At 72.7% G+C, this 50,638-nt stretch carries 45 protein-coding genes, 1 tRNA gene and 1 pseudogene; 25 read left to right on the forward strand and 22 right to left on the reverse strand.

Annotated features, from left to right (window positions below; genetic code table 11):
• Positions 1-59 precede the first annotated feature (59 nt).
• Positions 60-2,561, reverse strand: coding sequence for an ABC transporter permease (locus AC3ET4_RS18415; protein ID WP_431950649.1), 2,502 nt, complete (start codon positions 2,559-2,561; stop codon positions 60-62).
• A gap of 42 nt (positions 2,562-2,603) precedes the next feature.
• Positions 2,604-3,437, reverse strand: a complete 834-nt coding sequence (locus tag AC3ET4_RS18420) for an ABC transporter ATP-binding protein (RefSeq protein WP_431950651.1) — start codon at positions 3,435-3,437, stop codon at positions 2,604-2,606.
• Between the two features lie 314 nt (positions 3,438-3,751).
• Between AC3ET4_RS18420 and AC3ET4_RS18425 the strand changes: the two genes are divergently transcribed.
• The 7 genes and pseudogenes from AC3ET4_RS18425 (at position 3,752) to AC3ET4_RS18455 (ending at position 10,351) form a co-directional block, all read left to right on the forward strand.
• Positions 3,752-3,837, forward strand: a tRNA-Leu gene (locus AC3ET4_RS18425).
• A 1,165-nt stretch (positions 3,838-5,002) separates the two neighbouring features.
• Positions 5,003-5,101: pseudogene (locus AC3ET4_RS18430) on the forward strand (coenzyme F420-0:L-glutamate ligase); the annotation flags it as partial.
• A gap of 100 nt (positions 5,102-5,201) precedes the next feature.
• Positions 5,202-5,666, forward strand: coding sequence for a coenzyme F420-0:L-glutamate ligase (locus AC3ET4_RS18435; RefSeq protein WP_431950653.1), 465 nt, complete (start codon positions 5,202-5,204; stop codon positions 5,664-5,666).
• Positions 5,667-5,822: 156 nt separating this feature from the next.
• Positions 5,823-6,218, forward strand: coding sequence for a VOC family protein (locus AC3ET4_RS18440; protein ID WP_431950655.1), 396 nt, complete (start codon positions 5,823-5,825; stop codon positions 6,216-6,218).
• 53 nt (positions 6,219-6,271) lie between these two features.
• Positions 6,272-7,819, forward strand: a complete 1,548-nt coding sequence (locus AC3ET4_RS18445; protein WP_431950657.1) for a metallophosphoesterase family protein — start codon at positions 6,272-6,274, stop codon at positions 7,817-7,819.
• Between the two features lie 175 nt (positions 7,820-7,994).
• Positions 7,995-9,290: an alkaline phosphatase gene (locus AC3ET4_RS18450; protein WP_431950659.1), complete on the forward strand. Its 1,296-nt coding sequence runs from the start codon at positions 7,995-7,997 to the stop codon at positions 9,288-9,290.
• A 215-nt stretch (positions 9,291-9,505) separates the two neighbouring features.
• Positions 9,506-10,351: a Bax inhibitor-1/YccA family protein gene (locus AC3ET4_RS18455; protein ID WP_431950661.1), complete on the forward strand. Its 846-nt coding sequence runs from the start codon at positions 9,506-9,508 to the stop codon at positions 10,349-10,351.
• A 94-nt stretch (positions 10,352-10,445) separates the two neighbouring features.
• Here AC3ET4_RS18455 and AC3ET4_RS18460 read toward each other — a convergent pair whose 3' ends face one another.
• Positions 10,446-10,676 carry a DUF4287 domain-containing protein gene (locus tag AC3ET4_RS18460; RefSeq protein ID WP_431950663.1) on the reverse strand — a complete coding sequence of 77 codons (231 nt, stop codon included), beginning with the start codon at positions 10,674-10,676 and terminating at the stop codon, positions 10,446-10,448.
• Positions 10,677-10,782: 106 nt separating this feature from the next.
• Between AC3ET4_RS18460 and AC3ET4_RS18465 the strand changes: the two genes are divergently transcribed.
• Positions 10,783-11,106 (forward strand): hypothetical protein, encoded by a 324-nt coding sequence (locus tag AC3ET4_RS18465; RefSeq protein WP_431950665.1) that lies wholly within the window; start codon positions 10,783-10,785, stop codon positions 11,104-11,106.
• Between the two features lie 10 nt (positions 11,107-11,116).
• On the opposite strand, the gene AC3ET4_RS18470 is transcribed toward AC3ET4_RS18465, so the two are convergent.
• A complete protein-coding gene (locus AC3ET4_RS18470; RefSeq protein ID WP_431950667.1) occupies positions 11,117-11,932 on the reverse strand; it encodes a hypothetical protein in 816 nt (271 codons plus the stop codon).
• Positions 11,933-12,214: 282 nt separating this feature from the next.
• Positions 12,215-13,435 carry an acetyl-CoA C-acetyltransferase gene (locus AC3ET4_RS18475; RefSeq protein ID WP_431950669.1) on the reverse strand — a complete coding sequence of 407 codons (1,221 nt, stop codon included), beginning with the start codon at positions 13,433-13,435 and terminating at the stop codon, positions 12,215-12,217.
• A gap of 172 nt (positions 13,436-13,607) precedes the next feature.
• Here AC3ET4_RS18475 and AC3ET4_RS18480 point away from each other — a divergent pair, with 172 nt between their 5' ends.
• Together AC3ET4_RS18480 and AC3ET4_RS18485 are read left to right on the forward strand one after the other, a co-directional pair.
• Positions 13,608-14,045 (forward strand): helix-turn-helix transcriptional regulator, encoded by a 438-nt coding sequence (locus AC3ET4_RS18480; protein WP_431950671.1) that lies wholly within the window; start codon positions 13,608-13,610, stop codon positions 14,043-14,045.
• 70 nt (positions 14,046-14,115) lie between these two features.
• On the forward strand, positions 14,116-14,532 hold the full coding sequence (locus tag AC3ET4_RS18485) for a VOC family protein (RefSeq protein ID WP_431950673.1): 417 nt from the start codon (positions 14,116-14,118) through the stop codon (positions 14,530-14,532).
• 79 nt (positions 14,533-14,611) lie between these two features.
• Here AC3ET4_RS18485 and AC3ET4_RS18490 read toward each other — a convergent pair whose 3' ends face one another.
• Entirely contained in the window at positions 14,612-15,640 is a 1,029-nt protein-coding gene (locus AC3ET4_RS18490) for an SGNH/GDSL hydrolase family protein (RefSeq protein WP_431950728.1), read from the reverse strand.
• A 115-nt stretch (positions 15,641-15,755) separates the two neighbouring features.
• Positions 15,756-16,592, reverse strand: coding sequence for a helix-turn-helix transcriptional regulator (locus AC3ET4_RS18495; protein WP_431950675.1), 837 nt, complete (start codon positions 16,590-16,592; stop codon positions 15,756-15,758).
• A 203-nt stretch (positions 16,593-16,795) separates the two neighbouring features.
• Here AC3ET4_RS18495 and AC3ET4_RS18500 point away from each other — a divergent pair, with 203 nt between their 5' ends.
• The gene (locus AC3ET4_RS18500; protein ID WP_431950730.1) at positions 16,796-18,199 is read left to right on the forward strand and encodes a cystathionine beta-synthase; all 1,404 of its coding nucleotides are present in this window, start codon (positions 16,796-16,798) and stop codon (positions 18,197-18,199) included.
• A 700-nt stretch (positions 18,200-18,899) separates the two neighbouring features.
• Positions 18,900-19,721, forward strand: coding sequence for an inositol monophosphatase family protein (locus tag AC3ET4_RS18505; protein WP_431950677.1), 822 nt, complete (start codon positions 18,900-18,902; stop codon positions 19,719-19,721).
• A gap of 184 nt (positions 19,722-19,905) precedes the next feature.
• Here AC3ET4_RS18505 and AC3ET4_RS18510 read toward each other — a convergent pair whose 3' ends face one another.
• Positions 19,906-20,349, reverse strand: a complete 444-nt coding sequence (locus AC3ET4_RS18510; protein WP_431950679.1) for a hypothetical protein — start codon at positions 20,347-20,349, stop codon at positions 19,906-19,908.
• 220 nt (positions 20,350-20,569) lie between these two features.
• Here AC3ET4_RS18510 and AC3ET4_RS18515 point away from each other — a divergent pair, with 220 nt between their 5' ends.
• From AC3ET4_RS18515 to AC3ET4_RS18525, 3 genes are all read left to right on the forward strand, one after another.
• Complete coding sequence (locus AC3ET4_RS18515) at positions 20,570-21,088, forward strand: DUF1203 domain-containing protein (protein WP_431950681.1); 519 nt, start codon at positions 20,570-20,572, stop codon at positions 21,086-21,088.
• A gap of 163 nt (positions 21,089-21,251) precedes the next feature.
• On the forward strand, positions 21,252-22,607 hold the full coding sequence (locus AC3ET4_RS18520; RefSeq protein ID WP_431950683.1) for an acyl-CoA synthetase: 1,356 nt from the start codon (positions 21,252-21,254) through the stop codon (positions 22,605-22,607).
• 74 nt (positions 22,608-22,681) lie between these two features.
• On the forward strand, positions 22,682-23,557 hold the full coding sequence (locus AC3ET4_RS18525) for a MurR/RpiR family transcriptional regulator (protein WP_431950685.1): 876 nt from the start codon (positions 22,682-22,684) through the stop codon (positions 23,555-23,557).
• A 25-nt stretch (positions 23,558-23,582) separates the two neighbouring features.
• Here AC3ET4_RS18525 and AC3ET4_RS18530 read toward each other — a convergent pair whose 3' ends face one another.
• The 3 genes from AC3ET4_RS18530 to AC3ET4_RS18540 form a co-directional block, all read right to left on the reverse strand.
• Positions 23,583-24,803 (reverse strand): cytochrome P450, encoded by a 1,221-nt coding sequence (locus tag AC3ET4_RS18530; protein WP_431950687.1) that lies wholly within the window; start codon positions 24,801-24,803, stop codon positions 23,583-23,585.
• 80 nt (positions 24,804-24,883) lie between these two features.
• Positions 24,884-26,248: an NAD(P)/FAD-dependent oxidoreductase gene (locus AC3ET4_RS18535; RefSeq protein WP_431950689.1), complete on the reverse strand. Its 1,365-nt coding sequence runs from the start codon at positions 26,246-26,248 to the stop codon at positions 24,884-24,886.
• A complete protein-coding gene (locus AC3ET4_RS18540; RefSeq protein ID WP_431950691.1) occupies positions 26,238-26,447 on the reverse strand; it encodes a ferredoxin in 210 nt (69 codons plus the stop codon). Before AC3ET4_RS18540 ends, AC3ET4_RS18535 begins: the two co-directional genes overlap by 11 nt.
• A 157-nt stretch (positions 26,448-26,604) precedes the next feature.
• Here AC3ET4_RS18540 and AC3ET4_RS18545 point away from each other — a divergent pair, with 157 nt between their 5' ends.
• Positions 26,605-27,189, forward strand: coding sequence for a hypothetical protein (locus tag AC3ET4_RS18545; protein WP_431950732.1), 585 nt, complete (start codon positions 26,605-26,607; stop codon positions 27,187-27,189).
• A gap of 41 nt (positions 27,190-27,230) precedes the next feature.
• Here the strand turns inward: AC3ET4_RS18545 and AC3ET4_RS18550 are convergent, their stop codons facing one another.
• A complete protein-coding gene (locus AC3ET4_RS18550) occupies positions 27,231-28,520 on the reverse strand; it encodes a type III PLP-dependent enzyme domain-containing protein (protein ID WP_431950693.1) in 1,290 nt (429 codons plus the stop codon).
• Between the two features lie 356 nt (positions 28,521-28,876).
• On the opposite strand from AC3ET4_RS18550, the gene hutU reads away from it, so the two are divergent.
• From hutU to hutI, 4 genes are read left to right on the forward strand one after another with little or no spacing between them, the layout of a single operon-like run.
• Positions 28,877-30,580, forward strand: coding sequence for a urocanate hydratase (gene hutU, locus AC3ET4_RS18555; RefSeq protein WP_431950695.1), 1,704 nt, complete (start codon positions 28,877-28,879; stop codon positions 30,578-30,580).
• Positions 30,577-31,785, forward strand: a complete 1,209-nt coding sequence (locus AC3ET4_RS18560; RefSeq protein WP_431950697.1) for an allantoate amidohydrolase — start codon at positions 30,577-30,579, stop codon at positions 31,783-31,785. The genes hutU and AC3ET4_RS18560 overlap by 4 nt, the downstream gene beginning before the upstream one ends.
• A complete protein-coding gene (locus tag AC3ET4_RS18565; protein WP_431950734.1) occupies positions 31,782-33,140 on the forward strand; it encodes a formimidoylglutamate deiminase in 1,359 nt (452 codons plus the stop codon). Before AC3ET4_RS18560 ends, AC3ET4_RS18565 begins: the two co-directional genes overlap by 4 nt.
• Entirely contained in the window at positions 33,137-34,309 is a 1,173-nt protein-coding gene (hutI, locus tag AC3ET4_RS18570) for an imidazolonepropionase (RefSeq protein ID WP_431950699.1), read from the forward strand. Before AC3ET4_RS18565 ends, hutI begins: the two co-directional genes overlap by 4 nt.
• 121 nt (positions 34,310-34,430) lie before the next feature.
• Here the strand turns inward: hutI and AC3ET4_RS18575 are convergent, their stop codons facing one another.
• Positions 34,431-35,315, reverse strand: coding sequence for an RNA polymerase sigma factor SigF (locus AC3ET4_RS18575; protein ID WP_431950701.1), 885 nt, complete (start codon positions 35,313-35,315; stop codon positions 34,431-34,433).
• A gap of 187 nt (positions 35,316-35,502) precedes the next feature.
• On the opposite strand from AC3ET4_RS18575, the gene AC3ET4_RS18580 reads away from it, so the two are divergent.
• Complete coding sequence (locus tag AC3ET4_RS18580) at positions 35,503-35,871, forward strand: STAS domain-containing protein (RefSeq protein ID WP_431950703.1); 369 nt, start codon at positions 35,503-35,505, stop codon at positions 35,869-35,871.
• A gap of 139 nt (positions 35,872-36,010) precedes the next feature.
• Complete coding sequence (locus AC3ET4_RS18585; protein ID WP_431950705.1) at positions 36,011-36,514, forward strand: ATP-binding protein; 504 nt, start codon at positions 36,011-36,013, stop codon at positions 36,512-36,514.
• A gap of 156 nt (positions 36,515-36,670) precedes the next feature.
• On the opposite strand, the gene AC3ET4_RS18590 is transcribed toward AC3ET4_RS18585, so the two are convergent.
• From AC3ET4_RS18590 to AC3ET4_RS18600, 3 genes are read right to left on the reverse strand one after another with little or no spacing between them, the layout of a single operon-like run.
• A complete protein-coding gene (locus AC3ET4_RS18590) occupies positions 36,671-37,855 on the reverse strand; it encodes a dipeptidase (RefSeq protein WP_431950707.1) in 1,185 nt (394 codons plus the stop codon).
• Positions 37,856-37,858: 3 nt separating this feature from the next.
• Positions 37,859-38,359 (reverse strand): 5-(carboxyamino)imidazole ribonucleotide mutase, encoded by a 501-nt coding sequence (gene purE, locus AC3ET4_RS18595; RefSeq protein ID WP_431950736.1) that lies wholly within the window; start codon positions 38,357-38,359, stop codon positions 37,859-37,861.
• 32 nt (positions 38,360-38,391) lie between these two features.
• The gene (locus AC3ET4_RS18600; RefSeq protein ID WP_431950709.1) at positions 38,392-39,531 is read right to left on the reverse strand and encodes a 5-(carboxyamino)imidazole ribonucleotide synthase; all 1,140 of its coding nucleotides are present in this window, start codon (positions 39,529-39,531) and stop codon (positions 38,392-38,394) included.
• A gap of 106 nt (positions 39,532-39,637) precedes the next feature.
• Between AC3ET4_RS18600 and AC3ET4_RS18605 the strand changes: the two genes are divergently transcribed.
• A complete protein-coding gene (locus AC3ET4_RS18605) occupies positions 39,638-40,213 on the forward strand; it encodes a GtrA family protein (protein ID WP_431950711.1) in 576 nt (191 codons plus the stop codon).
• 3 nt (positions 40,214-40,216) lie between these two features.
• Here the strand turns inward: AC3ET4_RS18605 and AC3ET4_RS18610 are convergent, their stop codons facing one another.
• Positions 40,217-41,494: an ATP-binding protein gene (locus AC3ET4_RS18610; RefSeq protein ID WP_431950713.1), complete on the reverse strand. Its 1,278-nt coding sequence runs from the start codon at positions 41,492-41,494 to the stop codon at positions 40,217-40,219.
• 48 nt (positions 41,495-41,542) lie between these two features.
• Positions 41,543-42,217 carry a response regulator transcription factor gene (locus AC3ET4_RS18615; protein ID WP_384282990.1) on the reverse strand — a complete coding sequence of 225 codons (675 nt, stop codon included), beginning with the start codon at positions 42,215-42,217 and terminating at the stop codon, positions 41,543-41,545.
• Between the two features lie 291 nt (positions 42,218-42,508).
• Here AC3ET4_RS18615 and AC3ET4_RS18620 point away from each other — a divergent pair, with 291 nt between their 5' ends.
• Positions 42,509-44,014 carry a peptide MFS transporter gene (locus AC3ET4_RS18620; RefSeq protein ID WP_431950716.1) on the forward strand — a complete coding sequence of 502 codons (1,506 nt, stop codon included), beginning with the start codon at positions 42,509-42,511 and terminating at the stop codon, positions 44,012-44,014.
• Positions 44,015-44,335: 321 nt separating this feature from the next.
• Here the strand turns inward: AC3ET4_RS18620 and AC3ET4_RS18625 are convergent, their stop codons facing one another.
• Both AC3ET4_RS18625 and AC3ET4_RS18630 read right to left on the reverse strand, forming a co-directional pair.
• Positions 44,336-45,373 carry an amidohydrolase family protein gene (locus tag AC3ET4_RS18625; protein WP_431950718.1) on the reverse strand — a complete coding sequence of 346 codons (1,038 nt, stop codon included), beginning with the start codon at positions 45,371-45,373 and terminating at the stop codon, positions 44,336-44,338.
• Between the two features lie 794 nt (positions 45,374-46,167).
• Positions 46,168-47,511, reverse strand: coding sequence for a UDP-glucose dehydrogenase family protein (locus tag AC3ET4_RS18630; RefSeq protein ID WP_431950720.1), 1,344 nt, complete (start codon positions 47,509-47,511; stop codon positions 46,168-46,170).
• Between the two features lie 179 nt (positions 47,512-47,690).
• Between AC3ET4_RS18630 and AC3ET4_RS18635 the strand changes: the two genes are divergently transcribed.
• A complete protein-coding gene (locus AC3ET4_RS18635) occupies positions 47,691-48,758 on the forward strand; it encodes an LCP family protein (protein ID WP_431950722.1) in 1,068 nt (355 codons plus the stop codon).
• Positions 48,759-48,862: 104 nt separating this feature from the next.
• Here the strand turns inward: AC3ET4_RS18635 and AC3ET4_RS18640 are convergent, their stop codons facing one another.
• Together AC3ET4_RS18640 and AC3ET4_RS18645 are read right to left on the reverse strand one after the other, a co-directional pair.
• Complete coding sequence (locus AC3ET4_RS18640) at positions 48,863-50,101, reverse strand: LCP family protein (protein WP_431950724.1); 1,239 nt, start codon at positions 50,099-50,101, stop codon at positions 48,863-48,865.
• A 118-nt stretch (positions 50,102-50,219) separates the two neighbouring features.
• A complete protein-coding gene (locus AC3ET4_RS18645) occupies positions 50,220-50,483 on the reverse strand; it encodes a DUF1876 domain-containing protein (RefSeq protein WP_431950726.1) in 264 nt (87 codons plus the stop codon).
• Between the last annotated feature and the right edge of the window lie 155 nt (positions 50,484-50,638).

Consider the following 50,638-nt stretch of genomic DNA (forward strand, 5'->3'; position numbering starts at 1 on the left):
GCCAGAACGCGTTGGGGGGGGGGGTGCAGCCACCCCCCCCCCCCCGACCCCTTTCGGCGTCACTCGGCCTTGATGGCCTCCAGCATGTTCAGCCCGGCCGCCCGGCGGGCCGGCCACAGCGCGGCCAGGACGCCCACCAGGGCCGCCAGCGCCAGGAACAGCCCGATCCGGTCCCAGGGCAGCGTCGTAGCGTAGCTCGGCATCTGCTTCCTGATCAGCCCGCCGGCGGCCCAGGCGAGGAACACCCCGAGGCCGAGGCCCAGCACCGCACCGAAGAGCGAGATCAGCAGGGACTCCAGCCGGATCATCCGCTTGACCTGGCCGCGGTCCAGGCCGATCGCCCGCAGCATGCCGATCTCGTGCCGGCGCTCGAAGACCGACATCGCCAGCGTGTTGACCACACCCAGCACCGCCACCAGCACGGCCATCGCGAGCAGCCCGTAGAGGATGTTCAGTGTCAGGTCGACCGTGGAGCTGAGCTCGCGGGAGATGTCCGCCTTGTCCTGCACCTTGATGGCGGGGTTCGCACCGAGCGCCTTCACCAGCGCGTCCCGGTTGGCCTCAAAGGCGCCGCCGGCCATGCCCACCAGCACCCGCATGTCCCCGGTCCTGGGGGTGTGCGGGGTGACGGTGGCGTTGTCCATGATGACGCCGTTGATCAGGTCTCCGCCCTCGTAGACACCGCCGATCGTCAACCGCCCCTTGGTGCCGTCCTCGTAGCGCACCGCCAGGCTCTGCCCGGCGCGCCAGCCGCGCCACCGGGCGGTGTCGGAGTCCACGATGACGGAGTCGCCGTGGACCGAGGCGATGGAGCCGCTGGTGAAGTCCAGGGTGAGCAGCCGATCGATCTGCGGCACGTCGACGCCGGCGACCCACTCGTTCTGACCGCCCAGTTCGGCGCGTGCGTCGCGCACCGCGCTCGAGGCGCTGACCCCGTCGGTGCGGGCGATCCGCGCGGCCACCTCGGGGGAGAGGTTCCGGCCGGTGGCCATGGTGATCTGGTAGTCGGCCTTCAGGTGGGCGGCCGCCATCTCGTTCACGGTGGTCTTGGCCGAAAGGGCCACCACCGTGAGGGCGGTGATCAGGGTGAGGCCGATCATCAGGGCGGAGGCGGTGGCGGCGGTGCGCCGGGGGTTGCGCACGGCGTTCTGCCGGGCGAGCCTGCCCGTGACTCCCAGGGGCCGCAGCAGCGCCGCCGCCGCGGCGACCACCGGCCGGGACAGCAGCGGGGTGAGGACGAAGACGCCGATCAGCAGCAGCCCGGCGCCGCCGCCCAGGACCATGTCGCCGTTGTCCTCCATCCCCGAGCCCGCGAGCACCAGGACGACACCGGCCGCCGACAGCAGCGCGCCGAAGGTGTTGCGCAGGAGCAGGCCCCTGACGGTGGCCGGGGCGTGCACGCTGCTCATCGCCGCGACCGGCGGGATCGTGGCGGCCCGGCGGGCCGGCAGCCAGGCGGCGAGCACGGTGACGCCCACGCCGACCGCGAGCGCCACGCCGGCCGTGCCGGGCTGCACCGCCAGGGCCCCGGCGGGCAGGACGGCGCCGGCCGCGCCGAGCGCCGCCCGCATGACCGCCGCGATGCCGATGCCGAGCAGGAACCCGGTGACACCGGCCGCCGCTCCCACGGCAAAGGCCTCGACCAGCACCGAACGGGTCACCTGGCGACGGCTGGCACCCACCGCTCGCAGCAGCGCCAGCTCCTTGGTGCGCTGTGCGACGAGCATCGTGAAGGTGTTGGCGATGATGAAGATGCCCACGAACAGCGCGATGCCGGCGAAGCTGAGCAGGGTGGTGTTGAAGCTGCTGAGGTCCGAGGCGATCCGCCGGGCCTCCTCGTCCGCGAGCATCTGGCCGGTGGTCGCGGAGGCGTCCTCGGTGTAGCGCGGCAGCAGCTCGTCGATCTCGACCCTCAGCGCGGCCTGCGAGGTGCCGGGGGCGGCCTTGACGTCGATCTCCTCGTAGGCGCCCGGCTTGCCGAAGAGCTTCTGGGCCGTGGCGGTGTCGAAGAGCACCAGGCTGCCGCCCGCGGCGACGTTGCCGTCGTCGGTGCTGAAGACGCCGGTCACCTTCTGCCGCATCACCGGGCCGTCGATGGACATCCGGACGGTGTCGCCGACGCCGTAGCCCGTCCGCTCGGCGGTCCTGGAATCCAGCGCCACCTCGGAAGGGCCGTGCGGGGCGCGGCCTTGGAGCATCGGGTAGCGTCCGGGCCCCGTGTAGTTGCCGCCGCGGGTGGACCAGCCGTCACCGACCAGCCGGCCCTGCTTGTCGGCGATCGCGGTGAAGCCGTGCACGGTAGCGGTGGTGGACTCGGCGCCGGGCAGCCGGCCGATCTCGTCCACCAGCCGCTGAGGGAGCGGATGGTCGGCGTCCCCGTAGGTGACGGCGACCGAGACGTCGGCGTAGCTCCTGGCGGAGGCCTTGCGGAGGGCACTGCCGATGGTGTCGGTGAACACCAGGGTGCCGGAGACGAAGGAGACGCCGAGCATCACGGCGAGCACGGTCATCAGCAGTCTGGCCTTGTGCGCCAGGACATTGCGCAGGGCGGTACGGAACATGTCAGGGCTCGTCTCTCGGGTGTGGCTCGTCGTCGGCGGGGATCAGCTGGTACGGCCCTTGGCGTCGAAGCGCTTCATGCGCTCCAGCACCGTGTCCGCGGTCGGGCCGTGCAGCTCGTCGACGATGCGGCCGTCGGCGAGGAAGACCACGCGGTCCGCGTAGGAGGCGGCGACCGGGTCGTGGGTGACCATGACGACGGTCTGGCCGAGCTCCTTCACGGAGTTGCGGAGGAAGCCGAGGATCTCCGCGCCGGACCGGGAGTCGAGGTTGCCGGTCGGCTCGTCGGCGAAGATGATCTCCGGCCGGCTCGACAGCGCCCGGGCGACGGCGACGCGTTGCTGCTGGCCGCCGGAGAGCTGGGACGGCCGGTGCGACAGCCGCCCGGACAACCCGACGGTCCCGACGACCCGGTCCAGCCACTCCTTCTCGGGCCTGCGGCCGGCGATGTCCATCGGGAGCGTGATGTTCTCCGCGGCGGTGAGCGTCGGCAGCAGGTTGAACGCCTGGAAGACGAAGCCGATCTTGTCCCGGCGCAGCTTGGTGAGCTGCTTGTCCTTCAGCCCGGACAGCTCGGTGTCCCCGATCCACGCCGAGCCTGAGGAGATCGCGTCCAGGCCCGCCAAGCAGTGCATGAGCGTGGACTTGCCCGAACCGGAAGGCCCCATGATCGCGGTGAACTCACCGGCCGGGAACTCGACCGACACCGCGTCGAGCGCGACGACCCGGGTCTCGCCCTCCCCGTAGACCTTGCTCAGATCGATGGCGCGGGCGGCCGTCGCGGTGGCCGTTGCGGTGGGCTGTGCGGTGGGCTGTGCGGCGGTGGTCACGGCACGCTGCTCCTGTCGGGGGGCGGGGATGCGATCGGACCCCTCCATCGTTCCGGCGGGAGCCGCTGCCCGAATCCGTCGGGATCGTGGTTCTGAAGGCCGACTCGAGAGGTACGCGCGGACCCCGGCGTACGACTCGGGTATGACGCGGCCTCGGGCAACGGCCTGGGACGGAAGCGATTTCGCGTCATGTGCGGAGGATCCCTTCCACCGCCCAAACCGCCCCGGGCCTGCGCTTTCACGCGCACCGACATATTCTGATGATATGTCAGGTAGCCCTAAAATCAGACAACATGACGAATCTGGGACCCGGCTCCACCCGGCCCGCCGGATAGGCTCGCCCTGCGCTCTCGCGCCGCCCCGCCCGGATGGTGGAATGCAGACACGGCGAGCTTAAACCTCGCTGCCCCTTGCGGGCGTACCGGTTCGAGTCCGGTTCCGGGCACCACCTCCCTCACCGGCGCTGACCAGCAGGGATGGGCGGCGGCGCGACGCCCCGACAGTGCGAGCGGCCCCCGCGGGGCGGAGGTTGCCCCGTCATGGTCGTGGCAGCCCGCACCCGCACCCGCACCCCTCAGGAGCCGACGGCACTCCCGCCCCGGCGCGGAGCCCGGGGTCTTCCGTGTCTGAGTGCCGACGCCTTGACGGTCCATCAGCATGTCTGAGGTGATCCGTCCCGATACCGGAGCGCGGCTCAAGGCGGCACGAGGAGGGCGCGGTTCGACGGAGTGCGAGCCGGCGAGCGCCTCGCGAGTCCCGGTGCGCGGGGCTGTGGTCGTCGCGGGTCTGCGCACGTGACGGGCGTCGGCTTCTCCGACGGACGGGCAGACGCGGCGCCATTGATCGCCATGCGACTCTGCAATTACGGTCTGTTACGCAAACCTCCTGCTTCATTGGAGCCGACCGTGCCCGTATGTGTCGCGCCATCCGCGGCTGCCCCACATCCCGCCCCGAACACCTCGCGCCGGGCTGTGACGTTCGGTGAGTGACGGCGTCATCGTCTCCGGGGCCTCGCGGCGACTCGCGGTCGCCCACTGGCTCGCGTCCGCCGCCCTCGACCCGCGGAAGGCACGCGACGAGTGGGATGAGCGCGATGTCGCCGTTCTGCCGTGCGGGACGCTGTTCTCGGCTGTGCGCGTGCCGGGGGAGGCCGTGCACGCCGCCGCCGGGACCCACGATCCGCGAGGGGTACGGGAGTACCTGGCCGACGCCCTCGGTGAGGGGCCGGTCGTCGTCGACCCGGTCAGCCGGCGGTACTACGCGCTGGTGCCCGCGAGGCGCCGCGCTGCGCTGGGAGGTCGCGGGCACCGTGTGCCTGGGCCGCGGCTCCTGTGTGGGCTTCCCGCACCCGAGGTGCGCCGAACCCCGGTACGGACGCTCGTACTTGGCGGCGCCGATGGACTCGGCCGGCGTGCTGTGCGCGCCGGGCGACGTGGCGCTGGCGGCCCTGGCAGGCGGGTCCCGCCGGGCCGCCGAGCACGCGCAGCGATGAGCACGGCCCTGGCTCGACGCCGAGGTCCCCGTCCGCCCGTACGCGAAGGAGTCGCGCCATGACCGATGCCCCGACCGCCGGCTTCTCCGCCCTCTCCCTGGAGCCGTTCCCCGAGCTCCGGATGGGCGACGACCTTGCGCGCGCCATCACCGACGTCCTGACGCGCACCGGCACCGAGCTGGCGGACGGCGACATCGTCGTCGTCGCCTCCAAGGCCGTCTCCGTCGCGGAGAAGCGCTACGTGGACCTGGCAGGCGTCACTCCCGGGCCCGAGGCGGTAGCTGGCGGCCCGGACGGGCAAGCCGGCCGAGATCACGCAGTTGATCCTGGAGAACTCCACCCAGCACTTCCTGGCCGGCGAGCGCGGCCCGATCATCGCCCGGCACATCCTCGGCCACCAGCTCACCTCCGCCGGGATCGACCGTGCCGGCACAGCGGGCGCCTGGCTGCTGCCCGCCGACCCGGACGCCTCCGCCCGGGCCCTGCGTGACGCCCTCAGCGCCCAGACCGGCGCCACCGTCGCCGTGGTGATCGCAGACTCCGACGGTCGCGCCGACCGGCGCGGCGCGACCGCCGTCTCCGTCGGCGCTGCCGGGGTGTCGCCGCTGCGCGTCACCGAGCACGACGGAAGACGGCAGGAGGAGACCTTCGCCGACCTCATCGCCGCGGCGGCCGCGATCATCGTGGGGCAGCGCGGCCGCGGCGCTCCGGTCGCCGTGCTGCGCGGTATCACCTATGCGGCCGGAGACGAGGGTGTGGCGGCGATGCTGCACCAACGGCCCTGACACCGCGCCGCTGCCGGCCGGTTCCGCGGGCAGCGCGGCCGCCCGGCCCGACGAGCGCGCGCCTCCGCTCGACCGGATGGTGATCATGTATTGATGAAGGCGGGCCCTCGGGAGGATCGTTGGGGACGTCCTCGGCACACCACCTCTGGAGAAGACATGACCGTGCTGCGCGTGAAGGCCTTCGACCACCTGGTGCTCAACGTCGCCGACGTGGAGCGGTCCCTGGCCTTCTACACCGGTCCGCTGGGCCTGGAACCGGTGCGCATCGACGAATGGCGGGCCGGGAAGGCCCCGTTCCCGTCGGTGCGCGTCACCCCGGAGACCGTCATCGACCTCGTCGCCGGGCCCCGCGGCGAGTCCAACGTCGACCACATCTGCCTCACCGTTGAGCCGCTGGACTGGGAAGAGGTCGTCGCCTCAGGGGTGTTCACGATCCTGGAGGCCGATGTGCCGCGCTTCGGCGCGCGGGGCGTGGCGCGCTCGACCTACGTCGCCGACCCGGACGGCAACACCGTCGAACTGCGCTGGTATCCGCAGGACGCCGAGAAGTGAGCGCGGTTCCGGGCGCCGGAGACGGCACCCGGAACGGTTGCTACAGTGCGGCCGTGTCCGACTCCTCGCGTACATCGCTGGCCGGCGCCGGCTGGGACGGCCAGCAGGTCGGCGCCTACCGGGAGTTGATGCCGGCCCGAGTGGTCAACCTCTCGTGGCTGGACCCGGTGACCCTGTGGAAGGCCCGCAACGGCGTGGTCGCCAAACTGCTCGGCGACCCGACCGGCCGGGACCGGCAGCGCTGGGTGGACGGCCAGCGGCAGCGGGGGGAGGCCGGCCCGGACCTGGTGATCGAGCGGGACGACCCCGACGCCTTCTCCTTCCTCCTCCTCGGCGACACCGGCGAGGGCGACGCGCCGCAGTACGCCGTCGTCCCCGGGATGCTCACCGCGGGCGCGGGCACGCGCTACGCCGTGATCTGCAGCGACGTCAACTATCCGGTCGGCAACGCCGACGAGTACGACACCAAGTTCTTCCGGCCCTACCGCGACTACGACGCCCCCGTCTACGCCATCCCCGGGAACCACGACTGGTACGACGGACTGACGGGCTTCATGCGGGTGTTCTGCCGCGCCCCCGCCCTGCCGCCCGCACCGCGCCCCCGCCCGCTGTCCCGGGCCTGGTGGCGCGGCCTGCTGTGGGCGAAGCCCGGCGTTCCGGACGACGCCCGGCTCGAGGAGGCCCGCCTGATGCGCTCCGCGCCCTCCCAGGCTGCGTACCAGCCCGGCCCGTACTGGGCGATCGACTCGGGGCCGCTGCGGATCATCGGCATCGACACCGGGCTGCTCGGCGGCATCGACCGGGAGCAGGGCGAGTGGCTGCGCCGGGTCTCACTCGGCCCCCGTCCGAAGATCCTGGTCACCGGCTCCCCGATCTACGTGGACGGTGAGCACCACCCCTGCGCCGTCGAGGGCGGCGGCACCGTCGACGAGATCGTTCGTGATCCGGGGCGCAACATCGTCGCCGTGATAGGCGGCGACATCCACAACTACCAGCGCTACCCGGTCGACGTGGACGGCCGCAGGATCGAGTACGTCGTCGCCGGGGGCGGCGGCGCCTTCATGCACGCGACCCACACGATCCCTCGGGTGGAGGTCGACGGCGTCACCGAGGACCGGTTCCGCTGCTACCCGATGCGCGGCGACTCCCTGGCCTTCTACAGCCGCCTCTACGGCCGCCGGCTCCACCTGCGCCGCCTGTTCGAGCTGACCCCCGACGAGGCGTCCGCCGTCCTCGCCCGGCGCCTCGGCGTGCCGGCGACCCGGGCCACCGGCGCCCGGGTGACGCTGCGGACCCGCTTCGTCGCGTCCGTCCTGGGAGCCCCGCCCCGCCCGGAACGCGGACGCCGGCTGCGGCTGCCCGTCCGCCGGGTGCTCACCGGTCTGCTCTCCCCGGGCTCGGCGACGTACAGCCCGCCCTTCTTCAAGAGCTTCCTGCGGCTGGACGTCCACCCGTCCGCGGTGCGGGTGCGGTGCTATGCCGCCACGGGCCTGCTGGCGCACGAACTGGACCCGCCGGTCGAGGACGACTTCACCATCCCCCTTTCGCGCACGGACACGGACGCCACGGACACGGACGAGGCGACGGACGCGAACGCGTGAGCCGAGCGGTCTCAGCGCCCGTACCGCCCCGGCCGCGGACGACGCACGGGCTTCGGTCTTTACCTGCACCTGAACATCTCGTCGCGTTATGGACATCTGCGCTTGGTCAACCCTCCCCCTGGCACTCCTAAGGTCATGGCCAAACAATGGCAAGCAGTGAGCAATGGAGGTCGTTGTGTCGGAGGGTGCACGCAAGACCCGGCGGTTCGCCGTGCCCGTGGCGGCGGCCGCCGCCACGGTGGTGGCGACCATGGTGGTGAGCCCGACGCTGGGCGCGTCGGCCACGGCCCCGCAGGCCGCGGACAAGGGCAAGGCCCCGATCGCGAAGAACGTCATCTTCATCAACGGCGACGGCATGGGCGCCGCCGCCCGGCAGGCCGCGCGCCTGCACCTGGCCGGCCTGAACGGCCAGCTCGCGATGGACAAGCTTCCCTACTCGGGCCAGCTGACCACCGACCCCGACGACCCGAAGGCCGTCGTTACCGACTCCGCCGCGGCCGCGACCGCGTGGGCGACCGGTGAGAAGACCTACAACGGCGCGATCAGCGTCGACGTGGACGGCAACCCGCTGGCCACCCTGGGCCAGCAGGCCAAGGCCGCTGGCAAGGCAACCGGCCTGGTCACGACCGCGCAGGTCACCGACGCCTCCCCGGCCGCCTTCTTCTCCAACACGGCCAACCGGTCGGCGCAGGACGAGATCGCGCGCCAGTACATCGACGTCAGCAAGCCGGACGTCATCCTCGGCGGCGGCGAGGACTGGTGGCTGCCCGCGGGCGACGCCGGCGCGTTCCCGGACAAGCCGGCCGAGGACACGTCCGAGGCGAGCAAGGGCACCAAGGGCGACCTGATCAAGAAGGCCCAGAAGGCCGGCTACACCTACGTCACCAGCGCGGACCAGCTGAACAGTGCCAAGGGCGGCAAGCTCCTCGGCCTCTTCGCCAACGAGGAGATGTTCCAGCAGCACCCCGAGGGCCAGGGCGACGTCTACAACCCGGTGGTCGGCCTGTCCACCATGACCAGCAAGGCCCTCAGCACGCTGGACAAGAATAAGAAGGGCTTCTTCCTCATGGTCGAGGAGGAGGGCGTGGACGAGTTCGCGCACAACAACAACGGCACCCGCGTGCTCCAGTCCATGCAGGAGCTGGAGAAGGCCGTCGCGGTGGCCCGCGCCTACGTCGCCACCCACCCTGACACCCTGCTGGTCGTCACGGGTGACCACGAGACCGGCGGCCTGGCCGTGGAGGACGCGGACTCCGCCGACGAGTCCGGCGACGGCATCTCCGCCGAGGATGGTCCGTTCGGCATCCGCGGCAGCGACAAGTCGTTCTACATCGACTGGACGACCTCCGGGCACACCGGTGTGGACGTCCCCGTCACCGCCGCCGGCCCGCTCGCGGACCGCTTCACCGGCAAGCACGCCAACACCTACGTGCACGACGTCCTGAGCCAGATCCTGGCGACGCGTCGCTGACCGGCTGCACCACGACGGCGGGTGCCGGGGAGGGCGTACCCTCCCCGGCACCCGCCGTCCGCTGTGGGCGGTGTGGACGTCGCACAGACGGGGAAAGGCGTGGTGGCAGGCATGGCGGATGTTGCGAAAGATCCTCCTTGAGGCGTAGGCAACCCGCTTTGCCATACCATTACTCTGGTGTGAAGCCGTATCGCGCGGCCATGGAGGAGTGACAGATGAGGAGCAGCAACCCGGTCTTCTCGCGCCGTGGGTTCTCCCACGGGGAGGGCTACGCGGGCTTCGGCGGACAGCCGCAGACTCAGGGCGGCCCCGCCGTGGGCGGCAACCCCTACGCGGGCACGAACCCCTACGAGACCGCATATCAGGCCCCGACGACTGCCCCCGCGCAGACCGACCGGATGACGATGGACGACGTCGTCATGCGCACCGCCATGACGCTGGGCACCGTCGTGCTCGGCGCGCTGGTGGCCTGGTTCGTGCTGCCGGTCTCGGAGAAGAGCTACGGCCTGGCGTTCGGCGCGGCCCTCGTCGCCATGGTCCTGGGCCTCATCCAGTCCTTCAAGCGCCAGGCGTCGCCCGCCCTGATCCTCGGCTACGCGGTCTTCGAGGGCGTCTTCCTCGGCGTCCTCAGCAAGATCTTCAACTTCATGTGGCCGGGCATCCCGCTGCAGGCGGTGCTGGGCACCATGGCCGTCTTCGTCGGCATGCTGGTGGCGTACCGCACCCGGCTCATCCGGGTCACCGCGAACTACATGCGCATCGGCATGGCGATCGCCATCGGCTTCGTCATCCTGATGTTCATCAACCTGATCGCCGCGGTGATCGGCGGCGGTGACGGGCTCGGCCTGCGCAGCGGCGCGCTGGGCGTCGTCGTCGGCATCATCGGCATCGCCCTGGGCGCGTTCTTCCTGTCGCTGGACTTCAAGCAGGTCGAGGACGGCATCCGGTACGGCGCCCCGCGCCAGGAGTCCTGGCTGGCGGCCTTCGGCCTGACGGTCTCCCTGGTCTGGATCTACCTGGAGATGCTGCGGCTGATCGCCATCCTGCGCGGCGACGACTGAGCCGCCGCCCCCGTCAGTGGCCTGCGAACGGGCCCCGCAAGGCATCGCCTGCGGGGCCCGTCCGCATGTGCGGGGAGGCGGGAGGGGGAGGGCGTCAGCCGAACCTGCGCGCGGCCCGCCTCAGGTCGTGCTCGTGGACGATGGCCTTGGCGTGTCCGTAGGACAGGTCGTGCTCGCTGCGGAGCCAGCTGACCTTCTCCTCGAAGCGGAGGAATGCGGGCCCGTCGTCGACCATGCGAAGCCATTCGCCGATCTCGCGGCCGGTGCAGTGCGGGATGTGGGTGAGCAGGTTCCGGTGGGTCTCTTCCGAGAAGGTCTGGGACATCGGCGCCTCCGGTATGCGTTCCGGTCACCCCACCGTGCCTGAGCCGTCGGCTGTTGGCAACAGCCTGACGCGGTCGGTCGTAAGTACGCACCGGTAGGCTCCCGGTGTGCTGGACTGTACGACGCTCCGCGACGCCGCCGGACTCCTGGCCGCGCGCTACCGCTCCCTGCCGCAGAGTCGGCTCCGCGGCGAGGTGGCCCGGGCGGGCCTGGAACTCGCCCGTGACCTGGCCGAACGCGCGCAGCGGATCGAGTTCCCAGGACGCGACCCGCTGACGATGCCCGACGAGGGGGTCTTCGTGATCGGGGACCAGATCTCGGTGGCCGCGCATGATCTGGCCGCGGCTCTGGAGCCGCATCCGGAGCTGGTGGATGTGCGCGACGCGGCCGTGTCCCGGATCGGGGAGGCGGCCGTGCGGTGCGGTCTGTAGGGCGGGGCGGTTACAGCGAGGCGACGACGCGGTCGGCGAGTACGTAGACGGATTCGTCGCCGTAGGTGAAGGTCAGCGCGTAGCCTCCGGCGATGGCGGAGCCGCCGAGCAGGATCGGGGACTCTCCGCGGTCGAGGGCGTCGCAGAGGCGGTCGGCGGTGTCGCGGTCGCCGGGGGTCATGCAGAGCGTGGTGCCGTCGGCGAAGACGTACACGTCGAGCGTGCCGAGCGGGCCGGGACGGATGTCGGCGAGCGGCATCCGCAGGTCCGCGAGTTCGGACAGGCGCTCGGCGGTCTGCTCCTGGTTGGCCACGACCGGGGCGGGGACGGCGAAGTCGGGGTCGGAGGGGTGCCGGAAGGCCCCCGGGCCGCCGGGCTCCAGCCCGGCGAAGTCGGCCTGGCGGGGGAGGAAGGGGCCGTACGGCAGCACCTCGTAGTCGGTGCCGGGCGCGGAGCCGGGAGCCGGGCCGGCGCCCTGGCCACCGAAGAACTGGGTGTCGAGCTGCGGGTCGGCGAGGGTCTCGCCGGCCTCGCCCGTGCCGTAGCCGAGGGGGGATTCCTGCGCGGCCCAGAAGGCGCGCGCCTCGGCCAGTTCGCGCTCGCGCTCGTCGGCGAGCGCGTCGGCGACGGCCGCGCGGATGGCCTCGGCGTCCGGAGCGGTGCGTGCGGGGGGCACGACACCCGTCCGTTCGGCCCGGGCCTCCGCCAGGTCCGCGCGCAGGGCCGCGACGTCACGACGTACGCCGCGTGTCGCGAGCAGCGCGGCGGAACCGGCGGCCACGGCGGTTGCCGCACCCGTCAGCAAGACGAGGAACATGGCGCTCACTGGCGTACTCCCGACTGTGCTTCCCGAGCCTCGGCCCCCTGTACACCACCACTTTGCACCGGAAGCCATGGCCTCTGCAGTGCGGAACGTCACGAAATGGGAGGGCCCAAAGTCTCAGGCGTCAGTGGTGACTTGCCCCTGACCTGCGAAAACAACCGCCCCCGGAAGTAGGTCACATCCAGGGGGCGGTTCGATTGCGACTTGTGTCTCGAACGCACGTTCGAGACCTTGTGGGCCCCGGGCGGGTGCGGGTGCGGGTGCGGGCGCCGGGCGGCGGCCCCGTTACGACAGGCGCTCGATGACCATGGCCATGCCCTGCCCACCGCCGACGCACATCGTCTCCAGACCGAACTGCTTGTCGTGCCACTGGAGCGAGTTGATGAGCGTGGTGGTGATGCGGGCGCCCGTCATCCCGAAGGGGTGGCCCACCGCGATCGCCCCGCCGTTGACGTTGAGCTTGTCGATGTCGACGCCCAACTCCCGGTAGGAGGGGATGACCTGCGCCGCGAAGGCCTCGTTGATCTCGACCAGGTCGATGTCGCCGATCGTCAGCCCGGCCCGCTTCAGGGCCTGGCGGGACGCCTCGACCGGGCCGAGGCCCATGATCTCCGGGGACAGGGCCGAGACGCCGGTGGAGACCACCCGGGCGAGCGGGGTGATGCCGAGCTCGCGCGCCTTGGTGTCGCTCATGACCACCAGCGCCGCGGCGCCGTCGTTCAGCGGGCAGCAGTTGCCGGCGGTGACGGTGCCGTCGGGGCGGAAGACCGGCTTCAGGCCCCGCACACCCTCCAGGGTGACTCCGGAGCGCGGGCCGTCGTCCTTGGTGACGACGCTGCCGTCGGGCAGGGTCACCGGGGTGATCTCACGCTCCCAGAAGCCCTTCCCGATGGCCTCCTCGGCGAGGTTCTGCGAACGGACGCCGAACTCGTCCTGTTCGGCACGGGTGACGCCCTTGAGAGCGGCCAGGTTCTCGGCGGTCTGGCCCATGGCGATGTAGGCGTCCGGGAGCAGCCCGTCCTCCCGCGGGTCGTGCCATTCCCCGCCGCCCTGCTCGGCCCTGGCGGCGGTACGGGCCTCTGCCTCGGCGAAGCGCGGGTTGTGGGTGCCAGGCATGCCGTCGGAGCTGCCCTTGGCGAACCGGGACACGGTCTCGACGCCGGCCGAGACGAAGACGTCGCCCTCGCCCGCACGGATGGCGTGCAGGGCCATCCGGGTGGTCTGCAGCGACGAGGAGCAGTAGCGCGTGATCGTGCAGCCCGGGAGGTGGTCCATGCCCATCTGCACGGCCACGATCCGGCCCAGGTTGTGCCCCTGCTCGCCGCCGGGCAGGCCGCAGCCCAGCATCAGGTCGTCGATCTCGCGGGGGTCCAGCTGCGGCACCTTGGCCAGGGCCGCCTGGACGATCGCGGCGGTCAGGTCGTCGGGGCGCAGATCCTTCAACGACCCCTTGACGGCCCGGCCGATGGGGGAGCGGGCGGTAGAGACGATCACGGCTTCTGGCATCGCGACTCCTCGGCGAGGCGGTGGAAGTACGGCTGGGATGCGGAAGTTACCAGCACGTAGCAGAGCGCGTCACGGCGTGGGCGCTGTGACGCGGACCTCTGTATGAGCGCTTGCTTAGTCCATGATGGCGCATCCTCGCGGCCAGCGCCGCCCCCCGTGCGATGCTGGGCCGGTGACTCCGGACGACCTGGTACGCCTGCGACGCGCCCGCGACGCCATGGACCGCGACTACGCGGAGCCCCTCGACGTCACCGCGCTGGCCCGCACCGCGCTGATGTCCCCCGGCCACTTCTCGCGCAGCTTCCGGACCGCCTACGGCGAGACCCCGTACAGCTACCTCATGACCCGCCGGATCGAACGCGCCAAAGCCCTGCTGCGGCGCGGCGACCTCACGGTCACCGAGGTCTGCTTCGCGGTGGGCTGCACCTCGCTCGGCTCCTTCAGTTCGCGCTTCACCGAACTCGTGGGGGAGACCCCGAGCGCCTACCGGGCCCGCGACCACGAGCCGGGGGCGCCGATCCCCGCGTGCGTCGCCAAGCGGTACACCAGGCCCGTGCGCAAGAAGAAGGCCGAACCCGCCGCGCAGGCGGCCGACCCGGGCGGAGCCTAGGCCGGGTCGTCACATGACCCGCCCTTCTGGCGACGCCGCTCATGTGACGACACGGCCTAGCCTGGTCCGCATGGACATCACGCTGGCACAGTGCTTCATCGCCGTCGACGACCACGACAAGGCGCTGCCCTTCTACCGCGACGTCCTCGGTCTGGAGGTCCGCAACGACGTCGGCTTCGAGGGCATGCGCTGGGTGACGGTCGGCTCGCCCGGCCAGCCCGGCGTGGAGATCGTCCTCGAACCGCCCCTCGCGGACCCGGGCGCCCCCGAAGCGGACCGGCGAGCCATGAGCGAACTGCTGGCCAAGGGCATGCTGCGCGGAGTCATCTTCGCCACCGGCGACGTGGACGCCACCTTCGAGCGCATCCGCGACGCGGGCGGCGAAGTGATCCAGGAACCCATGGACCAGCCCTACGGCGTCCGGGACTGCGCCTTCCGCGACCCCTCAGGCAACCTGCTCCGCTTCACCGAGCGCAAGCCCGCCTGACCCGCGCCCGCACCGCCCCGGGCGGGCCCGCCGCAGGGCCCGCCGACCGCGGCCGCGGCCCCGCCTGCCGCGCCCCCGCTCAGTTCTGGGCCGCCTCGGCGGCCTCCGTCGCGGGCGGCACCTTCGCGTCGGGCAGCCGGCGACGCCGGCGGCGCTTGAGCACGGCCCAGCGGCCGCGCGGACCGGAGACCGTGCCGGCGGCCGCCGTGACCTCGGTGCCCGCCTCGCCCGCCGCCTCCGCGGCGGCCTCGGCCACCGGCAGGAAGCCCTCGCCGCGCCGCGCGTCGGGACGCTCGTCCTCCTCCGGCCACAGCCCGACCGCGGAGCACAGGGTCGGCAGCACCGCCATGGCCGCGGTCGCATACCCCTCGGCCGACGGGTGGTAGTTGTCCGGGCCGAACATCTCACGGGGGCGGGACTCGAACTCGGGCCCCAGCAGGTCGCCCAGCGACACCGTGCGCCCCCCGAGACCGACCACCGCGATCGTCTGAGCCGCCGCCAACTGGCGGCTCAGCCTGCGCGCGACCCAGCGCAGCGGCTGGTAGACCGGCTCGATCGTGCCCAGATCCGGGCAGGTCCCGACGATCACCTCGCAACCGGCCTCACGCAACCGCCGCACCGCGTCCGACAGCAGCCGCACCGAGACCGCCAGCGGCATCCGCCTGGTCACGTCGTTCGCCCCGATCATGATCACGCACACGTCGGGCGGCGCGCCGCCGCTCTCCTGCCCCAGCAGAAGATCGACCTGGCGGGCCAGGTCGTCGGACTGCGCTCCGGGGTTGGCCACATTGACCAGCCGCACCGGCCGTTCCGCCACCGCCGCCACCCCGGACGCCAGCAGCGCCCCGGGCGTCTGACTCGCCCGGTGCACCCCCTGGCCCGCCGCCGTCGAGTCGCCGACCAGAGCCAGCACGATCGGCCGCTCCTCGGTGCTCAGCGCGAAAGCCGCGCCGTAGACGCCGTCCGCGCGAGGTGGGACGGCGTCGGAACCGCCCACGGCCCTGCGGGCGAGCGCGCCCTCGGTCAGCAGCAGGCCGACGGCGGCACCGCCCAGCAACCCGATGCCTCCACCTCCGTACGCGGCGGCCGTCGCGATCCGCCGCGCCACCCTTGCCCTGGACAACGTCCACCTCCCGCGCCGGGTGTGCGGACCCCCGTGGCCCGACCCGTACAACGATTTGTTGCCCCCTCCGACGTCCGCCGCAACCGCTGGCGGCCCGGACTCAGGTCAGCCGCTGCTGCGCGACGAACCACGCGAGCTGAGTGCGGTTGGCCGTCCCGGTGGACTCCATCAGGGACCTGATCCTGCGCTGCAGCGTGCGCAGGGATATGCCCAGCTGGGAGGCGATCGCCTTGTCGGGGAGCCCGGACATCAGCAACGAGAGCAACTGCTCGTCCAGCTCGGGGAAGCCGGGGAACCCCGGCTCCTCCCCGACCGTGCCGGGCGCCGGCATGCGCAGCGGCGTGCCGCGCAGCCACCGGTCCTCGAAGAGCTCGAGCAGCGCCTCCACCAGCACCGAGCGGTGCAGCAGCAGCAGACCGGCGGAGGAGACCGCGGACCGGTCGCGGCTGCCGGACAGCGGCAGCAGCGCCCGCTCGGCGTCGACGATCATCAGCTTCATCGGCACGCTCGGCACCGCCCGGGCCAGCTCCCCCGGCTCCACAAAACCCGGCATGTCCGCCGCCCCGGGGTACACCAGGGCCGTCGTCTCGTACAGCGAGCGGTACCCGACCCCGGCGGCCAGCCGCTCCCGCTGCACCGGGTTGCCTGCCGTCGCGACGTACGGCGGCCGCACGAAGATGAGCACCTCCTTGCGGGCCTCGCGCTGCAGCTGTTCGATCACGCGCTGCTGCTCCGCCTCGCCATGGACGACCTCGGCGATCCCACCCGGCATCACCGGCTCGGCCGGCCGGGCCGCGCGCTTGGCGGCCAGCGCGCCGAGCCGCTCCCGTACGGACGCCACGGCGGACTCCACCGCCTCAAGGCCGCTGAGGGCGGCGAGGTGGTCGGCGTCCGCCGCTTCCGCCTCGGCGGTGCCCGGGTGCTCGGCGTCAGACATCGCTCACCACCCCCCGGTGCAGAGGAACGGTGACGCGTCTGCGACGTGTCGTGATCCCGCCACGGAGCGACTCTACAACCGGACCTTCCGGGGCGTACGTCACACGGGTGTGAAGGGTGCGGGGCCCGGCCCCGGCAAGGGCGGTCCGACGCCGGAAAACCGCTTACCCTGGCCTGACAATCACGCAGAAGCCGGAGACAATGGTGCAGGTCCACGACTCGATGATCAGCCTCGTCGGCAACACCCCGCTGGTGAGGCTCAACAGCGTGACGGCGGGAATCCAGGCGACCGTCCTTGCCAAGGTCGAGTACTTCAACCCCGGAGGTTCGGTCAAGGACCGCATCGCGCTGCGGATGATCGAGGCCGCGGAGAAGAGCGGCGAACTCAAGCCCGGCGGCACGATCGTGGAGCCCACCTCGGGCAACACGGGCGTGGGCCTGGCGATCGTGGCCCAGCAGAAGGGCTACAAGTGCATCTTCGTGTGCCCGGACAAGGTCTCCACCGACAAGATCAACGTGCTGCGCGCCTACGGCGCCGAGGTCGTGGTCTGCCCCACCGCCGTGGACCCCGAGCACCCGGACTCGTACTACAACGTCTCCGACCGGCTCGTCCGCGAGACCCCGAACGCCTGGAAGCCGGACCAGTACAGCAACCCCGAGAACCCGGCCTCGCACTACCACTCCACCGGCCCGGAGCTGTGGGAGCAGACCGAGGGGAAGATCACCCACTTCGTGGCGGGCGTCGGCACCGGCGGCACCATCTCCGGCACCGGCCGCTACCTCAGGGACGCCTCGGACGGCAGGGTCAAGGTCATCGGCGCCGACCCGGAGGGCTCCGTCTACAGCGGCGGCTCCGGCCGCCCGTACCTCGTCGAGGGTGTCGGCGAGGACTTCTGGCCCACCGCCTACGACCGCACGGTCGCGGACGAGATCGTCCCGGTCTCCGACAAGGACTCCTTCCAGATGACCCGCCGCCTCGCCAAGGAGGAGGGCCTGCTCGTGGGCGGCTCCTGCGGCATGGCGGTCGTCGCGGCGCTCCGCGTGGCCGAGCGGCTCGGCCCGGACGACGTGGTGGTCGTCCTGCTGCCGGACTCGGGCCGGGGGTACCTCTCGAAGATCTTCAACGACGAGTGGATCAGCCAGCACGGGTTCGGCGAGGACGCGGCGACAGAGCCGACCGCCGGCGATGTGCTCGCCCTGAAGGAGGGTGGCGCCATCCCGAACTTCGTCCACATGCATCCCAACGAGACCGTCGGGGCCGCGGTGGAGGTGCTGAAGGAGTTCGGGGTGTCGCAGATGCCCGTGGTGACCAAGGGGGCGGGACATCCCGACGTGATGGCCGGAGAGGTGATCGGGGCCGTGGAAGAACGCGTTCTTCTGCACGCGCTCTACGCCGAGCACGCCGGGTCGGACGACCTGCTGGGGAAGCACATGTCACCCCCGCTGCCGGTCGTCGGTTCCGGCGAACCGGTGTCCCGGATGATGGCCGCACTGGAAGGACGGGACGCGGCAGTGGTGCTGGTGAACGGCAAGCCCACCGGCGTCGTCACCCGGCAGGACCTCCTGGGCTTCCTCGCCGGCAAGGCCGACACCAGCGCGGAGGCGTGACCACGGCCGGCCAGAGGGACGAGGACCCGCTCTTCACCCACGCGTGGACGGTGAGCCTGCCCGCCTGATGCCGGTGGCCTTCACAGGGCCCTGCCGGGCACTGCCCGGCAGAGCCCCGTGTCTCCGCTGTCGAGGGACCGCACGGGGGCTCAAGACCCGTGCACGGGGGTCGTCCAGGACGGCTCCGACACCGTGACCACGCCCGCCGAGCCGAAGGCATCGCGTTGCTTCGCTGCCCCCTTCGGCGAGTGGAGCCCGGCAGCGTTCCAGCTGTTCGGTTACCTGTTCAGCCACCGGTTCAGCCAGCTGTTCCATGAACCATCGCATGATCTCGGGGTTTTCCCGGCACCTGTCCCGGGCGCCCGGTCGGGTCCGCCCGCCGGTTCGCGGAACCGGTACACCCGCGTCACGTGAGCGCAGCACGCGCTTAACACGGCTCCTGCACAGTGGTGGATGTCGGCGGGACGGCGCACCGCTCGCCCGGCCGACACCACGGATGTGGCGCCAAGGACTCCGGAGCGGCTCCCGGACCTCCATGGTGACCCCTGGACGTGTGGCCCGGCCCTGATCCGGCCCGCGTCCCTCGCGGGGACCGCCGTCGTCCCGCCCCCCGGGCGACCGGGGGTGCGGCGGTTCCCGCGCAAGCTGTGGAAGAGCGGTCCGCGCACGCGCGGGCCGCTCTTCTGGTTGAGTGGCCGCCGTGATCAGCGCACAGACGTTCGCAGCCGTCGAGGAGTCCATACGCACCGCGGCCGACGAGGAGGCGCTCGCCCGCTTCGGCCGTCTCGCCGAGGGCGAGGTCGACCAGAAGAAGGGCCCGCTGGACCTCGTCACGGTCGCCGACCGCCGTATCGAGGAACGCCTCACCCGTACGCTCACCCGCCTGCTGCCGGGCTCGGCCGTCATCGGCGAGGAGGCCGTGCACGCCGACCCCGGGCTTCTCGGGGCGCTGCTCGGCGATGACCCCGTCTGGATCATCGACCCGGTCGACGGCACCTCCAACTTCGTCCGCGGCGACGCCTCGTTCGTCACCCAGGTCGCCCTCGCCGCGCGCGGTGAGCTGCTGGCCTCCTGGACGTACCGGCCCGTGGACGGGGTCCTCGCCACCGCCCGGCGCGGGGAGGGCGGGTATGCCGAGGGCCGGCCGCTGCGCCTGGCCGCCGGCGGCGCGCAGCAGGCCGACGAGGTGCTGCTGGTGGCCGGGGCCCGGCCCGCGCACCTCACCGACGACCAGCACCGGCGGTTGTACGAGCTGGGGACGGAGCACGGCGTGAAGCCGTGGGCGAGCGGTTCCGCGGGCTGCGACTACCTGGACGTCGCGCTCGGGCGGCTCGACGCGGCGACCTATGCCTACGACAACCCATGGGACCACTCCGCGGGCATCCTGCTGGTCGCCGAGGCGGGTGGCACGGTGCTGGGCGCGGACGGGCTGCCGTTCCGCATGGCTGCCGGGCCGCTGCCCTTCGCCGCGGCGCGGGACGAGAGCGCGGCCCGCCGCGTCGTGGCGCTGCTGAACGCGTAGCGCTCGCTCGCGTGGGCCGCGTGCCGGGAGTCGCCCGTACGCCGCACGCCGTGGGGTCCGAGCACGGCGGGGCGGTCGGGCCGGTCCGCGGTGGCGGTGGCGGGCAGCGCGGGGCGCTGGCGTGCGCCGCGGGCCGCCCCGGTGGGGGGCCGGCCCGGTGGGGCGGCCCGCCGCCCTCGGGCGGTCAGTCCTCCCAGGCGTCCGGGTCCTTGCCGCGGCGCGGTGCGCCGCCCCGCTCGTTGAACAGCCACCCCAGCGAGTGGGCCGCGTTGACGGCGACGACGCCGATCCAGGCGACGAGCAGTCCGGGCAGGTCGCCCTTCTCGCCCGCGATGGCGGACAGCGGGATGGCCATGACGAGGGAGAACGCCCCGAAGCCGTAGCGCGCGCCGAAGCGGCTGCCGCGGCCGGGGCCCGACGGGCCGACCTGGCGTCCGGCGCGGGCGAACGCCGTCCGGCTCTCGGCGAGTTCGCGGCGCACCCGCCGCTCGACCTGGGCGTCGATGCGCTGGCCGATCTTCTCCAGGAAGGAGTCGACGAGGGCCGACTCGTACTCCTCCCCCAGGTCCTTGCGTGCCTGGAGGGTGGCGGCGAATTCCTTCTTGAGGTCTGGGTCACGGGCGTCCATGGCGCCACCGTACGGACCGGCCGGCCCCGTGACACTGGGGGAAACCCCCGAACCTTCTCGGGGTCCACCACTACGAGACGATCGATTCCAAGGGGTCGGCGTTCGCGGGCGGCCCGCGTTCGGCGGGTGACCGCTCCGGACGGTCCTCTGCGTCGGTGCGCCGCAACGTGACGTCGGTTTCCTGCCAGCAACCGCCGGTGCGCCGCTTCAGCATGGGCGCATGACCAGATACACCGTGCTCCCCGTTGACGCGGCCGTCCTGAGGGAACTGCGGGTTCTCGACGACGCGGGCCGTCCTTGCGCCCCGTACGTCGCGACCGGCGACGACGTGGGCTCTCCGCTGCGCTGCTGTCTGCGCACCATCACGCTCGGCGAGCGAATCGCCCTTGTCTCGTACGCCCCGTTACGTCGTTGGGCCGCCGTGAGGGGTGCAGATCCGGGCGCGTACGACGAACAGGGTCCCGTCTTCATCCATGCCGACGACTGCGGCGGGTTCACCCCCGGCGAGAACTACCCCTTCGCTCAGCCGGGGGCCATGCGCACCGTGCGCCGCTATGACGCCCGAGGCCATATCGCAGGTGGCCGTCTTCTGGCGATTCCGGCCCAGGCCACGACTGCCTTCGACGCGGCCTTCGACGACGCGTTCAGCGATCCGGGCGTGGTGCTCGTCCACGTCAGGGCACTGGAATACGGATGCTTCCACTTCGAGGTACGACGGTCCTCCGCCAAGGAGCGATAGCAGCCGCACCACCGGATGGCAGAGTCGGACTCCCTCGCCGCCGCACCTGTACGTGAAGACCGACGACCTGCTGAAGGCATCGCCGCACCTCGCCCTTCGGCGGCAGGCGACAGGCAGCGTGCCGCACCGGCGCCCAACCGCGGAGATCACCTAGGGTCGTGCCGTGACCGGATCCGCGCCGCGCCTGCTGACCGCGCTCCACCACGCCCCGGCCGACCGCCCCGACGCGGTCACCGTGGACGGACGCACGTGCTCGCGGGAGGAGTTGCTCGGCGCCGCGGGCGCCTTCGCGGCACGTGTCGCGGGGGCCCCGGCGGTGGCGGTGCGGGCGGCGGCGTCCCTGGAGACGGTGGTGGCGGTCGTCGGCGGGCTCCTGGCGGGCGTCCCGGTGGTGCCGGTGCCGCCCGACGCGGGTCCGGCCGAGCGGGACCACATCCTGCGCGACTCCGGGGCGGTGCAGGCGCCCCCGGCCGTCCTCACCGAGCGCCGGTCCTGGGACGGCCCCGAGCCGGGCCCGGACGCCACGGCCCTGGTCCTGTACACCTCGGGCACCACCGGGCCGCCCAAGGGCGCGCTCGTGCCGCGCCGTGCGATCGCCGCCGACCTGGACGCCCTCGCCGGGGCCTGGGAGTGGACGGCCGAGGACACCCTCGTCCACGGGCTGCCGTTGTTCCATGTGCACGGTCTGGTGCTCGGCGTGCTGGGCGCGCTGCGCATCGGGAGCCGTCTGGTCCACACCGGCCGCCCGACGCCGCAGGCGTACGCGGCGGCGGGCGGCAGCCTGTACTTCGGGGTGCCGACCGTCTGGGGCCGGGTCGCGGCGGACCCGGACGCGGCGCGGGAGCTGAGCGGCGCCCGGCTGCTGGTGTCGGGCAGCGCGCCGCTTCCGGCGCCGGTCTTCCGCGACCTGGAGACGCTGACCGGGCAGCGGCCCGTGGAGCGGTACGGCATGACGGAGACCCTGATCACGATCAGCACGCGGGCGGGCGGCGAGCGGCGCCCGGGCTCCGTGGGGCTGCCGCTGGCAGGGATCCGCACCCGCGTCGCCGCGGAGCCGGGCGCGGAGATCGGCGAGCTCCAGCTCACCGGGCCCACTCTCTTCGACGGCTATCTGGGCAGGCCGGAGGCGACCGCGGCCTCGTACACCGGGGACGGCTGGTTCCGTACCGGGGACATCGCGGCGATCGAGCCGGGCGGCATGCACCGCATCGTCGGCCGGGCGTCCACCGACCTGATCAAGTCCGGTGGCTACCGGATCGGAGCCGGCGAGGTGGAGAACGCCCTGCTGGACCACCCCGCGGTGCGCGAGGCGGCCGTCGTGGGCGTCCCGCACGCCGATCTCGGCCAGGAGATCGTGGCCTACGTGGTGGCGGACGGCGCCGTCGGCGAGCGCGAGCTGATCGACTTCGTGGCCGCCCACCTGTCGGTGCACAAGCGCCCGCGCCGGGTCCGCTTCATGGACGAGCTGCCGCGCAACGCGATGGGCAAGCCGCAGAAGAAGCTGCTGCCGCCCGTGTGAGCCGGGCGCCTTGCCACTCTGCATGGAATCATGCAGAGTCATCGGCACATGAATGGCCGAGCGGGGAGGGCGCCATGGCCACCGAGGACCTCACGGGAGCCGGCGGGACCGACTCCGCGTCGGCGCGGCTGGTGAAGCTCTTCGAAGCGCATCGGCTCACCCCCACCCAGCGCCGCATCGCCCACTGCCTCGTCCGCCGGGCGGATGACGCGCCCTTCCTGTCCAGCGTCGAGGTCGCCGAACTGGCCGGGGTCAGCCAGCCCTCCGTGACGCGCTTCGCCGTGGCGCTGGGCTTCGACGGCTACCCGGCGCTCCGCCGCCACCTGCGCGAGGTCGCGCCCACCGCGGCGGGGCGGGGGGCGCCGGCCGGGGACGCGTACAACGAGTACCAGGAAGCGGTGCAGGCCGAGATCGAGAACCTGCGGCACCTCGCCGCGCTGCTCGCCGATCCGGCTCCCGTGGCCCGCGCGGGCGCCCTGATCGCCGCCTCCCGGCCGCTGCCCGTGCTGGGGCTGCGTGCCGCGGCCGCCCAGGCCCGCGGCTTCGGCTACTTCGCGGCCAAGGTGCATCCCGACGTCCGCGTCCTCGACGAGGGCGGCAGCATGCTCTCCGACCGCGTCGACGCGGCCGTGCGGGCCGGTGCGAGTGCCCTGCTGTGCTTCGCGCTGCCACGGCATCCGCGGGAGGTGGTCGAGGCGCTGGAGTACGCGCGCGCTGTCGGGCTCACCGTCGTCACGGTCGCCGACAGCGCCTTCGCGCCGGTCGCCGCGCACTCCGACGTCCTCCTTCCGGCGGCTGTCGGAACGGGGCTGGCCTTCGACACCGCGTGCGCGCCCATGCTGCTCGGGCGGGTGCTGCTGGAGGCCATGTGCGACGGGTTGCCGGAGGCGCAGGCGCGGTTGGAGGAGTTCGACGCCAAGGCGGCGGCGCGGGGGCTGTTCGTCGAGTGACGGGAGCCGGCGGTCGGGGGCGGCGTCAGGTGTGTGCGGGGTCGTGCTCCACGAGCAGATGGCGGGGACCGCGCAGCACGGGGCTGCGGCGGTACGGCGGCGGGTCGTCCACCAGGCGGAGGCCGTCCAGCTCGCGCAGCAGGGTGCTGAGGGCGATCTGCGCCTCCAACCGGGCGAGCGGCGCCCCGAAGCAGCTGTGGACGCCGCTGCCGAAGCCCAGGTGCTGGTTGTCGGTGCGCCGCGGGTCGAACCGGTCGGGGTCGCGGAACCGCTGAGGATCGCGGCTGCCGGAGGCGAGCACCAGGACCAGCGGCGCTCCCCTGGGCACGGTGACCCCCGCGATCTCGACGTCCACCAGTGGGGTGCGCTGCGGCAGCATGTGCACGGGCGGCTCGAACCGCAGCAGTTCCTCGACCGCCCGCGGCATCAGGTGCGGGTCGCTGCGCAGCATTGCGAGCTGGTCGGGCCTGCGCAGCAGGGTGAGCATGCCGTTGGTGATCAGGTTGACCGTGGTCTCGTGGCCGGCGACGAGCAGCAGGACCGCGGTGACCATGAGCTCGACCGGGGTCAGCCCGCCGTCCGGGTCCTGGTCGTCGACGAAGGCCGACAGCAGGTCGTCGGAGGGTTTGCCGCGCCGGCCCTCGGCGAGTCCGCCCAGGTAGAGGCCCATCGCCCGGCGGGCCTCGGTGGCGGCCCTGGTGCGCTCGGTGGGGTCCTCGTCGGGGTCGAGGTCCAGTCCGCCGACGATCGCGTCCGACCAGCCGCGGAACATCGGCTCGTCCTCCTGGGGCACGCCCAGCAGCCGGCAGATCACGGTGACGGGCAGGGGGTAGGCGAAGTCGTCGACGATGTCGACGCGCTGCCTGGTGCGCAGTCCGGCGGCGAGTTCGTCGGCGATGCGGACGATCTCGTCGTGCATGGCGTCGATCCGGCCGGGGGTGTGCGGCGGGCCGAAGGGGCGCATCGCGATGCGGCGGAGCCGGTCGTGCTCGGGGTCGTCGAGGCCGATGAAGGCCGGCGCCAGCTCCCCGGCCAGCCGGGCCTCCTCCGGGTCGCTGCGCAGGCGCCGGTCGGAGCTGATCCTGGGGTCGTGGAGCAGGGCCGTGATCTCGTGGTACGTGCCCACGAGATAGCTGCCGTCGTCCTGCGGCGCCACCTTGTGCTCGCGCAGTTCGGCATAGAGCGGGTACGGATCGGGCCGGTTGGCGTAGTCGGTGATCCTCCGGAACAGGGTGTCCGCAGCCATGGGCGGCAGCTCCTTGTCGTCGTGGGCCGCGGTGTCCGCAGGCCGCGGCCCGTCGGCGGGGTGGTGGGCGGCGGCGGGCGTCAGCCGCCGGGCCGCACCAGGGTCAGGCGCCGGTCGGGCATGTGGCCGGTGAGGGCGACCGTCGGGCCGTGCGAGAGCACCGCGGGGTCGGGTACGTCGGACGGCAGGGGGATCATCGGGGTCGTCCGGTCGGCGGCGCCGGGCTCCGGGGGGAACGGCGCGGCCGTCTCGATCAGGTTCTGGTAGTAGTCCAGCCACTTGGCGCGGTTCACCGACACCGCCGCCGTGACGCGGCCCTTGTACCCGTAGACGACGACCAGCCGGGCCTCGCGCAGCGAGCCCTGCGCGACGACGACCTGGTCGGAGTAGGTGGGCACGCCCACCGACTTGATGTTGTGGCCGAACTGGCTGGACCAGAAGGCCGGCACCGCCAGGTGCGGCCGCCGGAACGGACCCTCGCTGACCATGTTGTGCGCCGCGACCTCGGCCTGTGCCACCGCGTTGCCCCAGTGCTCCAGGGCGAGCAGCTGGTAGCCGAAGAGCGGGTGCGGGAAGCGGGCCACGTCCCCGGCGACGAACACGTCGTCGGTGACGATGCCGTACATGTCGAAGGCGCGGCAGCCTGCGTCGCAGGTCACGCCACGCGGGCCGGCGGCCAGGCCGGACTCGGCCAGCCACTCGGTGTTGCGGACGGCGCCGAGGGCGACCACCGCCACATCCGCCTCGATGGTGCTCCCGTCGGAGAGCCGGGCCCCGGTGAGCCGGCCGTCGCCCTCCAGCGAGGTGACCTGCACCCCGCAGCGGAGGTCCACGCCGTGCCTGCGGTGCATCTCGGCGGCGACCGCGCCGAGCGTGCCGCCGAGTGCTCCCACCAGGGGTGCGGGGCCGCGCTCGACCACCGTCACGGGCAGGTCGCGTTCCCGGCAGGCCGAGGCGATCTCCGAGCCGGTGAAGCCGGCGCCGATCACCAGCACGCGCCGCGGTCCGGCGTCCAGCCGCTGCGCGAGCCCGGCGGCGTCGTCGCTGGTCCGCAGCGTGAACACGCCGTCCAGGGCGGCCTCGGCGGGGACCGGCCAGGGGCGGGCGCGGGTGCCGGTGGCGATCAGCAGGCGGTCGTAGGGCAGTTCCTCGCCGTTCGCGAGGAAGACCCGCTTGCCGACGCCGTCGACGCCCGTCGCCGCGACGCCCAGCTTCCACCGCGCGTCCACCGGGCGGCGGGCCGGAAGCCCGGTCTGCGACGCGGGCACCCGGCCGAGCAGCACCTGCTTGGACAGCGGGGGCCGGTCGTACGGCGGGTGGGGCTCGTCGCCCACGAGGGTCAGCGAGCCCTCGAACCCCTCGTCGCGCAGCGTCTCGGCGGCGCGGAGGCCGGCCAGGGAGGCGCCGACGACGACGATGCGCCCGTCACGCAGCTCACCGGACATCGGTACCCGCCGCCCCGCCGACGAGGATGGCCTGCACCGGGCACGCCACCGCGGCCCGGTGGACGCGCTCGCGCTGCTCGTCCGGAACGGCCGGGACGTACAGCAGCGCCTCCTCGCCGTGCAGTTCGAAGACCTCCGGAGCGAGGAACGCGCACTGCGCGTACGCCTGGCAGCGATTGAGGTCGACCACGATGTTCATCGGCACCACTCCAGCCCCTCAGGCCCCTGCTCTCAGTCGTAGCACTGCCTCCCCGGGCCCGCACGCGGTGCCGTACTCACGGAATCTTGCTGTTTCGTGAGTAACCTCCCTGCCCAGCACACTCGAACGAGCCGTGAGCGAGAAGGAGGAGGCAGCGGTGGTGCGCGGAGCGTATGTGCTGGCGCGGGTGGCGGTCCTGGTGCGGGTGCCGGCGCGGTGGTTGTGGTGGCTGGGTGTCGTGGCGGCGGGCGTCGGGGCCTGCGTGCCCGGACTGACCGGCCGCCGGATCGGCGTGCTGGGCGGGGCGGCGCTCTTCGTCGTCGCCGCGGTGGTGGCCTTCCTGGTGCGCCGACGGCGCTACACGGCCCTCGCGGAGGCGGCCGGGCGCGCGCCCCGCGCCGTCCTCCTGCAGGACCGCCGGGTCACCGCGCGCTCCTGGGCCCGGGCCCGGCGGTGGTGGCTGCTCGGGGCGTTCGCCGTGGCCGTCGCGTCCAGTGCGGCCGCGCCCGCGGCGGCGGGGATGCTGCTCGCGGGCGTCGGGGCGGGGCTGTGGGCCAAGGCGGTGAGCCTCGGGCGCTGGGAGAGGGCGCACGACACGCTGCTGTGGGTCCGGCCCGAGCACGCGGGACGCGGTCCCGCCGCCCGGTCCGTCCCCGGTTACGAGGCCACCGGCCCGGTGGCCGGCGGCGCAGCCCCGGGCGGTGTGCCGCGCCGCCGTGCCGGCGTGGCGGCGGCCCGCTGAGCCGTTCGGGTGACGGCCCGGCCGCCCGCGCGGGCGGCCGGTCAGCCGCCGCTCTCCCGGACGAGGTCCTCGAGGGTCTGGGCGGCGCGCAGGGTGGTGAAGTCCGGGCCGGGGCCGCGGTAGCCGTGGACGGCGGGGCGGGGCAGCGAGTTGTAGGCGAAGTGCGTCGAGAAGTAGTACGCCCCCGTGTCGGGCAGCGCCACGAGGTCGCCCTCGGCGAGCAGCGGCAGTTCGCGGGCTGTCGCGACGAGGTCGCCGGCGAAGCAGCACGGCCCGGCGACGTCCTGGACGACAGCGGCGCCGCGCTTGGGGTGTCCCTGCGGGTCGAGGGCCAGCACCCGCAGCGGCCAGGCGCCGGGCGCGAAGACGGTGCGCGTGGCGACCTGGGCGCCGGCGTGCGTCACGGCGATCGCGCGGCCCCCCGCGGTCTTGGCGTACTCCACGCGCGCCAGGATCGTGCCCTGCTTGGCCACCAGTGACCGCCCGAACTCGGTGACCAGCGCGTACCGCCCGTCGAAGAGCCCCGGCACGGCGGCGCGCAGCACGTCGGCGTAGGCGCGAAAGCCGGGCCGGACCTCGTCGGAGGCGAAGTTGACCGGCAGGCCGCCGCCGATGTCGAGGGTGGTGACCTGCCGGCGTCCGGCCGCCGCGTTGATCCGCTCGGCGAGCGCGTACGCCGCGCGGACCCCGGCGGCCATCAGCTCCAGGGGTACGCCCTGCGACCCGGTGTGGGTGTGCAGCCGGGTGAGCCAGGGGCGGTCGAGATAGGCCCGGACCACCCAGTCCGCCGCGCCCTCGTCGCGCAGGGCGACGCCGAACTTCGACGTGGCGGTGGCCGTGCTCATCGCCCCGATGCGCCCCGCGCCGACCTGGGGGTTGACCCGCAGGCCCAGCGGGGCGGAGGTGGTGCCGGGCGGCACGAGCCGGTCCAGGCGCGCCAGTTCCTGCGCGTTGTCGGCGTTTAGGGCGATGCCGAGGCCGAGCGCCTCCCGCAGCTCGTCCGGGGTCTTGGCCGGGGAGTCCAGCACGATCGAGCCGGGGGGCACGCCGGCCGCCCGGGCCAGGGCGAGCTCTCCGGGGCTGGCGACCTCCGCGCCGATGCCCTCCTCTGCCAGCAGCCGCAGCACCGGCACCAGGGAGGCCGCCTTGACGGCGAAGGTGTGCGTGATGTCCACACCGGGGGTCGCGAAGGCCGTCCGCAGGTCGGCGGCGGCCGCCCGCACCCCGTCCAGGTCGAGCAGCCCGACCACGGGTCTGCCCGGTCCGACCAGTCCCCGCTCGACCGCCGCGCGCAGTGCCCGTTCCCGCCGTGCCGCAGGTTCCTCGGTCATACGTTCATCGTCCCAGGCCGGGCCGTCCGGGGCCGGGCGCGCGCGGGCGCGGGGGCCCGGCTGCCCGGGCGGGAGGCCGCGGTGACGGGGCTGGGTGCGGCTGCCGGGGCTGGTGCGGCGCGGGAGCCGCCCTGCCGCTCGTCCACGGCCGCGTCCCACACGACGCGGGCGGGGGGTGGCAGGTCCTCAGGGCCGCGAAGCCGTGAGCCGCGCGCTCTCGGCGGGTACGACGAGCACGTGGGGGAGCGGTCATGCCGCGCCCGTCGGCCGTCCGGGAGGAGCGCGCATCTGTTGACTGGAGGTATTCAGCAGACCAGGATGTGAATGACCTAATCCAGTCGCGAGGAGGCAGGGGCATGACCGGAACCGGTGCCGGACCGAGGACCGTACGCGCACCGCGCGGCAGCGCGCTCACCGCGCAGGGCTGGCAGCAGGAAGCCGCGCTGCGCATGCTGCAGAACAACCTCGACCCCGAGGTCGCCGAGCACCCCGAGAAGCTCGTCGTCTACGGCGGCACCGGCAAGGCCGCCCGCGACTGGCGGTCCTTCGACGCGATGGTGCGCACCCTCCAGGGGCTCAAGCAGGACGAGACGATGCTCGTCCAGTCCGGCCGCCCGGTCGGCGTGATGCAGACCCACGAGTGGGCGCCGCGCGTGCTGATCGCCAACTCCAACCTCGTCGGCGACTGGGCCACCTGGGAGGAGTTCCGCCGCCTGGAGGCGCTGGGCCTGACCATGTACGGCCAGATGACGGCCGGTTCGTGGATCTACATCGGCACCCAGGGCATCCTCCAGGGCACCTACGAGACCTTCGCCGCCGTCGCGGAGAAGAAGTTCGGCGGCAGCCTGGCCGGCACCATCACCCTCACGGCCGGTCTCGGCGGCATGGGCGGCGCCCAGCCGCTCGCCGTCACCATGAACGGCGGCGTCGCGATCTGCGTCGACTGCGACCCGCGCGCCATCGAGCGCCGTATCGAGCACCGCTACCTGGACGTGCGCGCCGACTCCCTGGAGCACGCGCTCGCGCTCGCCACCGAAGCGCGCGACCAGCGCAAGCCGCTGAGCATCGGCGTCCTCGGCAACGCCGCCGAGCTGGTGCCGCAGCTGCTGGCCATGGACGCGCCCATCGACGTCGTCACCGACCAGACCTCCGCCCACGACCCGCTCGCGTACCTGCCGATCGGCGTCGACTTCGAGGACATGGCCGCGTACGCCGCCGAGAAGCCCGCCGAGTTCACCCAGCGCGCCCGCGAGGCGATGGCGAAGCACGTCGAGGCCATGGTCGGCTTCATGGACGCGGGCGCCGAGGTCTTCGACTACGGCAACTCCATCCGCGGCGAGGCCCAGCTCGCGGGCTACGAGCGGGCGTTCGCGTTCCCCGGCTTCGTCCCGGCCTACATCCGCCCGCTGTTCTGCGAGGGCAAGGGCCCCTTCCGCTGGGCGGCGCTGTCCGGCGACCCGGCCGACATCGCCAAGACCGACAAGGCGATCCTCGAACTCTTCCCGGAGAACGAGTCGCTGGCCCGCTGGATCCGCATGGCCGGTGAGCGCGTCCACTTCCAGGGCCTGCCCGCGCGCATCTGCTGGCTCGGTTACGGCGAGCGCGACAAGGCCGGCGAGCGCTTCAACGAGATGGTCGCCGACGGCACCCTGGCCGCCCCGGTCGTCATCGGCCGCGACCACCTCGACGCCGGCTCCGTCGCCTCCCCGTACCGCGAGACCGAGGCCATGCTCGACGGCTCCGACGCCATCGCCGACTGGCCGCTGCTCAACGCGATGGTCAACGTCGCCTCCGGCGCCTCCTGGGTCTCCCTCCACCACGGAGGCGGCGTCGGCATCGGCCGCTCGATCCACGCCGGCCAGGTCACCGTCGCCGACGGCACCAAGCTGGCCGGCGAGAAGATCCGCCGCGTGCTCACCAACGACCCCGGCATGGGCGTCATCCGCCACGTCGACGCCGGGTACGAGCGCGCCGAGGAGGTCGCCGCCGAGCGCGGCGTGCGCGTGCCCATGCGCGAGGGCGGCCAGGGCGGCGAGGGCGCGGAAGGCGGGGAGGCGTGACCTCCTCGTTCCACGAGATGTGGACGGAGTTGCTGCCCATCGGCCGCGACTCCGGATCCGGCGGCTACCGCCGCTACGCCTGGACGGGCGCGGACACCGACTGCCGCGCCTGGTTCCGGGCGCAGGCCGAGTGCCGGGGCCTGACCTACGAGCTGGACCGCAACGGCAACCAGTGGGCCTGGCTCGGCGACCCTGCCGCCGGGGACGCCGTCGTCACCGGCTCGCACCTGGACTCGGTGCCCGACGGCGGCGCCTTCGACGGGCCGCTCGGCGTCGTGTCGTCCTTCGCGGCGCTGGACGAGCTGCGCGCCCGCGGCGCCGCCCCCGTCAGGCCGCTCGCGATCGTCAACTTCGGCGACGAGGAAGGCGCCCGCTTCGGCCTGGCCTGCGTGGGCTCCCGGCTGACGGCGGGACAGCTCACCGCCGACAAGGCCCGCGGGCTGCGCGACGGCGACGGCGTCACCCTCGCGCAGGCCATGGAACGCGCCGGCCACGACCCGGAGGCGATCGGCCCGGACCCCGAACGCCTGGGCCGCATCGGCGCGTTCGTCGAGCTCCACGTCGAGCAGGGCCGCTTCCTGGCCGACACCCCGCACGCCGTCGGCGTCGCCTCAGCCATCTGGCCGCACGGCCGCTGGCGGTTCGACTTCCACGGCGAGGCCAACCACGCGGGCACCACCCGCCTGGAGGACCGCCGCGACCCGATGCTGACCTACGCCAACACGGTGCTCGCCGCCCGCAAGAAGGCGCGGCTCGCCGGGGCGCTGGCCACCTTCGGCAAGGTCGGCGTCGAGCCCAACGGCGTCAACGCCATCGCCTCCCTCGTACGCGGCTGGCTGGACTCGCGCGCCGCCGACGAGGCCACCCTGGCCGAGGTCGTCGGCGAGATCGAGCGCGCCGCGGCCGAGCGGGGCGAACGCGACGGCGTCCGGGTCGAGGTCACCCGGGAGTCCTTCACCCCGGTCGTGGAGTTCGCGCACGGCCTGCGCGACGAGCTCGTCAAGCTGCTCGGGGAAGCGCCCGTGCTGCCGACCGGGGCGGGACACGACGCCGGCATCCTCTCCGAGGCCGTTCCGACCGCCATGCTGTTCGTGCGGAACCCCACCGGGGTCTCGCACTCCCCGGCCGAGACGGCCACCGAGGACGACTGCCTGGCCGGGGTGACCGCACTCACCGACGTACTGGAGGGCCTGGCGTGTCGCTGACGCCGCAGAGCTACTGGGCCGAGTACGCGTGGACGGGCGGCCGCGTCGAAGCGGGCGTGGTCCTCGACACCGCCGCCGACGGACGGATCGCCGCCGTGCGCACCGGGGCCGCCGCGCCGCCCGTCGGCGCGGTGGCGCTGCGCGGGCTCACCCTGCCGGGCCTGGCCAACGCGCACAGCCACGCCTTCCACCGGGCCCTGCGCGGCACCGTGCAGCAGGGCAGCGGCACCTTCTGGACCTGGCGCGAGGTCATGTACCGGGTGGCGGCCGCGCTCACCCCCGACACCTACTACGACCTCGCCCGCGCCGTGTACGCGGAGATGGCGCTGGCCGGCATCACCTGCGTCGGCGAGTTCCACTACGTCCACCACCGGCCCGGGGGCGCCCCCTACGACGAGCCCAACGCCATGGGCGAGGCGCTGGTCGCCGCCGCCGCCGAGGCCGGCATCCGCATCACCCTCCTCGACACCGCCTACCTCTCCTCCGGCTTCGGCGCGGCCCCCGAGCCGCACCAGCTGCGCTTCAGCGACGGCGACGCCGACGCCTGGGCCGAGCGCGCCGCCGCCCTCGCCGACCGCCCCCACGCGCGGATCGGCGCGGCCGTCCACTCGGTGCGCGCGGTCCCCGCCGCCCAGCTGGCCGCCGTCGCGCGCTGGGCCGAGGAGCGGCAGGCGCCGCTGCACGTCCACCTGTCCGAGCAGCCCGCCGAGAACGAGGCCTGCCTCGCGGCGCACGGTGTGACCCCCGCCCGGCTGCTCGCCGACCACGGCGTGCTGGGCCCGCGCACCTCGGCCGTGCACGCCACCCACCTCACCGACGAGGACATCGCGCTGCTCGGCGGCTCCGGCACCACCGTGTGCATGTGCCCCACCACCGAACGGGACCTGGCCGACGGCATCGGCCCGGCCAGGCGGCTGCAGGAGGCGGGCAGCCCGCTCAGCCTGGGCAGCGACAGCCACGCCGTGATCGACCTGTTCGAGGAGGCGCGGGCCATGGAGCTCGACGAGCGGCTGCGCACCCGCACCCGCGGCCACTGGAGCGCCGCCCAGCTGCTGCGCGCCGCCACCGCCGACGGCCACGCCTCCCTGGGCTGGGCCGACGCCGGGCGGCTGGAGGCCGGCGCGCTCGCCGACTTCACCACGATCGCGCTGGACAGCGTGCGCACCGCGGGCCCCGCGCCCGGGCTGGGCGCCGAGACCGCGGTCTTCGCGGCCACCGGCGCCGACGTCCGCCACACGGTGGTCGGCGGCCGCCACGTCGTCCGCGACGGCGCGCACCAGCTCGTCCACGACGTCGGTGCGGCGCTGGCCGCAGCGGTCTCCACCGTCACCGCCGCCGAAGGAAACCCGTCATGAGCAGCAGCGTCATCACCCGCATCGGCAGCCTGGTCACCAACGACCCGACGCTCGGGCAGGGCCCGCTCGGGCTGTTGGAGGACGCGGCGCTCGTCATCGACGGCGAGCACGTGGCCTGGGTCGGCCCCTCCGCCGCGGCGCCCGCCGCGGACGAGTCGTACGACGCGGGCGGGCGGGCCGTCCTCCCCGGCTTCGTCGACTCCCACTCGCACCTGGTCTTCGCCGGCGACCGCACCCGAGAGTTCAACGCCCGCATGTCGGGCCAGGCCTACACGGCGGGCGGCATCCGCACCACCGTCGCCGCGACCCGCGCGGCGAGCGACGAGGAGCTGCACGCCAACGTCGCCCGCTATGTCGCCGAGGCCCTGCGCCAGGGCACCACCACCATCGAGACCAAGTCCGGCTACGGCCTCACCCCGCACGACGAGGCCCGCGCCCTGCGCATCGCCGGCGCCTACGCCGACGAGGTCACCTTCCTCGGCGCGCACATCGTCGCCCCCGAGTACGCCGACGACCCGGCCGGCTACGTCGAACTGGTGACCGGCCCCATGCTCGACGTCTGCGCCCCGCACGCCCGCTGGGTCGACGTCTTCTGCGAGCGCGGCGCCTTCGACGGCGACCAGGCCCGTGCGATCCTCACCGCGGGCGCCGCCCGCGGCCTGGTCCCGCGCGTGCACGCCAACCAGCTCGGCCACGGCCCGGGCGTGCAGCTCGCCGTGGAGCTGGACGCGGCCTCCGCCGACCACTGCACGCACCTGACCGACGCCGACGTCGACGCGCTCGCCAACAGCCGCACGGTGGCGACGCTGCTGCCCGGCGCCGAGTTCTCCACCCGCGCGGTCTACCCCGACGCGCGGCGGCTGATCGACGCGGGCGTGACGGTGGCGCTGTCCACGGACTGCAACCCCGGCTCGTCCTTCACCACCTCCATGCCCTTCTGCGTGGCCGTCGCCGTCCGCGACATGCGGATGACCCCCGACGAGGCGGTGCGGGCCGCGACCCTGGGCGGGGCGCAGGCGCTGCGCCGGGACGACGTCGGACGGCTCAGCCCCGGAGCGCGGGCCGACCTGGTGGTGCTGGACGCCCCGTCGCACGTCCACCTCGCCTACCGGCCCGGTGTGCCGCTGGTGTCCGCCGTGTGGCGGCGCGGGGTGCGCGCGTCGGCCTGACCGCGCCGGTCCCGCCCCGGTCGTCCTGCTCGGTCGTCCTGCTCGGGACGGGCATGGGCATGCGGCGGGCCCGGTGAGAGACCCTCACCGGGCCCACCGCGCCGTACCGGGGGAGGCCGGGTCAGTCCTCCACGAGCAGCCCCCGCCGCAGCCGCCGCAGAGTGCGGCTGAGCAGCCGTGACACGTGCATCTGGGAGATGCCCAGCTCGGCGCCGATCTCGGACTGCGTCATGTTGCCCACGAAACGCAGCGAGAGGATCTGACGGTCCCGCGCCGGGAGCTCGGCGATCAGCGGCTTGAGGGACTCCACGTACTCGATCCCCTCCAGTCCGTGGTCCTCGTAGCCGATCCGGTCGGCGAGCGCGCCCTCGGAGTCGTCCTCCTCGGGCTGGGCGTCCAGCGAGCTCGCGGTGTACGCGTTGCTCGCGCTCATGCCCTCGATGACCTCCGCCTCGGTGATCTGCAGCCGCTCTGCCAGCTCGGCGACGGTCGGCGCGCGGTCGAGCTGCTGCGCGAGCTCGTCACCGGCCTTGGCCAGGTCCAGCCGCAACTCCTGCAGCCGCCGCGGGACCCGCACCGACCAGGAGGTGTCGCGGAAGAAGCGCTTGATCTCGCCGATGATGGTCGGCATGGCGAAGGTGGGGAACTCGACCCCGCGGCTCAGCTCGAAGCGGTCGATGGCCTTGATCAGCCCGATCGTGCCCACCTGGATGATGTCCTCGACCGGCTCGCTGCGCGAGCGGAACCGCGAGGCGGCGAACTTCACCAGGGCGAGGTTGAGCTCGACCAGGGTGTTGCGGACATAGCTGTACTCGTGGGTGCCCTCCTCCAGCGTCTCCAGGCGCTGGAACAGTGTCTTGGACAGGGCCCGTGCGTCCACCGGGCCCACTTCGTCGAAGGGCGGGATCTCCGGGAGGTCCTCCAGGCCCTCCGGAATCCCGTGTACCTCGTGAACGTCGGCCTCGGTGATCGCCGACGCGTCGTGCGCGTCGAGCCGGGGTGCCATGCTCTCCTCCCTCGGGTCGGCGGCAGGGCAAGCGGAGCGTGGAATTCAGCCCACACTCAACGCCTACCCCGTTCGCCGCGAATAGTGCAACCTGGGGGTAACCGATCCCGCACCGCCATCGGAGCGACAACCACCCGGGTGTAGGGTGCGGTGATGCAGACCGCCGAGACGTCCGGGAGGAGCGCGCATGGACCGCGAAACGGTCGACACCGCCGGGCGTGACCGGCTGCACGTTTCCGTTACGCGGCACGGAGCGACCGCTGTCGTGGCGCCCGCGGGCGAGCTCGACCACCACACCGCCGACCTGCTGCGCGAGCCGCTCGACGCGCTGGTCGAGGAGGGCTTCGGCAGCCTCGTGGTCGACTGCGCGCACCTGGAGTTCTGCGACTCCACCGGACTCAACGTCCTGCTCGGCACCAGGCTGAAGGCCGAGGCCGCGGGCGGCGCGGTCCATCTGGCCGGGATGCGGCCGGCCGTGGCCAAGGTCTTCGCCATCACCGGCGCCGAGGCCGTGTTCATCGTCCACGACTCTCTGGACGACGCGCTCAGGGAATGACCTCCGCGGCGTCCGTCCACGGCGTCGCCGTGGCATGCCCTGGTTCGTCCGCTCCGGAGGTGTTCACCGGAGCGACCCGGGCAGGAGAGACCTCGGGATCACTTCGGATACTGGCGGACATCGGTGAGTGGAGGCGCTGATGAGCACCACCCGGCCCCCTGCGGCCGACGACCGCGGCCCGGACCCGGGCGGTGCGGCCGAGCCGCCGCACACCCGGGGCCGGAACGCCGACGCCGAGGTACGCAGGCTGTCGCTGGCCGACGTGGCCGGCGTGGTGCCCAGCGCCCGTGACTTCACTCGGGAGGCCCTCCAGGAGTGGGGCTGGCTGCCGGCCGAGACCGCCGATCGCCGTGCGGCCGCCGAGGACGTCCTGCTCGTGGTCTCGGAACTGGTGACGAACGCCTGCCTGCACGCGGGCGGCCCGGAGGAGCTCCGGCTGTTCCGGCGGGCCAAGGCGCTGCGTCTGGAGGTCGCCGACGGTGGCGTCGGCAGCCCCGCCCCGCGCACTCCGCACCGGGCCGGACGGCCGGGCGGGCACGGGATGTTCATAGTGCAGCGGCTCTGCCTGGACTGGGGGGTCGTCCGCCACGGCGACGGCCGGCCGGGCAAGACGGTGTGGGCCGAGGTCGCCGCCCCCGCCTGAACCACCGCCCCCGCCTGAACGGCGGCCCACCCGGGTGCAGGCCGGGCCACCGCCCCGCACAGCGCCCGTGTCCAGCACAGCCCGGCACACCACCGGCCGGGCCGGCGACGCAGAGGCGCGGCCCGGGGCGGTCGTGTGACGGCGCCCAGCCGGCGCCTAGCCGTCCAGGTCCTCGATGCAGGCCGTGGAGGGACCGCGCTTGCCCACGAGTCCCGCCGCCACCGATTCGGCGTCGCGCAGCACCCGGACGGCGTTCCGCCACGCCAGCTTCCCGAGGTCGTCCCCGGACCAGCCCCGGCGCAGGAGTTCGGCGAACAGCCGCGGGTAGCCCGAGACGTCGTCCAGGCCCTCGGGGAGGTAGGCGACGCCGTCGTAGTCGCCCCCGAGGCCGAGGTGGTCGACGCCGGCGACCTCGCGCATGTGGTCGAGGTGGTCCGCGACGGTGCCGATGTCCGCGACCGGCCGGGGGTGCCGCTCCGCGTAGGCCTCGTGGACGGCCCGCGCCTTCGGGGACTGGTCGAGCGGGTGCAGGCCGTGGGCCTTCATGTTCTCGTTCGCGCCGACGATCCACTGCGCCGCCGCCGGCAGGATGAACTGCGGCACGAAGGTGGCCATCGCGACGCCCCCGTTGCGGGGCAGCTGTTCCAGGACGTCGTCGGGGATGTTGCGGACGTGGTCGCAGACGGCGCGTGAGGAGGAGTGCGAGAAGAGCACCGGGGCCTCGCTGACGCGCAGCGCCGCCCGCATCGTCCCCGGCGAGACGTGGGACAGGTCGACCAGCATGCCGAGGCGGTTCATCTCGCGGACGACCTCCTCGCCGAACGCGGTCAGACCGCCGTGCCGGGCCTCGTCCGTGGCGGAGTCCGCCCAGTCGATGGTGTCGTTGTGGGTGAGCGTCATGTACCGCACGCCCAGCGTGTGCAGCATCCGCAGCACCCCGAGGGAGTTTGCGATGCTGTGCCCACCCTCGGCGCCCATGAGGGAGGCGATGCGCCCCTCGGCGCGGGCGGCCTCCATGTCGTCCGCCGTCACCGCGAGCCGCAGCGCGTCCGGGTGCCGGTCCACCAGCCGCAGCACGCAGTCGATCTGCTCCAGGACGGCGGTGACGGCGTCGCCCCCGGTGAGGTCGGTGCGGACGTACACCGACCAGAACTGCGCGCCGACACGGCCCGCCCGCAGCCGGGGGATGTCGGTGTGCAGATGGGTGGACTGGTCGCCGGCGATGTCCCGCCGCTCGAGGTCGTAGCGGACCTGCTCGCGCAGCCGCCACGGGAGGTCGTTGTGGCCGTCCACCACCGGGTGGGCGCTGAGCAGCTCCTGTGCGCGTGCGAGCAGGTCCATGGCTTACTTACCTCCGAAACCGAAGCCGGCCGACCCCTCCACCTTGGCACGCAGGCGTTTGCCCTTCTCGGTCGCCTGCTGGTTCAGCTCCTCCTGGAAGTGCCGCATGCGCTCCAGCAGTTCGGAGTCGTGTGCGGCGAGCATGCGCACCGCAAGCAGCCCCGCGTTGCGCGCGCCGGCCACCGAGACGGTGGCGACCGGGACGCCGGCGGGCATCTGCACGATGGACAGCAGCGAGTCCATGCCGTCCAGGTACTTCAGCGGCACGGGCACCCCGATCACCGGCAGCGGCGTCACCGACGCCAGCATTCCGGGCAGGTGCGCGGCGCCGCCGGCGCCCGCGATGATCGCCTTGAGGCCGCGCTCGGCGGCCTGCTCGCCGTACGCGACCATCTCGCGCGGCATGCGGTGAGCGGAGACGACGTCGACCTCGTACGGCACCTCGAACTCGTCCAGTGCCTGCGCGGCGGCCTCCATGACCGGCCAGTCGGAGTCGGAACCCATCACGATGCCGACCAGCGGCCCAGCGGGATTGCTCACTCTTGGATCGTCCCTCGCAGGTAGTCGGCGGCGTGCCGGGCGCGCTCGCGCACCTCGGCCAGGTCGTCGCCGTAGGTGTTGACATGGCCCACCTTGCGGCCGGGCTTCACGTCCTTGCCGTACATGTGGATCTTGAGCTGCGGGTCGCGCGCCATGCAGTGCAGATACGCCGAGTACATGTCGGGGTAGTCGCCGCCGAGCACGTTGGCCATCACCGTCCAGGGCTGGCGCGGGCGCGGATCGCCCAGCGGCAGGTCCAGGACCGCGCGCAGGTGGTTGGCGAACTGCGAGGTCACGGCGCCGTCCTGGGTCCAGTGGCCGCTGTTGTGCGGGCGCATGGCCAGCTCGTTGACGAGGAGCCGGCCGTCCCGGGTCTCGAAGAGCTCCACCGCGAGGTGTCCCACCACGCCCAGCTCCTCGGCTATGGTCAGCGCGAGTCGCTGGGCCTCCGCCGACAGGGCCTCGGCCAGCTCGGGCGCCGGGGCGATCACCGTGTCGCACACGCCGTCGACCTGGATCGACTCCACCACCGGGTAGGCGACCGCCTGCCCGTGCGGGGAGCGCACCACGTTGGCCGCCAGCTCCCGAGCGAAGTCGACCTTCTCCTCTGCCAGCACCGGCACGCCTGCCCGGAACGGCTCGGCGGCCGCGGCCTCGTCGCGGACGACCCACACGCCCTTGCCGTCGTAGCCGCCGCGCACCGTCTTGAGCACGACGGGGTACCCCTCGCCTTCCTCGGCGAAGCGCGTCACGTCGGCCGGGTCGGAGACGATGCGGTGCCGTGGGCAGGGCACGCCGATCGCGTCGAGCCTGGCCCGCATCACGCCCTTGTCCTGGGCGTGCACCAGCGCGTCGGGCCCGGGGCGGACGGCGATGCCGTCGGCCTCCAGCGCCCGCAGGTGCTCGGTGGGGACGTGCTCGTGATCGAAGGTGATCACGTCGCAGCCGGCGGCGAAGGCGCGCAGCGTGTCGAGGTCGCGGTAGTCACCCACCACGACCTCACCGGCGACCAGGGCCGCGGAGTCCGCGGGCGTGTCACTGAGGAGCTTGAACCTGATGCCGAGCGGAATGCCCGCCTCGTGGGTCATACGGGCGAGCTGGCCGCCGCCGATCATGCCGACTACAGGAAATGTCACGGTGACCAGGATATCCGGGCGCGAACCACACTCCGACCGCCGTCCCCCGAGGGGCCCGGATAGCATGAAGGTCTGAGACCAGACACAGACGGGGCCGAACGATCACATGGACGGTGCGACCGGGTCCACCACCCGGGCAGGACTGCGGAACCGGCTGACGGCGGTGACCCGCGAGATCGCCAAGTTCGGCGCGGTCGGTGGGGCGGGGGTGCTGGTCAACATCGCGGCCTTCAACCTCGTGCGGCACGTCACCGACCTCCAGGTGGTGAGGGCCGGCATCATCGCGACCGTCGTCGCGATCGCCTTCAACTACCTCGGGTTCCGCTACTTCACCTACCGCGACCGCGACAAGTCGGGCCGCACGCGCGAGCTCACCTTGTTCCTGGCGTTCAGCGCGGTGGGCCTGGTGATCGAGAACGGGGTGCTCTACACGGCGACCTACACCTTCGGCTGGGACAGCCCGCTGCAGAGCAACGTCTTCAAGTTCATCGGCATCGGCGTGGCCACCCTGTTCCGCTTCTGGTCCTACCGCAGCTGGGTGTTCAAGGCGCTGCCCGTCCCGGAGACCGCGCCGGGTGCAGAATCGTTCCTGGCCGGACAGGAGGGCGAGACCCCCGGCGCCCCGGCGGGCGCACGGATCGCCCCGACGGGCTCCCCGGGCGCCCGCTCGTCCGCGCGCTGACGCCTAGCGGGGCTTGCCGCCGCCGTCGCCCCGGCGGACGACGACCTGGTCCTCGCGCGCCAGGAAGAGCGCGAAGACCGGTGGACGCTGCTGCAGCAGCTCCAGCCGGCCCCCGTCGGCCTCCGCCAGGTCGCGGGCGACCGCGAGGCCGATGCCGGTGGAGTTGCGGCCGCTGACCGTGCGCTCGAAGACCCGCGCCCCCAGCTCCGGAGGCACGCCCTGGCCCTCGTCCGTGACCTCGACCACGACCTGCGTCCCGGTGACCCGGGTGGAGATCGCGACCGTGCCGGAGCCGTGCATCAGACCGTTCTCGATCAGTGTGGCCAGCACTTGGGCGACCGCCCCGGGGGTGCCGACCGCGCGCAGCCGCTTCTCGCCCGTGGCGGTGATGGCCCGGCACGCGCTGCGGTACGCCGGGCGCCACTCCTCCACCTGCTGCTTGATCACGTCGTCGATGTCGAACACGACCGCGGAGCCCGTCCGCGGGTCCCGCGCGTTGGTGAGCAGCCGCTGCACGACGTCCGTGAGCCGTTCCACCTGACCGAGTGCGATCGTCGCCTCCTCCTTGACGGCGTCCTCGTCCTCGGCCGTGGCGATGATCTCCTCCAGCCGCATCGACAGCGCCGTCAGCGGGGTCCGCAGCTGGTGCGAGGCGTCCGCCGCCAGCCTCCGCTCGGCGGTGAGCATCCGGGCGATCCGCTCGGCGCTGCGGTCCAGCACGTCCGCGACCCGGTCCAGCTCCGGTACCCCGTAGCGCCGGTGCCGCGGCCTGGGGTCGCCGGACCCCAGGCGCTCCGCGGTCTCCGCGAGGTCGGTCAGCGGGCTGCCGAGCCGGCGCGCCTGGCGCACCGCGAGGACGACGGCGGCCAGCACCGCCAGCAGCGCCACGGCGAGGATGATCAGCAGGGTGCGGCCGATCTCCTGGCTCACCTTGCTGCGGGACTCCTCGACGGTGACGGTCTCGCCGTGCTCGCCGCTCTGCAGGGAGGAGATCACCTGGCCGGTGGGCCTGGCGCCGATGCTGATCGGCTCCTCGCCGGGGATCTTCACCAGCGCGTAGCGCCCGGGCGCGATCTGCTGGGCCAGCACCTCGCGGCTGATCGGCTCCTCGCCGGTCATCCTGCTCTCGACGATGCCGACCAGCCGCACCGCCTCGGAGTCCACGCTCTCGCGGGCGCTGTTCTCGATCGTCCGCGCCTCCACCAGCACGAGGGACACCCCGAAGACGGCGATGACGACAAGCACGACGGCGAGCGTGGACTGGATGAGACGGCGGCGCATGAGTGAAGCGTCTCAGACCGCGCGGGGCTGCGGGCGTGCCGGTTGTCCTCAGTTCTTCTCGAACCGGAAGCCGACCCCGCGCACCGTGGAGATGTAGCGGGGGGCAGCCGCATCGTCGCCGAGCTTCTTGCGCAGCCACGAGATGTGCATGTCCAGCGTCTTGGTGGAGGACCACCAGGTGGTGTCCCACACCTCGCGCATCAGCTGCTCCCTGGTGACCACTCGGCCGGCGTCCCGGACCAGCACCCGCAGGAGATCGAACTCCTTCGCGGTCAACTGCAGTTCCTCGTCACCCATCCACGCGCGGTGCGACTCCACGTCGATCCGCACCCCCTGGGTGGAGGGCTGCTGGGCCTCGGTGGTGCCGCGCCGCAGCAGCGCCCGCACCCGGGCCAGCAGCTCGGCCAGCCGGAAGGGCTTGGTCACGTAGTCGTCGGCGCCGGCGTCCAGGCCGACCACCGTGTCCACCTCGTCGGCGCGGGCGGTGAGCACCAGCACCGGGAAGCCATGGCCTTCGGTGCGCAGCCTTCTGCACACCTCCAGCCCGTCCATTCCGGGCAGTCCCAGGTCGAGCACCAGAAGATCGAAGGAGCCGAGGAGGGCGGCTTCGAGCGCCGCGGGTCCGTCCTCGCGCACCTCGACCTCGTACCCTTCGCGGCGCAGCGCGCGTGCGAGCGGTTCCGAGATGGATGCGTCGTCCTCGGCGAGCAGTACGCGGGTCATGGGCTGATGGTAGTCCGCTTGGAGAAAGCGCACGCCGGTCCGGCGGCGACCGTTGTGAGGTACACCTCAAATCACATCTTTTAGCACATACAGTGCCTCCCGTAAAGCAACCAAAAGCCCGAGTCACTCCAAGGGACCTTTGCCGTACGCCAAGCGACGAAGGCCCCTTTTTGTTCGTGTCCGGTCCCCATCAGCATGTCAGTCCATGACCTGTGGGCCCCGCGCGCCCAGCCGGTCACACCGCCACCCGGACGCGCACCGCTCGCGCGTCCAGAGCAGCAAGGAAAGTCCATGGCGTCCAGCCTGACGAAGGACGTCGGCCCGCAGGGCACCCCTGCGGACGGCGGCACGACCTTCCTCGGCCACCCTCGCGGTCTGGCCACCCTCTTCATGACCGAGACGTGGGAGCGCTTCAGCTACTACGGGATGAGGGCCCTGCTCGTCCTCTACCTGACGGCCTCGGTCGCGGACGGCGGGCTCGGCATGAAGGCCGCCACCGCCGGCGCGATCTACAGCGTCTACACCGCCACGGTGTACCTGCTGGCGATGCCGGGCGGCTGGTTCGCCGACCGCCTCTGGGGCCCGCGCCGCACGGTCGCCATCGGCGGTACGATCATCATGATCGGGCACTTCCTGCTGGCCGTGCCCGTGAAGGCGTCGTTCTTCGTCGGCCTGGTCTTCATCGCGGTGGGCTCCGGCCTGCTGAAGTCGAACATCTCGACGATGGTCGGCCAGCTCTACCCGGACCGCAGCGACCCGCGCCGGGACGGCGGCTTCACGATCTTCTACATCGGCATCAACCTCGGCGCCTTCCTCGCACCGCTGGCCATCGGCACCGTCGGCCAGAAGGTCGACTGGCACCTGGGCTTCGCCATGGCCGGTGTCGGCATGGCGCTGGGCCTGGCCCAGTTCCTCATCGGCACCAAGCACCTCGCCCCGGTCTCCAGCGTCGTCCCCACACCGCTGGACGCCGCCGGGCGCGCGGGCCTGATGAAGAAGGCGCTGCTCTGGCTGGCCGCCGCGGTGGTCTTCTACGGCGTGGTCACCTTCACCGGCCACTTCACGATCAACTGGGTGCTCTGGCCGCTCTCCCTGCTGGGGCTGGCCCTGCCGGCGTACTACTTCACCCGCATCCGCCGCGACCAGGAGCTCACCGCCGACGAGAAGGCCAAGGTCAGCGGCTACATCTGGTTCTTCGTCGTGGCCGCCGTCTTCTGGATGATCTACGACCAGTCCGGTTCGACCCTGACGGTCTTCGCCTCCGACCACACCGCGTCCACCCTGTGGGGCTTCGACTTCCCCGAGAGCTGGTTCCAGTCGCTGAACCCGCTGTTCGTGATGGCGCTCGCCCCGGTCTTCGCGGCCCTGTGGACGACCCTGGGCCGCAGGAACCCCAGCACGACCGTGAAGTTCGCCCTCGGCGTCGGCGGCATCGGTGTCTCCTTCGTGGTGATGATGCTCGCCCAGGCCGCCGCGTCGGGGGACGTGAAGGTCACCCCGCTGTGGCTGGCAGTGGTCTACCTCATCCAGACGACCGCCGAGCTGTGCCTGTCCCCGGTGGGGCTGTCGGTCACCACCAAGCTGGCCCCGGTCAAGTACGCCGGCCAGATGATGGGCCTGTGGTTCCTCGCCGTCACGGCGGGCGACTGCGTGGCAGCGATCCTGCAGCTGCTCATCGGCGACGCCTTCCTGTCGGAGGCCTCCTTCGCGGTTCAGGGAGGCGTGGCGCTGGCCGCGGGCGTGGGCTTCGTGCTGTACCGCAAGCGGGTCATCCGCCTCATGGGCGACGTCCACTGACGGCTGCGCCGGGCTCTTTGGGCGTTGCCGGTGTGCGGGTGCGTCTGCGGCCGGGGTTGCGGGGTCGGGGGTGGTGCGCGGAACGTCCTCAGGCCCTCGGGGGCACGGCACCGCACCTGCCCGTCCCCCTGCAGCTGCTCGGTCGCCCGGCGAAGCGCAGGCGGCCGGCGGCGGCCGAAGGTGTCCGGCCGTTGCCGACTTCGGCTTGTCAGGGTGACGCCTGGTCGTGCCGGCCATGAAGACGCCGAGGACGAGGTCCGGCGGACAGGCGGGCGGCATGGACCTCGAGCCGTGTCGCCGTACGGGCCCTGGGGGCTTGCTTCAGACCGTCGGGCGCTTGGCGCGGGCGGTGAGGCGTTCCCAGTTGCGGTGGCCGATGTCGGCCTTCTGCTCGTCGGTGAAGGGCGAGTTCTCCAGGAAGGAGCGGGCTTCACCGTTGCTGGTGTCGACGTAGGGGAAACCGCCGGGGCGGAAGCCGTAGGTGAAGGGGTAGTCGGTGGAGTAGAGCATTCGGTCGGTGCCCATCACCTCGGCGGTCCAGCGCAGGTAGCGGGGGCTGTTGGTGCCGCTGCCGGCGACCCAGAAGTTCCGCTTGAAGTAGTCCGCCAACGGCTGGCGCAGGCGGCCTGCCTCGCCGAAGAAGCCGGTGTGGTCGAGGTAGAACAGCGTGACCTCGCCCCAGTGCCCGGCGATCACCTGTAGGTCGGGGAACCGGTCGAAGACTCCCGAGAAGATCATGCGCAGGTACTGGACTCCGAGGTCGTAGTACCAGCCGAGCCCGGCTCCGGCCAGGACGGGGCCCATGGGCTCGGGGAGGTCGGAGTAGTAGGCGTCGATGACGGGCTGAACCGGTGTCTGCGGGTGGAAGTGCAGCGGCACGGCCAGCCGCTCGGCCATGGCGTACAGCTCGTCGTTGTCCGGGTGGTCGGCCAGCTTGTCCCCGGTACGCCCGTACAGCATGGCTCCGGGAAAGCCCAGCTCGCACACGGCGCGCTCCAGTTCGGCCGCGGCCGCGGCCGGCGACTGGGTGGGAATCGCGGCGAACGCCTGGAAGCGGTCGGGCCGGGAGGCGACGATCTCGGAAAGCTGGTCGTTGGCCTCGCGGGCCACCGCGACCGCGTCGGCCTCGGACAGGTCCTGCACACCCGGGGACGACAAGGAGAGCACGGCGACGTCGATGCCCTGGTCGTCCATGTGGGCCAGCCGCCGCTCGCCGACCTCGCGCAGGTTCTTCGCGACGGGGTTGTCGCCGAAGCCGCGGGCGGGGATCCGCGGCGACCCGGCCCGCCGATACGCCTCATGGACGGCCGGTACGACGACGGTCTCCTCCACCCCGATGATCCGCAGACGGTCGGACATGACGGTTCTCCTCGCATGGGCGTTCTCAGTGGGACTCGCCGAACGATACCATCGATATTGTCGCTGGAATCGCAAGAGTGATATCAATGATATTGCCCCGTTCCGGCCCCGACCCGCCTGCCAGGGCGGGAAGCCGCGACCCGTTCGCCACCTGGGCGGCCTCTCGCACCGCCGGGCTCCGACCACCCGCTGTTCTTGGCTGTTCGGGTCGCTTCCCTGCCTGACGATCCGTCAAGGAACTGAAGGGACGGCCCCGCGCTGCACCCGACCGGTCCCAGCGGCGCCTTCCGGGCTCCTGCCGCACACCTGCGGGCCGCGACCAAGGACACCGAGGGATCGGCGCGCCGAGGTCGCGCAGGGTGCGCTGCCTGAGCGGGGAGGGCCGAGCCCTGTTTCTCGCGGAGTCCGCGGCGCTCGGCCTGTTACTGGGCCGGCGAACAGTGAGTGAGCGCGTACGGGATCACCTGATGCGCGCGGCGGCCATCCGCCGGCCGGCGACGGTCGGTGGGGCAGTGGTGCGGGGTGGCGGGCGTCGACCTCGCCGCCCCCACCGGGGGTCGCGCGCCTGGCGGCACGGAAGGGGGTGGGGAGGCGGGGCACCCCCGGCCGAAGGCCGGGGGTGGGTGGATGCTCCGGACGGTGCGGCCTATGGGTGTGCGGTGTCCCGGGGCCCGACACGTACCGCCCGCACCGACGAACCCGCGCGGCCCGCACTGACCGCGCGCCCGGGCGCCGGTGGGAGGGCGGGAAAGGCCCACCACCACACACACCCCGCACGACGGGGGCAACGCCCCCTACGCGCTCGGGCGCCCCATGGCGCGGAACGTCCACCCGGCCTCACGCCACCCTGCCGGGTCCAGCGCGTTCCGACCGTCGATGACGTGCCGCCCGCGGGCCACCGCGCCGAGCGCCTCCGGATCGAGCTCCCGGAACTCCCGCCACTCCGTCAGGTGCAGCACGACGTCGGCCCCGCGGACCGCCTCCAGGGCGCTCGGGGCGTATCCGAGCGTCGGGAAGACGCGCCGCGCGTTCCCCATCGCCTTGGGGTCGTACACGGTGACCTGGCCGCCCTGGAGATGGATCTGCCCGGCGACGTTCAGCGCGGGGGAGTCCCGCACGTCGTCGGAGTCGGGCTTGAAGGCCGCGCCGAGCACCGCGATCCGCTTGCCGAGGAAGCCGCTGCCGCCGCAGGCCTCGCGGGCGAGCTCGACCATGTGGGCGCGGCGGCGCATGTTGATGGAGTCGACCTCGCGCAGGAACGTGAGCGCCTGGTCCGCGCCGAGCTCCCCGGCCCGGGCCATGAAGGCGCGGATGTCCTTGGGCAGGCAGCCGCCGCCGAAGCCGATGCCGGCGCGCAGGAACTTCTTGCCGATCCGCTCGTCGTGCCCGATGGCCTCGGCGAGCTTCACCACGTCCCCGCCGGCCGCCTCGCTGACCTCGGCCATGGCGTTGATGAAGGAGATCTTCGTGGCGAGGAACGCGTTGGCCGCCGTCTTGACCAGTTCCGCGGTCGGGTAGTCCGCGACGACGAAGGGCGTGCCCTCGCCGACGGGGGTCGCGTAGATCTCGCGCAGCAGCTTCTCGGCGTGTTCGGAGGCGACGCCGACGACGATGCGGTCGGGGTGGAGGGTGTCCTCGACCGCGAAGCCCTCGCGCAGGAACTCGGGGTTCCACGCCAGCTCCGCCCGGTCCCCGGCGGGGGCGAGCTCGGCCAGGCGGGCCGCCAGCCGGGCGGCGCTGCCGACCGGCACGGTCGACTTGCCGACGACGAGCGCAGGCCGCTCCAGGTGGGGGGCGAGCGACGCGAAGGCGTTGTCGACATAGCTCATGTCGCAGGCGTACTCGCCGTGCTTCTGGGGGGTGTTCACGCAGACGAAGTGGACGTCGCCGAAGGCGGCGACCTCCTCCCAGGAGGTGGTGAAGCGCAGCCGCCCGCTGGAGTCCGGCAGGCCCGCGACGTGGCGGCGCAGCAACTCCTCCAGACCCGGTTCGTACATCGGCACGCGGCCGGCGGAGAGGGTCTCGATCTTGGCGGGGTCGATGTCCAGGCCCAGTACCTCGAAGCCCAGCTCGGCCATCGCAGCGGCGTGCGTGGCGCCGAGGTAGCCGGTGCCGATCACGGTGAGCTTGAGCGCCATGCCGAGGGTCCCTCCCAGGTCGAGGCCTGATTGCGATGTTGAGCATAGCCCCGGGCGGCGTTCCGGTTCCCCCGGTGCGGGTACGGAAGACGGCCCGGGAATGGCCACGGCACCGTCCCACGCGCCACAATGCCCCCGACGCACGCGTGGGGAGCGGGTGCGCATGATGGGGGTGAACGATGACGACAGCGGATCCGGTCGGCCACGAGAAGGCGTCGGTCGCGGAAACGGAGACGGACGCGGCGGCGGGGAAGGCGGCGGACCCGGCCCGCAGGAGGCGGGGCCGCGCCCGGCGGGTGCTGCTCGGCGCGCTGGTCCTGCTGGCCGTGGGGGTGCTGGGGGTGGCCGGGAGCCTGTGGTGGGCGGTGGACCACTACACCGGCAAGGTGGACCGCATCCCCAACGTCTTCCCGACGAACGTGCCCGAGAGCGAGCAGCCGCAGGCCGCCAAGGGCGGTGAAACGTTCCTCCTGGTCGGTGTGGACGCCCGCTCCGACCTGCCGACCACCGGCCGCGACGCCCAGGCCCCGGAGTGGAAGCGCGGCGCCCAGCGCAGCGACACGATGATGCTGGTGCACCTGCCGGCCGACCACAAGCACGCGTACGTCGTCTCGCTGCCCCGCGACAGCTGGGTCTCGATCCCGGGGAACGGCAAGGCCAAGCTGAACGCCGCCTTCTCCTGGGGCGGACCGCCGCTGCTGATCGACACAGTGCAGCGGCTCACCGACGTGAAGGTGGACCACCTCGCGGTCATCGACTGGAGCGGCTTCAAGACCCTCACCGACGACATCGGCGGCGTGGACCTGGCCGGGAAGCACATGAACGGCGAGGAGGCCCTGAAGTACGTCCGCGAGCGCTACAACCTGCCGCGCGGGGACCTGGACCGCACCCACCGCCAGCAGGCCTTCCTGCGCGCGGTGATCGCCAAGACGCTGACCAAGGACGCGATGAGCAACCCGGTCAAGGCCAAGGAGCTGCTGGACCGCGTCACCGGGGTGGTCAGCGTCGACGACCGGCTCTCCGACGGAGCGCTGCGCGACCTGATGTGGAGCATGCGCGGGGTGCGCGCGGGCGACATGGTCTTCATGAACGCCCCGGTCGGCGGACTCGACATGATCAAGGGCCAGTCGGTGGTGCTGCTCGACGAGAACGGCAGCGAGCAGCTGTGGGAGGCCATGCGCAACGACACGATGGCCGACTACGTGGCGAACCACTCCCTCGACCGTCTGGGCTCCTCCACGCCCTGAGACGGCAGGACGAGCGAAGGGGCCGGCCGGGCGCGTTCACCGCGCCCGGCCGGCCCTTCGGTCTTCTTGCTCTTCGCGTTGCTCTTCGCGCTCCTCGCGGGAGGTCAGGAGTCCGGCGCGACCGTGACCTTGTCGTCGTTCTTCAGCTCCGAGACGAGCTGCTTGACCTTCGGCATGTCCCACTTGAGCGCGCTGCCCACGTTGGTGCCGATCGAGCCCGAGGTCGGCATGTTCATCGAGACGCCGTCACCGCCGGAGACGCTCTTCATGGCCCAGAACATCGACGCCAGGTCCCACAGGCTCATGTCCTTGTCGACGATCAGCGTGTCCAGGCCCGCTCCCATGGTCGGGTAGAGCTTGAACGGGTTGAGGACGGTGCCCGGCGTGGCCGTCTGGCTCGCCAGCGCGGCGAGGAACTTCTGCTGGTTCTTGGTGCGACCCAGGTCGCCCTCGGCCTCCTGGTAGCGCTGGCGGACGAAGGCAAGGGCCTCGTCACCGTTCAGGGTCTGCTTGCCCTTCTTGATGTGCAGGCCCGAGTTCTTGTCGTCGATGTTGCGGGGGATGTCCAGTTCGACACCGCCGGCCGCGTCGACGAGGTTCGCGAAGCCGGCGAAGCCGATCTCCGCGTAGTGGTCGATGTGCAGGCCCGTGTTGTACTCGACCGTCCGGACCAGCAGCGTCGGCCCGTCTATCGCGTAGGCGGCGTTGAGCTTGTTCCTGCCGCGCGAGGGGAAGGTCTTGCCCGACTCGGAGCCCTTGAACTCGGGGATCGTCACATAGGAGTCGCGCGGCAGCGAGATCAGCGCGTTCCCGTTGTCGCCGACGTGCAGGATCATCATCGAGTCGGTGCGCTTGCCTTCGGCGGAGCCGGTGTGCAGCTGCTTCTTCTGCTCGCTGGACAGGCCCTCACGACTGTCGGAGCCGACGATGAGGTAGTTGGTGCCCTTGCCGGTCTCCGGGCGGTCTATGACCGTGTTCAGGTCCACCTCGCGGCGAACCTTGCCGTCCGCCCAGAAGTAGGTGCCGATCGACCAGACGGCGACCACGGCGACCAGGCCGACCAGGACGATCTTGACCCGCCGCTGGCGGCTGCCCGCGGGGGAGGTGCGGCCGCCGGTCGACGGCGGGCCGTAACCGCCGCCGCCGTAGCCGTCGTAGCCGCCGGCGCCGCCGCCCGGCCCCGCATGGCCGGGGACGCCGCTGCCGTACGCCTGCTGGCGCGGCACGCTGCCGGGAGCGGCCGCCGCACGGCGCGGGGACAGCTCGGGGGGCAGCGGAGGCTCGGAGACCTGCTGCTGCCGCTGGTTCCTGTTGTCGGACCAACCGTCGGGCCATGCGTTCATGTACCGCAGTGTGCCCTGCCGGGCGGCCCGTCAGGGCTTCCGTGGCGCTTCTGAAGCAGAGCTGATGCAAAGGTCACAGGACCGCGGCACCGGAGTGACCGACGGTGCCCGTGCGCTCTCATCCGGTGAGGTGCGTCGGGGAGTTGGTGTGCGTCTCGATCATCCCGGCGGCCTGTTCCAGCAGTTCGTGCGCCAGGTTGGAGCACGCGCGGGAGGCGGCGACGTCCTCCCCTATGCGCATGTCGGGCTCGTCGTGCGGATTGCGCCGGGAATAGCCGTGGCCCACCACGCCCGGGGCGCCGTCCCCGGTGAGCGAGGCGGTGCAGGCCGTGCGGTTGCCGTCCTCCTCCAGGGACAGCTTGATCGTCCACGTCTTCTCCATGGCGGATCACTCCTTGGACCTCGAGGACGTCGGCCCCTTTCTCAGCATCCGCCCGGCCCGGCCGCCGGGCAAGGTGTGCCCGGCGGCGCCTTCCCGCGGCCTCGCGCGCCCGCGTCGGGGAGGCCGCCCGGCGTGAGCGAGGCGCGGCAGTGCTG

This window comes from Actinacidiphila sp. bgisy167, assembly GCF_057707665.1.

What these genes read in the sequence shown, in the direction of transcription:
- hutI (WP_431950699.1), top strand. Translation starts at nt 33,137, where the DNA reads ATGAGCAGCAGCGTCATCACCCGCATCGGCAGCCTGGTCACCAACGAC.
- AC3ET4_RS18590 (WP_431950707.1), bottom strand. Translation starts at nt 37,855, where the DNA reads ATGGACCTGCTCGCACGCGCACAGGAGCTGCTCAGCGCCCACCCGGTG.
- AC3ET4_RS18575 (WP_431950701.1), bottom strand. Translation starts at nt 35,315, where the DNA reads ATGGCACCCCGGCTCGACGCGCACGACGCGTCGGCGATCACCGAGGCC.
- AC3ET4_RS18635 (WP_431950722.1), top strand. Translation starts at nt 47,691, where the DNA reads ATGACGACAGCGGATCCGGTCGGCCACGAGAAGGCGTCGGTCGCGGAA.
- AC3ET4_RS18580 (WP_431950703.1), top strand. Translation starts at nt 35,503, where the DNA reads ATGGACCGCGAAACGGTCGACACCGCCGGGCGTGACCGGCTGCACGTT.
- AC3ET4_RS18485 (WP_431950673.1), top strand. Translation starts at nt 14,116, where the DNA reads ATGGACATCACGCTGGCACAGTGCTTCATCGCCGTCGACGACCACGAC.
- AC3ET4_RS18530 (WP_431950687.1), bottom strand. Translation starts at nt 24,803, where the DNA reads ATGGCTGCGGACACCCTGTTCCGGAGGATCACCGACTACGCCAACCGG.
- AC3ET4_RS18535 (WP_431950689.1), bottom strand. Translation starts at nt 26,248, where the DNA reads ATGTCCGGTGAGCTGCGTGACGGGCGCATCGTCGTCGTCGGCGCCTCC.
- AC3ET4_RS18540 (WP_431950691.1), bottom strand. Translation starts at nt 26,447, where the DNA reads ATGAACATCGTGGTCGACCTCAATCGCTGCCAGGCGTACGCGCAGTGC.
- AC3ET4_RS18585 (WP_431950705.1), top strand. Translation starts at nt 36,011, where the DNA reads ATGAGCACCACCCGGCCCCCTGCGGCCGACGACCGCGGCCCGGACCCG.
- AC3ET4_RS18515 (WP_431950681.1), top strand. Translation starts at nt 20,570, where the DNA reads ATGACCAGATACACCGTGCTCCCCGTTGACGCGGCCGTCCTGAGGGAA.
- AC3ET4_RS18640 (WP_431950724.1), bottom strand. Translation starts at nt 50,101, where the DNA reads ATGAACGCATGGCCCGACGGTTGGTCCGACAACAGGAACCAGCGGCAG.
- AC3ET4_RS18605 (WP_431950711.1), top strand. Translation starts at nt 39,638, where the DNA reads ATGGACGGTGCGACCGGGTCCACCACCCGGGCAGGACTGCGGAACCGG.
- AC3ET4_RS18625 (WP_431950718.1), bottom strand. Translation starts at nt 45,373, where the DNA reads ATGTCCGACCGTCTGCGGATCATCGGGGTGGAGGAGACCGTCGTCGTA.
- AC3ET4_RS18525 (WP_431950685.1), top strand. Translation starts at nt 22,682, where the DNA reads ATGGCCACCGAGGACCTCACGGGAGCCGGCGGGACCGACTCCGCGTCG.
- AC3ET4_RS18415 (WP_431950649.1), bottom strand. Translation starts at nt 2,561, where the DNA reads ATGTTCCGTACCGCCCTGCGCAATGTCCTGGCGCACAAGGCCAGACTG.
- AC3ET4_RS18630 (WP_431950720.1), bottom strand. Translation starts at nt 47,511, where the DNA reads ATGGCGCTCAAGCTCACCGTGATCGGCACCGGCTACCTCGGCGCCACG.
- AC3ET4_RS18645 (WP_431950726.1), bottom strand. Translation starts at nt 50,483, where the DNA reads ATGGAGAAGACGTGGACGATCAAGCTGTCCCTGGAGGAGGACGGCAAC.
- AC3ET4_RS18440 (WP_431950655.1), top strand. Translation starts at nt 5,823, where the DNA reads ATGACCGTGCTGCGCGTGAAGGCCTTCGACCACCTGGTGCTCAACGTC.
- AC3ET4_RS18620 (WP_431950716.1), top strand. Translation starts at nt 42,509, where the DNA reads ATGGCGTCCAGCCTGACGAAGGACGTCGGCCCGCAGGGCACCCCTGCG.
- AC3ET4_RS18510 (WP_431950679.1), bottom strand. Translation starts at nt 20,349, where the DNA reads ATGGACGCCCGTGACCCAGACCTCAAGAAGGAATTCGCCGCCACCCTC.
- AC3ET4_RS18550 (WP_431950693.1), bottom strand. Translation starts at nt 28,520, where the DNA reads ATGACCGAGGAACCTGCGGCACGGCGGGAACGGGCACTGCGCGCGGCG.
- AC3ET4_RS18455 (WP_431950661.1), top strand. Translation starts at nt 9,506, where the DNA reads ATGAGGAGCAGCAACCCGGTCTTCTCGCGCCGTGGGTTCTCCCACGGG.
- AC3ET4_RS18495 (WP_431950675.1), bottom strand. Translation starts at nt 16,592, where the DNA reads ATGTCTGACGCCGAGCACCCGGGCACCGCCGAGGCGGAAGCGGCGGAC.
- hutU (WP_431950695.1), top strand. Translation starts at nt 28,877, where the DNA reads ATGACCGGAACCGGTGCCGGACCGAGGACCGTACGCGCACCGCGCGGC.
- AC3ET4_RS18460 (WP_431950663.1), bottom strand. Translation starts at nt 10,676, where the DNA reads ATGTCCCAGACCTTCTCGGAAGAGACCCACCGGAACCTGCTCACCCAC.
- purE (WP_431950736.1), bottom strand. Translation starts at nt 38,359, where the DNA reads ATGGGTTCCGACTCCGACTGGCCGGTCATGGAGGCCGCCGCGCAGGCA.
- AC3ET4_RS18475 (WP_431950669.1), bottom strand. Translation starts at nt 13,435, where the DNA reads ATGCCAGAAGCCGTGATCGTCTCTACCGCCCGCTCCCCCATCGGCCGG.
- AC3ET4_RS18420 (WP_431950651.1), bottom strand. Translation starts at nt 3,437, where the DNA reads ATGGAGGGGTCCGATCGCATCCCCGCCCCCCGACAGGAGCAGCGTGCC.
- AC3ET4_RS18610 (WP_431950713.1), bottom strand. Translation starts at nt 41,494, where the DNA reads ATGCGCCGCCGTCTCATCCAGTCCACGCTCGCCGTCGTGCTTGTCGTC.
- AC3ET4_RS18615 (WP_384282990.1), bottom strand. Translation starts at nt 42,217, where the DNA reads ATGACCCGCGTACTGCTCGCCGAGGACGACGCATCCATCTCGGAACCG.